Consider the following 56,688-nt stretch of genomic DNA (forward strand, 5'->3'; position numbering starts at 1 on the left):
GATTGTGTTGAAAAACCCGGCGCTGAGATCGGCGCTGGCGCGAGCCTGAGCGGCGCTCTGAGGCTTCGCCCCCGCTTATGCGGGGGCTGTGGTGGCTGGCATGGGGATCAGCTTGGCCATTTTCCGGAGGTTTTGGGCGGTGGCTGCGAGGAGGAACTCGTCTCTTGCGCCGTTTGGACCTCGCAGGCGCAGGCGATCCATCCTGAGGATGCGCTTGAGGTGCGCGAACAGCATCTCGACCTTCTTGCGCTGGCGGCGCGAGACCAGATAGGCGTCGGTCGTGGCGATATCGCGGGCCAGATCACGGGCGCCCTCGTGGACTGAACGCAGGATCTTGCGCGCTGGTTGGGTCGGGCAACAGCGCGGCTTGAGAGCGCAGGCACTGCAGTCGAGCTTGCTGGCGCGGTAACGCAACATGCCGTTCTCATCGACGAACGGACGTTCCTCGCGATAGACCTTCTGCCTCTGGCGCAGCCGCTTGCCAGCAGGGCAGATATAGCTGTCATCCTCATGGTCGAAGGTGAAGGCCGAACGCTCGAAGGTATCATCGCGGCGGGCAGACTTGTCGAACACAGGGATGTGCGGCTCGATGCCGCGCTCCTCGACCAGCCAGGACAGGTTCCTTGCATCGCCATATCCGGTGTCGCCCACGAGCCGCTCGGGCCAGAGGCCGAAGCGCTCCTGCGTCCGGTCGATCATGCGGCGCTGGGCGGTCACCTCGGCCTGACGGATGGCGGTGGTCGCCTCGACATCGACGATCACTGCGTTCTGGAGATCAATGAGGTAGTTGGTGGCATAGGCGAAGAAGGCACGCTCGCGGCTTGCCGCTGTCCAGCGTGCGGCCGGATCGGCCACCGCCAACTGCTTGGGCGGCACCGGGGTTGCGCCCCCGAAGGCCGCATCGTCGAGCACAGCCAGATACTCGCGAACGGCATGGCTGGTGGCCGGGTCCGGCAAGCCATCGGCCTGATCGACGGCATGCTGGCGGTTCACATCGGCGCGCACGAGGCTGCCATCGACCGCGAACCCTTCACCGCCGACCAGTCCTTCGGCGATGCAGCGCGCCACGGTCGTCTCGAACAGCTGGCGCAGCAGATCACTGTCGCGGAAGCGACCGTGACGGTTCTTCGAGAAGGTCGAGTGGTCGGGCACATCGCCTTCCAGCCCCAGGCGGCAGAACCAGCGATAGGCGAGGTTGACATGCACCTCCTCGCACAGCCGCCGCTCGGACCGGATGCCCATGCAGTAGCCGATGATCAGCATCCGGATCATCAACTCGGGATCAACTGACGGTCGTCCGGTCGAGCTGTAGAAGGGACGCAGATGTTCGCGAATGCCCGACAGGTCGACGAACCGATCGATCGAGCGCAGCAAATGATCCTGCGGAACATGCCGCTCCAGGTTGAAGCTGTAGAACAGGGCCTCCTGCGCCACCGTCCGCTCACCCATCATCCGACCGTCTCCGCTTGTCTGCCAAGACATAGAATCAATACTTTAGCCCGATTGCAAGGAGGAGTTTTTCAACACAATCGAATGGATTGCGGACGTTGCCCCATTGATTGCGGGCAGGTAAGTTTCAATCATGCTATCTGAAACCCGCAAGCTGCCGAAGGGGCAAAGCTACCCACTCAAGCCTACGGTGTTAGAGGCCGCGCTCGCGATCGCAAACGTCCAGATTGACCTGCATCTTATCAGAGCGCCGGGCGACTTGTTCGATGCACATTTCTGGCCACCTAACGCCAACGTGCCTTACGAACGGCTTTACGTCCGCGCGGGGTCTGTGCCGAGAGAGCAAGCGGCTGAAGCCCGCCACCGGATGGAAACTGTCGTCATTCCGAGGCTCATCGAGTGGCTAGCTAACATCATGGCTCAGGACCTAAGGTCGCCCACGCGCGGCGTGCAGCAAGTCATCAATCTCAAACCGTTTGATGTCTGAAAAGGGGTCGATAGCCGAAGGTCCGCTCTATTGCGCGCAACACGATAAGCGGACACCATGTGCCTGCCCTCGCACTTCTTCTCGCGCAGCCTAATTCCCGCCGCCCACCCGCGTGCAGATCAGCTTGCTCACGCTGCCGTCGCGGTTGAGCTTTTGCAGTGTGTTCTCGCCCAGCACCTTGAAGCGTTCGTCCTTCTTGGGGCCGCGGGTGAAGAGCACTTCGCGCCCGCGCAGCAGGTAGATGCCGGTGCCGGCCGGGCTTTCGTAGCTCGACGCGGTGCCGATGCGGAAGGCTTCGTCGGGCACGGGCACAAAGGCCTCGCTTCCCGCATCGCCGGGCAGGGCGCATTCCCAATTGCCGTGGCGCAGGATTCCCAGCATTCCGCCGGTGGGAACCGCCGCGCTGGCGGCGGGGCGCGTTGCTTCGCGGTCCTGGCTCGAGGCCTGACCGGGCAGAAGCGCGGCAGCGGCGGCGGCGCTGACCACCAGCAGGAATATGTAACGGGTCTTCATCTCCGCGCCCATATCAGTCTGCGGTGCCTTATGCCATGCGATTAACCATGCGCGCCGGATGCTTGCTTGGGGCAACCCTCTCGGCTATGGGCGCGCATCATTTCTGCGGCGCGCGCCATGCGGCGGCGCGCCGATCTGCTCTTTCCACCTCGTAAAGAAGGCCCACAGCCCCATGAAGATCAGCGGCGTCGACATTCGCCCCGGCAACATCCTGGAATATGAAAAAGGCATCTGGAAGGTTGCCAAGATCCAGCACACCCAGCCGGGCAAGGGTGGGGCCTATATGCAGGTCGAAATGAAGAACCTGCAGGATGGCCGCAAGACCAACGTGCGCTTTCGCAGCGCCGACACGGTCGAGCGCGTGCGGCTCGACACTAAGGAATTCCAGTTCCTCTATGCCGAGGGCGAGGATCTGGTGTTCATGGACAACGACACCTACGAACAGATCACATTGCCCGGCGACCTGCTGGGCGATGCGCGCCCGTTCCTGCAGGACGGAATGCAGGTGAACCTCGAGCTGTGGGACGAAAAGCCGATCTCGGTCGAGCTGCCCGCGCAGATCGAAGCCACCATCGTCGAGGCCGACGCGGTGGTGAAGGGGCAGACCGCCTCGTCGAGCTACAAGCCCGCGATCCTCGACAACGGCGTGCGCATCATGGTGCCGCCGCACATCGGCAGCGGCACGCGCATCATCGTGGATGTGTATGAGCAGGCCTACGTCGGCAAGGCGGGCTGAGCACACATCATGGCAGCTATTTCCGGCCTCATCCGCGTCATGGAACGCGCCGCGCGCAAGGCGGGCGGACGTCTGCGGCGCGATTTCGGCGAAGTCGAACACCTTCAGGTCAGCCGCAAGGGCCCGGCCGATTTCGTCAGCAAGGCCGACATGCGCGCCGAGCGCACGATCTATGACGAATTGCTCAGCGCCCGTCCGGGCTGGGGCTTCGTGATGGAAGAGGCGGGCGTGATCGAGGGTGATCCCGGCATGCCGCGCTGGATCGTCGATCCATTGGACGGCACCAGCAACTTCCTCCACGGCATCCCGCACTTCGCGATCAGCATCGCCGCACAGGAACCGCGCCCCGACGGCAAGGGCTGGGGCGATGTGGTCGCAGGCGTGGTCTATCAGCCGATCACCGACCAGACCTTCTGGGCCGAGAAATCGCGCGGGGCATGGCTCCACGATGCACGCCTGCGCGTCTCGTCGCGTTCGCGCCTGGCGGATGCGCTGGTGGCGACCGGCGTGCCCTTCTTCGGGCATGGCGACTTTGCCGAGTGGAGCAAGATCTTCGGCGCGATCGGGCCGGAGGTCGCAGGGATCCGCCGTTTCGGCGCGGCCTCGCTTGACCTCGCCTATGTGGCGCAGGGCCGCTTTGACGGCTTCTGGGAGAGCGGCCTTTCCGATTGGGATACCGCCGCAGGCTGCCTGCTGGTGCGCGAGGCTGGTGGCTTCGTCTCCGACTTCCGCGGGCGGTCGGAGCAGATCCACTCCGCGCAGGTCCTCGCCGCGAATGACGGGCTCCATTCCAAGCTGCACAAACTGCTGGCGGGAGCGCTGAGATAACCTCAGCCCCGTTAGTGCTGAGCTTGTCGAAGCACCGCCCTTCTTCATTCCCGGAAAGAAGAAAAGTGCGGCCCTTCGACAAGCTCAGGGCGAACGGTATTGAACGGAAGCCCCCACCTCGCTAACAGCGCGAGGCATCCGCTTCGGCACGCCCCTGTGGTGGAATTGGTAGACGCGACCGACTCAAAATCGGTTATCGAAAGATGTGCCAGTTCGAGTCTGGCCAGGGGCACCACCTCCAGAACGCAATCCGCATACCCCGCCCGGCAGGCCCTTTGTCAGCCGGCATTCACAATTCGCTTGCCGGTCGCCCCTGCGATTGGCTAGCCCTTGCGGACAACGCCATGCTCGAAGCTCCCTCCTATCATGCGATAGCGGCCATGGCGCTGACCATCGCCATGTTCGTCGCCTTCGTGCGCGGGCGCTATCCTGAAGAGATCATCTCGCTGGTGATCATCGCGGTGATCGGCGTGGGGCTCTATTTCGCGCCGCTCGATGGCACCAAGCCGACCGATGGCCTCGCGCTCGCCTTCGGCGGGTTCGGCCATTCGGCGCTGATCACGATCTGCGCGCTGATGATCCTCGGGCGAGGGCTGGTGGTGACCGGCGCGCTCGAACCCTTTGCCCGCCTTCTGGAGAGCGTGTTCCGCTTCAGCCCCCAGATCGGCCTGCTGACCGCGCTGCTGCTTGCCTTCGGGATGTCGATGTTCGTCAACGACACGCCGGTGATGGTGCTGCTGATCCCGATCGTGGTGGCGATCGCCGCCAAGGGCCTGATGGCGTCGTCCAAGGTTCTCATGCCGCTCAATTGCGCGGTGCTGCTGGGCGGCATGGCGACCACCATCGGCACCTCTACGAACATTCTCGTGGTGACGATTGCCGCCGATATCGGCCTGCCGCCGATGAGCGTGTTCCAGTTTACGCCGATCGTGCTGATGGCCGGGATCGTCGCGATCCCCTATCTCTGGCTCGTCATGCCGCGCACCTTGCGCGACAACAGCACCGTGAGCGAGCAGGGGCGGCGCACCTTCCATACCCGGCTGCGCGTGGCTGCCAGCAGCGTTTTGGCGGGCGGCGACCTGTCGGCTGTGCAAGGCAAGCTGCCCGAAGGCATCACCGTCCACGACGCGCCCGCCGGCACGCTGCGTCCCGAAGATCGCCTGCGCATTTCGGGCACGCACGAGGCTCTCGAGGAAGCTGCCCGCGTGCTCAAGGGCGAGCTGGCCCCGGCCTGGGTGCTCGATCGCATCCGCCGCATGTCCAAGACCAAAGATGAGGATATCGTCGCAGTCGAGATGACGGTGACGGCGGATTCGCGCCTGATCAGCCGGACGCTGGCGAGTTCGGGCATCGCCGATCTCTACGGCGTCGCGGTGCTCGGCATCCACCGGCCCAACCGCATTCTGGGCGAGCGCGACACCTATACCGAGGCGGGCGACCTGCGCATCCTTGAAGGCGACGTGCTGCTGGTGATGGGGATCGAGCAAGACCTGCAAGCCTTCGCCCAGTCCGACGGGCTGCTGCGGCTCGAAGGCGCGCGCGAGCTGCCGCGCCGGTCCAAGGCGGTGCTGGCGGGGGTGATCATGCTGGGGGCGGTCTCGACCGCTTCGGTCGGGCTGCCGTGGTTCGATGCCAACGGCTTTGCTCCGATCAAGTTGCCGATCGCGATCTCGGCCCTGGCCGGGGCGATCATCATGTTCGTGACCGGCTGCGTGAAGTTCGACCGGGTGGGCCGCGCGCTGTCGGCCAAGGTGATCGTGCTGATCGCGGCGAGCCTCGCGATCGGGCGGGTGATCGACGAGAGCGGCGCGGCCGAGTGGCTGGGGCAGGCACTCTCGCTCGGCCTCGGCTACCTGCCGCCTGCGCTGGTGCTGTCGGCGATCATGCTGTTCGTCACGCTGATCACCAATTTTGCGTCCAATGCCACCGCCGCCACGGTCGGCACGCCGATTGCCTACAACATCGCGGTGCAACTGGGCCTGCCGCCCGAGCCGCTGGTGCTGGCGGTGCTGTTCGGCTGCAACCTCTCCTTCGCGACGCCGATTGCCTATCAGACCAATCTGCTGATCATGTCCGAAGGCGGCTACGAGTTCGGCGACTATGTGCGCGCCGGGGTGCCGGTGGTCGCGCTGATGGTGACGGTGCTCTCGGTGTTGCTGGTGCTTTGGTACGGCTTGTGACGGACATAAGTGGGAGAGCGACATGAAGCGAGCCTTGGCATTATGCAGTGCGGGTCTGGTCGCGCTGGCACTGGCGGCACCGGCCCAGGCGGACGAATTGCGCGATGCCGTGGCCGCCGATCTGCCCGCGCTGGTCGAACTCTATCAGGATCTCCACGCCAACCCTGAATTGAGCTTTCAGGAGACCCGGACCGCCGCCATGCTCGCCGCCCGCGCCCGCGCGCTCGGCTTCGAGGTGACCGAGGGCGTCGGCAAGACCGGCGTCGTTGCGGTGCTGCGCAATGGCGATGGCCCCACGGTGATGCTGCGCGCCGACATGGACGGGCTGCCGGTGATCGAGCAGACCGGATTGCCCTATGCTTCCAAGCGCCGCGCGGTCGCGCAGAACGGCACCGAGACCGGGGTGATGCACGCCTGCGGGCACGACACGCACATGGCCGCCTGGATCGGCACCGCGCAGCAGCTTGTGGCGCGCAAGACCGACTGGTCGGGCACGCTGGTGATGATCCTGCAGCCCGCCGAGGAAATCGGCGAGGGCGCCAAGGCGATGCTCGACGATGGGCTGTTCACCCGCTTCCCCAAGCCCGACTACGTGCTCGCCTTCCACGATGCCGCGCAGTTTCCGGCAGGGCAGATCGGCTATGCCAACGGCTTCGCGCTCGCCAATGTCGATTCGGTCGATATCGTGGTGCCGGGTGTGGGCGGGCACGGGGCTTATCCGCATACGACCAAGGACCCGGTGGTGATCGCCGCCAGCATCGTGATGCGCTTGCAGACGCTGGTGAGCCGGGAACTCAACCCGACCGATTCGGCGGTGGTCACGGTCGGTAGCTTTCAGGCAGGCGCCAAGCACAACATCATCCCCGATGAAGCCCGGCTTCAGCTGACGGTGAGGAGCTACTCCGACAAGACCCGGGCACAATTGCTTGATGGGATTGCCCGGATCGCGCGGGGTGAGGCGATTGCCGCCGGAATGCCCGAAGACAAGCTGCCGCGTGTGACCGTGGCCGATCCCTACGTGCCCGCAACCTTCAATACTCCGGCGCTGACCGAGCGGGTGGTGGCGCGCCTCAAGCCGCGCTTCGGCGATGGCTTGTTCGAAGTGTCTGCGGTGATGGGCGGCGAGGATTTCAGCCAGTTCTACCGTGCTGATCGCGACAACGTGGAATCGCTGATCCTGTGGGTTGGCGGGGTGCGCGCGAGCGAGTGGGAGAAGGCGCAGAAGGGCGAGATCACGCTGCCCTCGCTCCATTCACCGTTCTGGGCGCCCGATGCGCCGGTGGTGATCGCCACCGCGACCGAGGCGCTGACGGCGGCAACCCTCGATCTGATGGCGAAGAATTAGGCGCGGTCGAAACAAAAAATTGGCCGCCGGAACGCGCCCTTGCGGGGCATTCCGACGGCCGTTTCTCCTCCCCAGGAGAACTGTGAAAGCAGGTTGGTCTTACGAGGGAACGTAAGTGCCCAGCCGGTGGTGCAGGGCGTTGATCTTGGCCAGCTCTTCGCGGTCTTCGGTGTTGCGGGCATGGCTTTCCAGCGCGCGGCGCAGCAGCTTCATGTCGGCGGTCGAGAGCAGCGCGCGGGCGCGGGCGGGTTCGGGATTGGTGGTTTCGGTATCGCTCATCGTCACTCTCCTAGGGTGATTACCCGGCCAGCCTTAGGCGGCTTTGCGGGCAACCGGAAGGCCGCAATTCGCGGACCTTCCGGCCTCTCCCAAGATCAGGCAGCCTCGAACTGGTTCATCGTATTGTGCGCGCCGCCTGCCTTGAGCGCGGCTTCACCGGCGAAGTACTCCTTGTGATCGTCACCGATGTCGCTGCCCGACATGTTCTGGTGCTTCACACAGGCGATACCCTGACGGATTTCCTCGCGCTGCACGTTCTTGACGTAGCCGAGCATGCCGGCCTCGCCGAAGTATTCGCGGGCAAGGTTGTCGGTGCTGAGCGCTGCGGTGTGGTAGGTCGGCAGGGTGATGAGGTGGTGGAAGATCCCGGCCCGCGCAGCGGCGTCGCGCTGGAAGGTGCGGATCTTCTCGTCGGCTTCGTTCGACAGCTCGGTGCCGTCGTAGTCGACGCTCATTAGCTTGGCGCGGTCATAGGCAGACACGTCCTTGCCGGCTTCGGCCCAGGCGTCGAACACCTGCTGGCGGAAGTTCAGCGTCCAGTTGAAGCTGGGCGAGTTGTTGTAGACCAGCTTGGCGTTCGGCACGACTTCGCGAATGCGGTCGACCATCTTGGCGATCTGCTCAACGTGGGGCTTCTCGGTCTCGATCCACAGCAGGTCGGCACCGTTCTGCAAGGACGTGATGCAGTCGAGCACCACGCGGTCCTCGCCCGTCCCGGCGCGGAACTGGTAGAGGTTCGAAGGCAGACGCTTGGGGGCGAGCAGCTTGCCGTCGCGGCTGATGAAGACCTGGCCGTTGGTGATGTTGGCGGGATCGACTTCCTCGGCATCGAGGAAGCTGTTGTACTGGTCGCCCAGATCGCCCGGCTCCTTCGAGAAGGCGATCTGCTTGGTGAGACCGGCGCCGAGCGAGTCGGTGCGGGCGACGATGATCCCGTCTTCCACGCCCATTTCGAGGAAGGCATGGCGGCAGGCGCGGATCTTCTGGAGGAAGTCCTCGTGCGGCACGGTGACCTTGCCGTCCTGGTGGCCGCACTGCTTTTCGTCCGAGACCTGGTTCTCGATCTGGAGCGCGCAGGCCCCCGCCTCGATCATCTTCTTGGCGAGCAGGTAAGTCGCCTCGGCATTGCCGAAGCCCGCATCGATGTCGGCGATGATCGGCACGACGTGGGTTTCGTAGTTGTCGATCGCGTTCTCGAGCCGCTTGGCTTCGACCGCGTCACCGGCTTCGCGAGCCGCGTCGAGCGCGCGGAACATCATGCCGAGCTCGCGGGCGTCGGCCTGCTTCAAGAAGGTGTAGAGTTCCTCGATCAGCGCGGGCACCGAGGTCTTCTCGTGCATCGACTGGTCGGGCAGCGGGCCGAACTCGCTGCGCAGCGCGGCGACCATCCAGCCCGAGAGGTAGAGGTAACGCTGCTTGGTGGTGCCGAAGTGCTTCTTGATCGCGATCATCTTCTGCTGCGCGATGAACCCGTGCCAGCAGCCGAGCGACTGGGTGTACTTGGCGGGGTCGGCGTCATAGGCGGCCATGTCGGCGCGCATGATCTTGGCGGTGTACTTGGCGATGTCGAGACCGGTGCGGAAACGGTTCTGGATCACCATGCGCGCGGCGCTCTCGGGATCGATCGCGGCCCAGCTCGGCCCGTTCGCGGCGACGACATCGCGCATCTGGGTGATGGTGTTCTGGTAGGTCATAGCGTTCTCCTGTCCAACCTGGGGAGTGGTGCGGGGCCCTTGAGGAATCGCGCCGCTTGGTTGGGCAGGCTTTGCCGTGTTGCGGCGCAGCATGACAGGAAAACTTACAGGAAATCGTGTCGCTATGCGGACAATTGCCCGCAATATTGTGTCAATCGGTAAAGTAATTTACAAAACGTGCCATGGCCGACACCAACCTTCTCGCCGGACCCGCGCTGCGCCGTCTGCGCAAGCGCGAAAGCCTTACCCAAGCCGCGATGGCCGGGATGCTCGGCATTTCGCCCTCCTATCTCAATCTGATTGAGCGCAACCAGCGCCCGCTTTCGGCGCGCGTGCTGGTGCAGGTGATCGAACGGTTCGATTTCGACCCGCGCTCCTTACGCGAGGACGAGGCCATCGGTGGGCTCGACGGGATGGTGCGGCGACTGGCCGACAAGCGCTTTAGCGATCTCGGGATCGACCGCGAGGAAGTGCAGGAACTGCTCGCCGCCGCCCCGCAGGTCGCCGCGGCCTTCGCGCGGCTCTACGATACGGGCGGGGGCGAGCGGATCATGGTCGAGGACACCGCCACAGCCGTGCGCCGCGCGATCGAACGCTGGCAGAACCACTTCGCCGATCTCGATCACGCGGCCGAAGACCTCGCCGACGAGCTGCGCCTCAGCCGCGGGGAGATCAGCGCCGCGTTGTCCGAGCGCCTGCGCGAGAAGCACCAGTTGCAGGTCCGCATCCTGCCTGCCGAAGTCATCCCGGGGCAGGTCCACCGGCTCGATCTGCACGCGCGCCAGTTGCAGCTCTCCGAGATGCTCCCCGGCGCCGCGCGGCGGTTCCAGATCGCGCGGCAGGTGGGGATGCTGGAAATGCGCGAGGGCATCGAGCAGCTGGTAGCGGGCGCCAATCTCGCCAGCGCCGAGGCGCGGGATGCCTTGCGCGAGCACATCGCCGATTACCTCGCGGGCGCGCTGCTGCTGCCTTACCGCCGCTTCCTGCGTGCCTGCGAGGCGACCGGATATGACCTTGCCGTGTTGCAACGCCGCTTTGCCGTCAGCTTCGATCAGGTCGCTGCGCGTCTGACGACGCTGGGCCGCGTGGGCGAGCGGGGCCTGCCGTTCTTTATGGCGGTAATCGACCGGGCGGGGCGTATGACCCAGTTCACTTCGGGCGGGAGCGGGGCGCTCTACCCTCTCGAAGGCGCGCGCTCGCCCGCCTGGGTGCCCTATGCGGCCTTCGAGCGACCGGGAACGGTGCTGACGCAGGCCGTCACCTTTGGCGAGGGCGAGAGTGCGGCCACGGGTTCAGGGCGGCACTGGTTCACCATAACCCGCACGGTCGATGGCGACGGGGTGATGTGCGCAGGGCGGCGCACGGTGGTGCTGGGGATCGAGGCGCGCTTTGCCGGGGACCTCTCGCATGCGCGCGGGGTCTCGCTCGACCGGCTCGACGCCGTGCCGCTGGGCGTGCCGTGCGGACGCTGCGGCAAGACGGACTGCCTGACCCCGGCTCCCGCGCGCCTTGCCAGCAGCTTGCCGCGCCCGCGCGGCGGTTCGTGAGGCCCGCATTAACCACCGCAACCCGCAGGAAAGCAGCGCGCACGGGACGGTGTAAAATTTACCGACACTTAAGGTATGGTGCCTAGAAGCGTTGGGGCATGCACCAGAGGCACCCCACGCGATGATCCGCCTGTTCAAGCATTATATCCCGCACGCCGTGCTGCTGCTCGGCCTGCTCGATCTCGGCTTGCTGGTGCTGGCGAGCGAGATCGCGTGGCAGTGGCGCGCGCATCAGATCGGGATGGACCTCGGCCAGGTCGGCGATCGCGGGCTGGCGCTGTTCGGCACGGCTTCGGTCATCTGGCTGGCGATGATCGCGGTCGGGGTTTATGGCCCCAACGCCCTGCGATCCTTGCGCTTTGCTGGAGCGCGGGTGCTGGTGGCGATCAGCCTCGGCATCATTGCTCTGGCGGTGATCGACTTCGTGATCCGCAGCGACGTCTTCTGGCGATCGACCCTGCTCTACACCATGGGGCTGGCGATCCTTGTGCTGGTCGCTGACCGGCTCCTGCTCAATTCCTTCCTAGGCTCCTCCGCCTTCCGCCGCCGGGTGATGGTGCTTGGGGCGAGCGACCGTGCGGTGCGGCTGCGCGACCTGGGCGAGCGGCCCGAGACCGGCTTTGTGATCGTCGCCTTCATCGCCATGAGCGAAAGCGACCGCTGCCTCGACGAGGCGATTCCGCGCGCGGCGATCCACGATCTCGGCCGCTTTGTCGAAAACCTCGGCGTGTCGGAAGTGGTGCTTGCCTTGCAGGAACGCCGCAATGCCCTGCCGCTCAAAGACTTGCTCAGGATCAAGACCAAGGGCGTCCACGTCAACGATTTCTCCAGCTTCATCGAGCGCGAGACGGGCCGCGTCGATCTCGACACGATCAATCCGAGCTGGCTGATCTTCTCCGACGGTTTTTCCAGCAGCCGGATGTTCTCGAGCGCTTCGAAGCGCATCTTCGACATTCTTGCCTCTTCGATCCTGCTGGCACTGACCCTGCCGGTGATCGTGCTCTTTGCAGGGCTGGTGAAGCTCGACAGCAAGGGCCCGGCCTTCTTCCGGCAGAAGCGGGTGGGGCTGTATGGCGAGCCCTTCACGCTCATCAAGCTACGCTCGATGCGGACCGATGCCGAGAAGGACGGGGCCAAGTGGGCTGAGGAAAACGACCCGCGCATCACCCGCCTCGGGCGCTTCATCCGCAAGGTGCGGATCGACGAACTGCCGCAGACATGGAGCGTGCTGAAGGGCGAAATGAGCTTCGTCGGCCCGCGCCCTGAAGTACCTTCCTTTGTCGAAAGCCTCGAGGAGGAGATTCCCTTCTATGGCGAGCGCCACATGGTGAAACCGGGCATCACGGGCTGGGCGCAGATCAATTATCCCTATGGCGCCTCGGTCGAGGACAGCCGCTGCAAGCTCGAATATGATCTCTACTACGCCAAGAACTACACGCCTTTCCTCGATTTCGTGATCCTGTTGCAGACGCTGCGCGTGATCCTGTGGCCGGAGGGCGCGCGGTGATCTGGGCGGCTGCCATAGCGCCGCTGGCGGGCTTCCTCGCATGGCTGGCGGGCGCCGTGCTGAGCGCGGGCGCCATGCTGTGGCTGTGGCGGCATGGCGAGCGGGCGCGGCCCGATCGTCCCGGACTGATGCTGGCCTCTGGCGCGAGCGCTGTGTGGTGTTCACTGGCCGCCGGGCTCGGGCCCGATCACGGCGCAACCATCATCGCCGCGCTGGTGCGCAATCTGGCACTGATCGCGACGATCTTCAGCCTGTTCGCCGCCGATGGTCGCTCGGCGAGCCTCAAGCCGGTGCGCCCGGTGATCATCGCACTGGTCATGGTGCAACTGCTTCAGCCGGTGGTGCTGCTGGTCGGCAGCCGCATCGCGGGTGATGTGCACGGCTTGCGCGCGGTGTTCGAGGCGCGGGTGCTGATCGACATGCTGGTCTCGATCGGTGCGCTGATGCTGCTTCACAACCTCTATGCCGGCGCGGCGAGCGCGCTGCGGCCCGTGCTGCGCTGGACGGGGATCGGGCTGGCGGGGATCTTCGCCTATGATCTCAACCTTGCCACCATCGCCTATCTCGGCGGCGCGGCGCCGCTAGGGCTGACGGACCTGCGCGGCGTGTTTGCCGGGACCATGGCGGTGTTGTTCGCGCTGGGGATGAATGCCGCCGGGCCGCGGGTGCAGTTCAGCCCGTCGCGCACGGTGACTTTCCGCACGCTCTCGTTGCTGCTGATCGGCGGCTATCTCGCCGCGATGGTGCTGGTGACCAAGTCGCTGGCGCTGCTGGGCGGCGACATGGCGCGCACCAGCCAGGTGATGTTTCTGGTGGTCGCGGTGCTTGCTGCCGCCATCGCCCTGCCGTCGCCCCGGCTGCGTGGCTGGATGCGGGTCACGGCGACCAAGCACCTGTTCCAGCACCGCTATGATTACCGGCAGGAATGGCTGCGCTTCACCCGCACCATCGGCCATGGCGGCACCGGCAGTGCCAGTCTCGAGGAACGCGCGGTCAAGGCACTGGCCGACATCACCGAAAGCCCGGCGGGCCTGCTGCTGATGCCCAACGAGGAAGCGCGGCTCGAACTCACCGCGCGCTGGAACTGGCCGACCATCGCGGTCCCGGCGCTGGCGAGCGATTATGCGCTGGCGGGCATGCTCGAACAGCACAATCTGGTGCTCGCGCTCGACGAGGCGCGGCGCGGGGTCGATCACCATGGAGAGGGCGCGCATGTGCCGGAATGGCTGATCGAGGCCGAGGATGCCTGGGCGCTGGTGCCGCTGATCCATTTCGACCGGTTGGTGGGCGCGATTGTCCTCGCCCGCCCGCGCAATCCACGTCAGCTCGACTGGGAGGATTTCGACCTGCTGCGCACCGCCGGCCAGCAGCTCGCGAGCTATCTTGCCGAACAGGCAGGGCAGCAGGCGCTGATGGATGCGAGCCGGTTCGACGAATTCAACCGCCGCATGGCTTTCGTGATGCACGACATCAAGAATCTCGTCAGCCAGCTGACCCTGCTCGCCGCCAATGCCGAAAAGCACGCCGACAACCCGGCCTTCCGCGCCGACATGCTGGTGACCTTGCGCAATTCGGCGGACAAGCTTTCGGCGCTACTCGCCCGGCTCGGGCGCTATGGATCGGGGCAGGTCAATGCGACAGGCCCGATCGAGCTGGTCGCTCTGGCGCGCGGGATTGCCGCCAGGTTCAAGGGCGTGCATCCCGTGGCGCTGACCCGAGAGGTCCCGGTCGAGGTAGTGGGCAACCGCGAGGCGCTGGAACAGGCGCTGATCCATCTGGTGCAGAACGCGATCGATGCGACCGAGGGCGATCTGCCGGTCTTCCTCGATGTCTCGGCCGAGGGGCTGCACGGCGCGATCGATGTGGTCGATTCAGGGCAGGGCATGACCCCGGAATTCATCCGTAGCGGGCTGTTCAAGCCCTTCGTCTCGTCCAAGTCGGGCGGGTTCGGGATCGGGGCTTTCGAAGCGCGCGAGCTTATCAAGGCGATGGGCGGGCGGATCGCGGTGGAAAGCCGCAAGGGGCTCGGCACGCGCTTTTCGGTGGTGCTGCCGCGCGCCGACGCGGTGCGACTGGCCGGTGCCGAAGCGGGCATCGCTCCCGATATTCAAGAGGTTGCGTAATGGCTGCTGCTGACAAGAAACCCGTGCTGCTGGTGATCGAGGACGATCCCGGTCTGCAGGCTCAGCTCAAATGGGCCTATGACGATTTCGAAGTCGTGATCGCGGGCGACCGCGACAGCGCGATTGCGGCGCTGCGCTCGGAAATGCCGGGCGTGGTGACGCTCGATCTCGGCCTGCCGCCCGATCCCGACGGCACGACCGAGGGCTTTGCCGTGCTCGACGCGATTATGGCGCTGAAGCCCGACACCAAGGTGATCGTCGCCAGCGGCCACGGCGCACGCGAAAGCGCGCTCGCGGCGATCGCGCGTGGGGCTTACGATTTCTACCAGAAGCCGATCGACATCGACGCATTGGGCCTGATCGTGCGCCGCGCCTTCAACCTTCGCGCGATCGAGGAGGAGAACCGGCGGCTTGTCGCGTCTTCCAGCGCGGACAAGACCGTGCTTGGCCGGATGATTACCGGCGCGCCCGAAATGGTGAAGGTCGCGCGCACCATCGAACGGGTCGCGAAGACCAGCGTATCGGTGATGCTGCTGGGCGCGAGCGGGACGGGGAAGGAACTGCTGGCGAAAGGCCTGCACGACGCCAGTGACCGCGCGAACGGGCCCTTCGTGGCGATCAACTGCGCCGCGATTCCCGAGAACCTGCTTGAAAGCGAGCTGTTCGGGCATGAAAAGGGCGCCTTCACCGGGGCGGTCAAGACGACCGAGGGCAAGATCGAGTGCGCCGACGGGGGTACGCTTTTCCTCGACGAGGTCGGCGACATTCCGCTGCCCTTGCAGGTCAAGCTGCTGCGCTTCCTGCAGGAACGCACCATCGAGCGCGTTGGCGGGCGCAAGGCGATTGCGGTCAACACTCGGATCGTGTGCGCCACCCACCAGAACCTCGAAAGCATGATCGCCGCCGGGGCCTTCCGCGAGGATCTGTTCTATCGGCTCGCCGAAATCGTCGTGCGCATCCCCGGCCTTGCCGAGCGGCACGGCGATCCGGTGCTGCTCGCCAAGGCCTTCCTCAAGCGCTTTGCCGCCGAGATGAACCCCGCAGTCACGGGCTTTGCACCCGATGCGCTCGCCGCGATCGACGCGCATGACTGGCCGGGCAATGTCCGCGAGCTGGAGAACCGGGTAAAGCGCGCGGTGATCATGGCCGATGGCAAGCTGGTCAATGCCGAGGATCTCGATCTCGGCCCGGGTGAGGAGGAGGATGCCGATGTGCTCAACCTCAAGGCCGCGCGCGAGGCGGCGGACCGCCGGGTGATCCGCCATGCGCTCGCCCGAAGCGAGGGCAATATCTCGAGCACCGCCAAGCTGCTCGGGATCAGCCGCCCGACGCTGTATGACCTCCTCAAGCAGTATGACTTGCAGACCTAGAGCCACCACGGCGCTGATCGCGGCGGCGCTGGCACTGGTGCTGTCCGGGTGCGGCGACGAAATCGAGGAAGCACCGTCGCGTCCGCCCGTGGCAGGCGGTGCGGCGCTGGGCCGTCTGCTGGCCGATGCCGATGCGGCGATGGCCAGAGGCGCGCTGCCCGATGCAGCAAGGATGCTCGACGAAGCGCGCAGCCTCGCGCCTGAAAGCCCCGATCTGTGGGTTGCCATCGCCCGGCTGCGGCTGCGCGGCGGGGAGCATCTGACCGCGCTTGAAGCGGCGGACCGCGCGCTGGCTTTCGGCCCCGACCATGCCCCGGCGCTGCTGCTGCGCGCGCTGATGGTGCGCGATGCTCACGGCGCGAGCGATGCGCTGCGCTGGTTTGCCGCCGCGCGCAAGGCCGCGCCCGACAATCCCGACATCCTCGCGGAATATGCTGCCACGCTGGGCGATGGCGGACAGGCAAGTGCGATGCTGAAAATGGTGCGTGCGCTAGCCGACGCCGCGCCCGACGATCCCCGCGTGCCGTGGCTGCAGGCCGTCTTGGCCGCGCGTGGGGGCGAATATGGGCTTGCGCGCAGCTTGCTCGAGCGGAGCGGCATGGCGCAGCGCGAGGTTCCGGCGGCCCTGCTGCTTGATGCGCTGATCAGTCTCGAGGAAGGCAACGTCGATAGCGCCGCAGCGACGCTCGAAACGCTCGCGGCGCGCCAGCCAGCGAATGCACGTGTGCGCGAATTGCTGGCGCGCGCGCTGCTGGCGGGCGGGCGTGAGGATGCGCTGATCGCGCGCTTCGGCCCCGAGGCGGCGCTGCCCGAAGCCTCGCCCTATCTCGTCATGCTGGTCGCCCGTGCGCATGAGCGGCGTGGCGATCGCGCGGCGGCCGCGCCCCTGCTGGCGCGCGCCTATGGCCCGATGCGTGCAGGCCCCGTGGTGCTGGCGGTGCGCGAGGGCCTGCCTGCCCCGACCGCAGAGACCCGCGCGGCGCTGCTAGCGGGCAACCGCAGCGGCGCGCGGGCCGGGGCCGAGGCGCTGCGTCAGCGCTTTCCGGCCTCGGCCGATGTGGCGAGCCTTGCGGGTGATGCCTTCATGGGCGGGGGCGATGCGCAGGCCGCGCTCACCGCCTATGGCCTCGCCGCCGAGGCGCGCCGCCCCTGGCCGCTTGCCCGCAAGACCATCGCCGCCTTCCAGCGCAGCGGCAGGGGCGAGGTGGCTGATCTGCTGCTGATCCGGCAGGTGGCCGGCGATACCCAGACCGCGAGCGCGGCTCTCGCGCTGGCCGAGCGGTTGGCGGCGGGCGGCGACTGGGCCGGGGCGGCGGCGCTGCTCGACCATGCGATCCGGCTCGGGGCAGGGCACGATCCTATGCTGCTCCGCCTCAGGCTGCGCGCTGCACAGGAACTGGGCGACAAGGGGGGCAAGGCGCGCTTCGCCGCCGTGCTCGCCGAGGTGCAGCCCCGCACCCTCAAGGCGCGCTAGCACGCTCGACAAGTGCGCTGGGGCGGGGCAGGGGGCTGCGCGATGACCAAGCCTGCCGCCCGCCTACCCTTCCTCACCGATCCGATGATCGCCGTGCTGGTGATCGCCACCGCGCTCGCGCTGGTGCTGCCCGCTGCGGGCGAGGCGCGGGGGATCGCTTCGATGGTGTCGAATATCGGCATCTTCGTGCTGTTCCTCGTCAACGGAATGCGCATTCGTCGCAGCGAGATCGCGCGGGGGATCGCGAACTGGCGTTATTTCGGGCCGCTGATGCTGTTGGTCTTCGGCGGGATGGCTCTGGCCGGACTGGGCTTTGCGAGCCTTGCCGGAACGGTGCTGCCGCCGCTGGTGGCGCTGGGCTTCGTCTATCTCGGCGTGCTGCCCTCGACGGTGCAATCGGCGACGTCCTATACCAGCCTCGCGCATGGCAATGTCGCGCTGGCGGTGGTGGGCGCGGCACTGATCAATATCGCGGGGGTGTTCGTGAGCGCCCCGCTGTTCGCACTGTTGGGCGGGAGCGGGGCGGGCGAGATCGGCAGCGAGGCCATCATTCGCATCGGCGTCATCCTGATCCTGCCCTTCGCGATCGGGCAGGCGGTGCAGGACAAGGTGATCGACCGCGTCGCCGCGCACCGCAGGCGCATCGCCTGGCTCGACCGCGCGGTGATCGGGATTGCGGTCTATGTCGCCTTTTCGGGCGCGGTCGAGCAGGGGTTGGCGACGATGTTCACGCCTGCCGACTGGGCGGTGCTGGCAGGGCTAGTGCTGGCGATGCTGGCACTCGCGCTGGGTGCCGCGTGGGGGATGAGCGCCGCGCTCGGGCTGCCACGCGGCGACCGGATCGCTTTCCTCTTCGCCGGATCGCAGAAGAGCGTCGCCATCGGCGCGCCGCTTGCTGCGATCCTGTTCCCGCCCGCCAGCGCCGGCTTCGTGATCGCGCCGCTGCTGCTCTACCACCTCGCGCAGTTGGTGCTGGCCGCACCGCTGGCGCTGCGATTGGCGAAAGGTCCCGCCTAGGCCTTGGGCTGGTAGGTCTGGTCTGCCGTGGGGAAGCTGCGCGCGCGCACTTCCTCGGCATATTGCGACACGGTGCGGTCGATCACGCCCGCAATGTCCTCATAACGCTTCACGAAGCGCGGCACGCGTTCGAACATGCCGAGCATGTCCTCGGTGACGAGCACCTGCCCGTCGCACTGGGCCGAGGCGCCGATACCGATGGTGGGGCAGGAGACAGTCTTGGTGGCGGCAATCGCGATCGGCTCGACTACGCCTTCGATGACAATGGCAAAGGCCCCCGCATCGTCCAGCGCCTTCGCGTCGGAGACAATCTTCTCGGCCTCGGCATCCGACCGCCCGCGCGCGCCATAGCCGCCCAGCACATTGACCGCCTGCGGGGTGAGGCCGACATGGCCCATCACCGGTATTCCGCGCTGGCTGAGGAAGGCGACAGTCGGCGCCATCGCGGCCCCGCCTTCAAGCTTCACGGCGGCCGCGCCGGTCTGTTTCAGCAGGAAAGCCGCGCTTTCGAAGGCCTGTTCGGGCGAGGCCTCGTAGGAGCCGAAGGGCATGTCGACCACCACCACCGAATGGTATGAGCCGCGCACCACCGCCGCGCCGTGGTTCGCCATCATCTCCAGCGTCACCGGCACGGTCGAAGGTAGGCCGTAGATCACTTGACCCAGCGAATCTCCCACCAGCAGCAGATCGCAATGGCTATCCAACAGCTGCGCCTGCCGCGCGGTGTAGGCGGTGAGCATCACCAGCGGTTCGCCCGTCACCCCGTCTGTCTTGCGCGCGCGGATCGCGGGCACGGTGAGGCGCTTCATCGGCGCCGGGGTCGGGTTGGCGCGGCTGGTCGAGGTGTCGAGCTGGAAGGTCGTGGACATGGCCCGGGGTCTAGCGCCTGTCCTCGCCGGGGGAAACCCCGTGGATTACGGCTTGTGTTGCGGGCCTGTTACGCTAGCTTGGCTCCCGTTCGATCGCGCAGGGGATCTGCCTGCGATCAATGGGAGACCAAATTCAGATGTTTCTTGACAGGGTAAAGCCGCTGGATGCGATCCTCGCAACGGCGGAAAAGAAATCGCTGAAACGCTCGCTTGGCTGGTTTCAGCTTACACTGCTTGGCATCGGGTGCGTTATCGGCACCGGTATTTTCGTTTTGACGTCGGTCGGGGCCCAGAAGGCCGGACCGGGTCTGATGATTGCCTTCCTGATCGCCGGGCTCGTGTGCATCGTGGCTGCGCTCTGCTATGCCGAGATTGCATCGATGATTCCGGTGGCGGGCAGTGCCTACACCTATAGCTACGCCACGATCAGCGAGTTCTTCGCATGGACGGTCGGTTGGGCGTTGATCATGGAATACGCGATCGCCGCCTCGGCAGTGTCGGTCGGTTGGTCGGGGTATTTCACGGGCACGATCCTGGGCGGACTGGGGATATCGCTCCCGGCATGGCTCAGCGCAGGGCCGCTGGTCTTTGGCGGGGCCGAGGGCGGATTGATCAACCTCCCGGCGCTTATTATCGCCTTGCTGGTGACTTGGCTGCTGGTGGTCGGCACCAGCGAAAGCGCCAAGGTCAACGCGGTTCTCGTGGTGGTCAAGGTCACGGCGCTTCTGGCGTTTCTCGCGATCACCCTGACCAGCTCCGAATTCAGCATGGAGCGGTTTAACCCCTTCCTCCCGGCCGGTGTGTTCGGCGGCTGGGGCTCCGGCGTCGGTGCAGTCGGGGCGGCGGCGACGATGTTCTTTGCCTATGTCGGCTTTGATGCGGTTTCTACCGCAGCCGAGGAAACCAAGGATCCGCAGAAGAACGTGCCGATCGGCCTGATCGGTTCGCTGCTGTTCTGTACGGTGTTTTACATCCTCGTCGCTGCCGGCGCGATCGGCACGCTCGGCGGCCAGCCGATCTTAGACGCGATGGGCCTGCCGCTGGAGGCCGGTTCGCAGGAACTCGCGCGCCAGTGCGCGATGCCGCAATATGTGGATGCGCTGGTTTGCTCGAACGAGCCCTTGGCCCATGTACTCAAGGTTCTCGGTTTCTCGTGGATCGGCAATGCAGTTGGCCTCGCGGCAATCATCGCGCTGCCTTCGGTTATTCTGGTGCTGATCTTCGGCCAGACGCGCATCTTCTTCGTGATGAGCCGCGACGGCTTGCTGCCCGAACGGCTCAGCACGGTGCACCCGAAGTACAAGACGCCGCATATCGTCACGATGATCACCGGCGTGGCGGTGGCGGTCGCGGCGGCGTTCTTCCCGGTCGGGAAGCTGGCGGATATCTCGAACGCAGGCACGCTCTATGCCTTCCTCATGGTGGCTGTCGCCGTGATGGTGCTGCGCAAGAACGACCCCGAGCGCAAGCGGCACTTCCGCGTGCCTTTCGTGTGGATCGTTGCACCTGCAACCATCATCGGCTGTGTGTTGCTGTTCTTCAACCTGCCGATCGAGGCCATGCTGTTCCTGCCGGTCTGGGGCGTGGTCGGTGTCGTGATCTATTTCCTCTACAGCCGGAGCCACAGCCATCTGGGCCGCGGAATCGTCGAAGTGGTCGACGATATTGGCGGCGAGGAAAAGATGATTCCGATCAACACCCCGGACACCTGATCCGCCGCACAGGCTGACATGCGAAGGGCCGCCCACTTGGGCGGCCCTTTTGCTTTGGGGGACAGGGCAATTGCCAATCCGGCGATGTTGGAACATAATGCGAACAAATGAGTCGTTCGCTTATGCCTTTCACGCCCTCCAAACCCTCACCTGCCCGCCTCCTGCCGCGCCCTGCGCCCGAGGCGCGCTGGCGGCCGGGCCTTGCCACGCAGCCGTTTCACTCCGAAATCTTCGCGCCCGCCGCCGAGGCGAGCGGGGCGGGGCTGGCGCTGGCCCTGGCACGTGACGCCTTGACGTCATCGGACCCGTCATCGGGGGAGGGTGAGGATACCCGTCAGGTGCTGTGGGTGCAGGACCGCGGAGCGATCCGGCAGGGCGGGCGGCCCTGCCTTGCGGGTCTGCCGCCCGATTTGCGCCACCGGGTCATCCACGTCGCCGCCGCCACGCCGGAGGACGCGCTGTTCGCGCTGGAAGAAGGGCTCAGGTGCCGTGACCTCGCCTGCGTGATCGGAGAGATCGCGGGCAACCCCAAGGCGCTCTCCTTCACCGCCTCACGCCGTCTCAGCCTGATGGCCGAAAGGCACGGAGTGCGGTTGTGGCTGGTGCGCCTCAATGCCGCGCCAGACCTGTCCTCGGCGCGGATGCGCTGGAGCGTGCGCGCCGCGCCTTCGCCGCCGCCGCGCTGGAACCCCGCCGCCCCCGGCACCGCCAGCTGGCATGCCGAACTCTTCCGCGCGCGCACCCACGCGCCTGGCCAATGGAGCCTCAGCGATGATGCCGGAACCCTGCGCTTCGCCCGCGATCCCGACACCGAGCGCCCCGGGGAGTCGGCCGCCGCGCCGGATCCTGTCTCTGTGGCTCGCCCGACTGTCGGTCGATCGTTGGCGGCGCGCGCTCGCGCCTGAGGCGCCGGAAGCGCGCGCGCCGACCGCGCTGATCCTCGACACCGCGCACGGGCCCCGCATCACCGCAGCCAATGACGAAGGCTTGCGCGCAGGCGCGCGGGCCGGGATGTTGCTGGCCGACGCGCGCGCACTCTGCCCCGATCTTGTCGCCGTCCCCGCTGATCCCGCGGGCGATCTGGCGGCGCTGGAGAAGCTTGCGCTGTGGGCGCAGCGCTGGGGGCCGTGGAGCGCGATGGACCCGCCCGATGGCCTGTTGGTCGATGTCACCGGGGCCGCGCATCTGTTCGGCGGGGAAGAGCGCCTGCTTGCCGATGTTATGCGCGCCTTTGCCAAGGCCGGGCTCGCCGTCCGCCCCGCGCTCGCGCCGACTGCCGGGGCGGCCTGGGCGCTGTCGCATTACGGGCCGCAGCGCGCGATCCTTGCGCCCGGTGACGATCCGCTGCGTCTGCTCGGCGATTTGCCGGTGGCGGCCTTGCGCCTCGACGATGACGTGCTGACCGCGCTGCGCCGCCTCGGGATCAAGCGTCTGGGAGAACTTGCCGGGGTCAGCGGCACCGGCGATGATCCAGCGGCCGAGGCCGCCGCGCGCGATGCGCTGCGTCGCCGGTTCCGCAATCACCGTTCGCCCGCCGCCAACCCGCTGCTGCGGCTCGACCAGCTGCTGGGCCGCGTGCCCGAGCCGCTGCTGCCGGTCGTCGACTGCCCGATGCCGATGGTGCAGCGCCGGTTGATGGAGCCGCTGCGTCACCGCGATCTGCTCGACCGGGTGATGGCGGATCTCAGTCAGGACATGGTCCGCACGCTCGAGGCGCGGGGCGAGGGCGCGCGGCGGCTTGAGCTGGCCTTGTGGCGGGTCGATGGCGAGGTGCTCGTCCGGCGCATCGAACTCGCCGCCGCCACCCGTGAGGCGGACCACATCACCCGGCTGTTCGTCGCGCGGCTCGACGATGTCGAGGCCGGGTTCGGGATCGAGATGGTGCAACTGCGCGCCAGCTGGAGCGAGCCGCTCGGCCTTGCCCAGGCCGATCTCGACGCGGCAGCGGAAACCCACGGCACCGCGCTCGCTGCCTGTATCGACCGGCTGAGCGTGCGCCTCGGCCCGCAGGCCGTCACCCGCCCGGTGGCGCGCGCCAGCCACATTCCCGAACGCGCGCAGGGCTGGCAGCCGCCGCTCGATCCGGTGCCGCCCGCGCAAGGCCAGCTCGCCTTCCACGCCCGCCCGCTGAAGCTGCTTGACCGGGCCGAGCCGATCGCGGTGCTCTACGCCTCGCCCGATGGCGTGCCGCAGGGCTTCCGCTGGCGCGGCGAGGTGCGCGAGGTCGCCCGGGTCGAAGGGCCGGAGCGAATCGCGCCCGAATGGTGGCGCGAACGCTCCACCGCGCGGCTGCGCGACTATTACCGGATCGAGGACGAGGCCGGGCGGCGCTACTGGATCTACCGGCAGGGTATCCTCGGCGACGGGCGCGGCGGGGTGCCCGACTGGTTCCTGCACGGGCTTTATGCCTGATGCCTAATGCATGTTCACCGCCTCGCTTAGCTTTTCTTTACGCCTTTATGCCAAGTTGCGCGCATGACACTCGACTCCATCCCTCGCGCGGCAGACCGGCGCCCGATGAGCCTGACGGTGAAAAGCCGTGTGCGCTCGCGCGTGGTGTTCGTCGATCTGCTCGACCTGTCCGAAGGTGGTTGCAAGATCCGTGCGAAGGCGGGCTTTGGCGAAGTCGGCGATCGGGTGACCATGAAGGTCAATGGCATCAACGCCCCGCTCGGCTACATTGCCTGGATCGACGGGCAGGTGGCCGGTGTCGCCTTCGAAGGCGCGATGCATCCGGCGGTGATCGATTTTCTGTGCGATCAGCACCGCCGCAACGAAGCGGCCGGGCTGGGCCTGCGCCGCCCGCTCTGAGCACACTTTCAACGCTTGCAAGCTTTGCATTTGGCAGCGGGGCCTAGGGAACATATAAGGAACACGAAAGGTGTTCCCCAAAGTTCCCATGCAGCAGACCCTCCGCCAGAAACTCGAAATCCTTGCCGATGCGGCCAAGTATGATGCCTCCTGCGCGTCTTCTGGCACGGCCAAGAAGAATTCGCTGGGCGGGAAAGGCGTGGGCTCGACCGAGGGGATGGGCATTTGCCATGCCTATGCGCCGGACGGGCGCTGCATCTCGCTGCTCAAGATCCTGCTGACCAATCACTGCATCTTCGATTGCCACTACTGCATCAACCGCAAGAGCGCGAACACGCCGCGCGCGCGCTTCACCCCGCAGGAGGTGGTGGACCTGACGCTCAACTTCTATCGCCGCAACTATATCGAGGGGCTGTTCCTGTCCTCGGGGATCGTCAAAAACGCCAATCACACGATGGAACAGCTGGTCGAAGTCGCGCGTATCCTGCGCGAAGAGCATGATTTTCGCGGCTATATCCACCTCAAGACCATTCCCGAGGCCGATGCCGAGATCATTCACGCCGCGGGTCTCTATGCCGACCGGGTCTCGATCAATGTCGAACTGCCCACCACCGCCGGGCTAACGCGGCTCGCCCCCGACAAGAACGCGGGCCAGATCGAGGGTGCGATGGGGCGCACCAAGGCGCGGATCATCGAGGCCAAGGATGAGCGCAAGCGCTTCCGCCACGCGCCGCGGTTCGCCCCGGCGGGGCAATCGACCCAGATGATCGTTGGCGCGGACGGGGCCAGTGACACGGTGATCATCGGCAAGGCGAGCACGCTCTACAACGCCTTCGGGCTGAGGCGCGTCTATTACAGCGCCTTCTCGCCGATCCCCGATGCGAGTGCGGTGCTGCCGCTGAAGCGCCCGCCCTTGCTGCGCGAACACCGGCTGTATCAGTCGGACTGGCTGATGCGGTTCTACGGCTTTGCCCCGCAGGAGGTCGCCGATGCGGCCGAGGCGGATGGCAATCTGCCGCTCGATATCGACCCCAAGCTCGCCTGGGCACTCAAGTTTCGCGAAAGTTTCCCGGTCGACGTCAACCGCGCGCCGAAGGAGATGCTGCTGCGGGTGCCGGGACTGGGCACCAAGGCGGTCGCACGCATTCTCGCCTCGCGGCGGCACCGGACGCTGCGGCTTGACGATGTCGCGCGGCTCACGGCTTCGGTCGCCAAGGTGCGGCCCTTCATCTGCACGGTGGACTGGCGGCCCACGCTGCTCACTGACCGGGCTGATCTGCGCGGGCTGATCGTGCCGAAGTCCGAGCAGTTGGAGCTGTTCTGATGACCGCGATGCAAAACGTCTCCCTCGGCGCCCACTACGCCGTCCACCTTCCCGCGCCCGACGATTTCGCCGCCTGGCGCGAGCGGGCGCGAGGGCTGGTGCAGTGCGATGTGCCGCCTGACCGCGTCAGCTGGATCGAACCCGGCGCAACCGGCGATTTGTTCGCTGCCGAAGGCCCGTCTCGCGGCGACAAGCGCTTGCCTCCGCCGCCCGCCGATGCGCCGCCGGTGCGTGCCAGCCAGCGCTTCCTGACCATCGCCCGCAGCGCTGCGCTGCACTCCGATCCGGCGCGGTTCGGGCTGCTCTACCGCGTGCTGTGGCGGCTCCAGCGCAATCCGCGGCTGATGGAGGACAAGGCCGATTCCGAGGTCCGCCGCCTCGAGGAACTCGCCAAATCGGTGCGGCGCGATGCGCACAAGATGCACGCCTTCGTCCGCTTCCGCGAGGTCGAGGAGGAAGACGGCACCCCGCACTTCGTCGCCTGGTTCGAGCCCGATCACCATATCGTGCGCGCCGAGGCCGCTTTCTTCATGCGCCGCTTCGCCAATATGCGCTGGTCGATCCTGACCCCGCGCGGGAGCATCCACTGGGACGGCGAGGTCATGCGCGAAGGCCCGCCCGCGCGGCGCGAGGATGCTCCGGGCGGCGACCCGGTCGAGGACCTGTGGCGTTCCTACTACGCCTCGATCTTCAACCCGGCGCGGCTCAAGGTCGGCGCGATGCTCTCGGAAATGCCGAAGAAATACTGGAAGAACCTGCCCGAGGCTGAGCTCATCCCCCAGCTGATTGCAGGTGCGCAGGCGCGCGAGGCGGCGATGGTGAAGGCGGGTGAACGCGAGGAGCGGGTGCGCCCCGCGACCCTCGCCGAAGTTGCGCAAGGGGCTGCGGCCTGCCGCGATTGTCCCATCGCCGATTGCGGCACCCGCGCCGTGGCGGGGGAGGGGCAGTCTGGCGCGACTCTCATGATCGTCGGCGAGCAGCCGGGCGATCAGGAGGATGTGGTGGGTCGTCCCTTCGTCGGCCCCGCCGGGCAGCTGCTCGACGATCACCTCGCCCGCGCGGGGATCGACCGCGCGGCGACCTATGTCACCAACGCGGTCAAGCATTTCAAGTTCACCTGGAAGGGCAAGCACCGCCTCCATCAGTCGCCGGGCGCGAAGGAGATCGACACCTGCCGCTGGTGGCTCGATGCTGAACGCGCGATTGTCCGACCCCGCATCGTGCTGGCGCTGGGGGCAAGCGCGGCGCGCGGGGTGCTTGGCAAAACGGTGAGCATCTCCAAGGCGCGCGGGACGCCGCTGGCGCTCGATGATGGCAGCGAGCTGTGGATCACCGCGCACCCCTCCTACCTGCTGCGGCTCGATGGGGCCGCGCGCGAGGAGCAGACGGCGCTGTTTGCAGCCGACCTCGCGGCGGTGAGGGAGCGGCTCGCGGAGCTGACGGGCTGACATGCCCGACGCTCCGCTGACCCCCGACAAGCGCACGCTCGACATCGACCCCGATGGAGTCGCTGCGCCGCTGCGGGCGCCGTTCGTCGAGCTGGGCCTCGTCAGCTGCTTCAGCTTCCTTCGCGGCGCTTCGGACGCGGTCGATCTGGTGCTGGCCGCGCATGAGCTGGGCTATGATGCGCTGGGGATCGCCGATGTGAACTCGATGGCCGGGGTGGTGCGGCTGCACACCGAGTCCAAGACGCTGAAACTCAAGCCCGTGATCGGCTGCCGGATCGAGACGGTCGAGGGACTGGCCTTTCTCGCCTACCCCGAAGATCGCGCTGCCTATGGACGCTTGTGCCGCCTCATCAGCGCGGGGCGGATGCAGACACTGAGCGGAGAATGGCAGGACAAGGGCGTGTGTGAGATCGACCTGGCGCTGCTCGCGGAGCATTCCGATGGCGTGCAGCTGATCCTGCTGCCGCCAGACGATCTGGAGGCGCGATTCACCATTCAGGTGCCGAGCAACGTCATCCCCTTCCGTCGTCCCGGACTTGATCCGGGACCGCTGGCCGACAGCGATCCCGGCTTGCGCCGGGATGACGTGAGGGAATTGCCGTTCCCCGACCTCATCCCGCACCTCGTTCGCCAACTCCCGACGCTGCGCCACATGGCCGCCAGCTACCTCTACCGCGGCGACGATATCGCCCGGATCGAGCGGCTCGACAGCCTCGCGCGGGAGAACGGCCTCACGCTGCTCGCCACCAACGACGTCCACTACCACACGCCCGAACGCCGCGCGCTGCAGGACGTGATGACCGCGATCCGGCACAAGACCACGGTCGCCAAGGCCGGGCACCTGCTCCATGCCAATGCCGAGCGGCACCTGAAGTCGCCGCAGCAGATGCAGCGCCTCTTCGCCTGCTGGCCCCACGCGATCCGCGCCGCGCGCGAGGTGGCGGACCGGTGCCGCTTCAGCCTCGACGAATTGCGCTACGAATACCCGGAGGAAATCTACCCCGACGGCCAGACCCCGCAGGCTTTCCTCGAAAGCGAGGTCTTGGCCGGGGCAGGGCGGCGCTATCCCGAAGGCGTGCCCGACAGCGTGCGCCAGACGCTTGCGCGCGAACTCGCGCTGATCGCCAAGCTCGATCTCGCGCGCTACTTCCTCACCATCAAGGACATCGTCGATTTCGCGCGGGGGTGCGATCCGCCGATATTGTGTCAGGGGCGGGGGTCAGCCGCCAATTCGGCGGTGTGCTACGTCCTCGGCATCACCAGCGTCGATCCGGCCAAGCACCAGCTCCTGTTCGACCGCTTCATCTCCGAGGAGCGCAAGGAGCCGCCCGATATCGATGTCGATTTCGAGCATGAGCGGCGCGAGGAGGTGATCCAGTACATCTACCGCAAATATGGCCGCCACCGCGCAGGGCTGTGCGCCACCGTGATCCACTACCGCCCGCGCATGGCGATCCGCGAGGTGGGCAAGGCGATGGGCCTGTCCGAGGACGTTACCTCTGCGCTCGCGCGCACCGTGTGGGGCGGATGGGGACGCGAGATCAGCGAGAAGCACGCCGCCGAGACCGGCCTCGACATCACCGACCCGCACCTCAGACGTGTACTGAAACTCACCGGTCAGATGATTGGAATGCCGCGCCATTTGGGTCAGCACGTTGGTGGGTTCATCCTCACCGAGGGCGCGCTGACCGAGACTGTGCCGGTCGGCAACGGTGCCATGCCCGAGCGCAGCTTCATCGAGTGGGACAAGGACGATATCGAGGCGCTGGGTATCCTCAAGGTCGATGTGCTGGCGCTGGGGATGCTGACCTGTATCCGCAAATGCCTCGATCTGCTGGCAGACCACCACGGCCGCGCGCTGACCCTCGCCACGGTGCCGCGCGAGGACCCCGAGACCTACGCGATGCTGCGCAAGGGCGACTCGCTCGGGGTCTTCCAAGTCGAAAGCCGCGCGCAGATGAACATGTTGCCGCGTCTGCGCCCGCGCGAGTTCTACGATCTGGTCATTCAGGTCGCGATCGTGCGGCCCGGCCCGATTCAGGGCGACATGGTGCACCCCTACCTGAAGCGCCGCAGGGGCGCCGAGCCGGTCCAGATTCCCGCCCCGGCCCCGGAACACGGCCCGCCCGACGAGCTTACCAGCATCCTCGGGCGCACGCTGGGTGTGCCGATCTTTCAGGAACAGGCGATGAAAATCGCGCTCGATGCGGCGAAGTTCTCCAGCCTCGAGGCGAACCGCTTGCGCAAGGCGATGGCGACCTTCCGCAGCCGCGGGATGGTGGACGAGCTTCAGGACATGATGGTCGAACGCATGGTCGCGCGCGGATACGACCGCGACTTCGCGCAGCGCTGCTTCAACCAGATTCGCGGCTTCGGCGAATATGGCTTCCCCGAAAGCCACGCGGCGAGCTTCGCGCAGCTGGTCTATGTCTCGAGCTGGCTCAAGTGCCACTACCCCGCCGCCTTCGCCGCGGCGCTGCTCAATTCGCAGCCGATGGGCTTCTACGCGCCCGCGCAGATCGTGCGCGATGCGGCGGAGCACGGGGTGCGGGTTTTGCCGGTGGATGTGAACCACAGCCAGTGGGACTGCACGCTGGAGAAGACAGAAGAAGGGGTTTCGCGCAGAGAGCGCAGAGGAGCAGAGATCTCAGAGGAGGCCCACGCGGCGAAGCCGCAGATTATCTCACACGAAGACACGAAGATGTCGCACCAGGTCGCGGCCAGTGCCGCCCTCTTCGTGTCTTCGTGTGAGAATTCTTCAAGGCCGCTTCGCGGGGCGGGCGATGCCTCTGTTCCTCTGCGCGAACCCGTGCTCGACCGCAGCCACGCCCTGCGCCTCGGCCTGAGGCAGATCGACGGCCTGCCCGAACACATCGCCGCCGCGCTGGTGGCCGAGCGTGAGGCAAACGGGCCGTTTCGAGACATCGCCGATCTGCGCGCGCGGGCGGGTCTCGGCCCTGCCCATATCGAGCGGCTCGCCAGCGCCGATGCCTTCACCTCGCTGAACCTCACCCGCAGGCAGGCCTTGTGGGACGCGCGCAGCCTGGTCGCGGCGCCCGATCTGCCGCTGTTCCGCGCTGCCGGAATTCGCGAGGAGGGGGCCGAGCGCAGCACCATCCGCCTGCCCGCCATGCCGCTGTCGGAGGAGGTTGTCGCCGATTACCAGACCACGCGCCTCAGCCTGAAGGCGCATCCCATGGCCTTTCTGCGCGCCGATCTCGCCCAGCGCGGCTTCGTGCGCGCGGCCGATCTGCGCTCCCGCAAGTTCCGCTCGATGGTACAGGTGGCGGGCGTGGTGCTGATCCGCCAGCGGCCCGGCAGCGCCAAGGGCGTCACCTTCATCACGCTCGAGGACGAGACCGGGGTGATCAATCTCGTGGTCTGGCCCGATCTCAAGGAGAAGCAGCGAAAGGTGGTGATGGGTGCACGCCTGATGGAGGTGCGCGGGCGGGTGGAATATGACGACGAGGTGATCCACGTCATCGCCGCGCACATGACCGATGCGACGGCGGCGCTCCACGCGCTGTCGGACGATCTGCTCGAAGCCCCGCTCGCCCGTGCGGACGAAGTCAACAAGCCGATGCCCGATCGCGGGCCGCCTCTGCCGCGCGACATGATCGATGAGCTCGCCCCGCAGCCCAACGTCACCGGCCATCCGCGCGATCACAGAATTCTCCCCAAATCGCGCGATTTTCATTAAGGCAAGCAATGGCTTCGAAGAAACCCAACACCCATTTCCGCACGGCGCGGCGCGCCCTCCTTGCGCTGATCCCCGTCGCGCTTGCCATCGCCGGGTGGCAGTGGCTCCAGCAGCATCCCGAGCACAATCCGATGGCACCGCTCAACCTCAACAATCCGCCGGGCTGGGCGACGCGCAGCAAGCTCGCAGCCCTGCGCAGCGATGTCGGCGAATGCCGCGCGGTGCTTGAACGCAGCGATGTTGCCTTCACCGCGCTGCCGCCGGTCGGGGACGGTGCCTGTGCCCGGCCCGACCGTACGCAGCTCGGCGACTATCCGCTTTCGCCCGATACGCCTGCGGTAACCTGCCCGGTTGCTGCCGCCCTGGAATTGTGGCGGCGCGACAGCGTAGCCCCCGCGGCACGCGCGCTGCTTGGCAGCAATATCGCCCGGATCGAGCATCTCGGCGTTTTCTCCTGCCGCCGGATGTATGGCGGCAGCGAAGGCCCGTGGAGCGAGCACGCCACGGCCAACGCAATCGACATCGCGGCTTTCGTGCTGGACGACGGCAGGCGCATCAGCGTGCTGACGGACTGGAAGGGCGATGCGCCCGAGGCGCAATTCCTGCGTCAGGTGCGCGACGGTGCCTGCACGAGCTTCGCCACCGTGCTCTCACCCGATTACAACGCTGCCCACGCCGATCACTTCCACTTCGACCAGGACGATCGCTGGTCGAGCGTGTGCCGCTAACTCACCTCAAGCGCATATCCGGCCGAGCGCACCGTGCGGATCGGGTCCTTCGCGCCGTCGATACCGATCGCCTTGCGCAAGCGGCGGATGTGGACGTCGACCGTGCGCAGCTCGATATCAGAGCCCGTGCCCCACACCCCGTCGAGCAGCTGGCCGCGGCTGAACACCCGGCCCGGGCTCTCCATGAAGAACTTGAGCAGGCGGTATTCGGTCGGCCCGAGTTGCAGCGCACGCCCGCGGCGCTGGACCTTGTGCGCGACCGGATCGAGCTTGAGATCGCCGACTTCGATCGTCTCGCCTGCCAGCGCCGGGCGGATGCGGCGCATCACCGCCGCGACGCGGGCGAGCAGCTCGCGCGGGCTGAACGGCTTGGTGAGGTAATCGTCCGCGCCGGTCTCGAGACCGCGCACCCGGTCATCCTCCGCCTCGCGCGCGGTCAGCATGATGATCGGGACGTGCGCGGTTTCCTTGTCACGGCGCAGGCGGCGGCAGACTTCGATCCCGCTGGTGCCTTCGATCATCCAGTCGAGGATGATGAGATCGGGCACTTCCTCAGCCGCTAGGATCAGCGCCTCATCGCCGTCGCCGGTGCAGCGCACGGCGTAGCCTTCGTTCTGGAAGCGATATTCGAGCAGCTCGGACAGGGCGGGATCGTCTTCGACGAGCAGAAGCTTGGCAGCGGACATGCGAAAGATGCCTCCTCAGGCCCGCGCGGGCGGGCAACGATCCGGCCTATGTGTCACGTCCGCGACAATTTGATGAAACGGCGTGCGACAAGTTTTCCACACGCAGGCTACATCGCGCGCGGCCCTATCGATCCCCCTCGGGCGGATAGACCCCGGTCGCGGCGAAGTGCACCATCTCGGCCACGTTGGTGGCATGGTCGCCGATGCGTTCGATATTGCGCGCAACGAACAGCAGCTGCGCCGCGCTCGAAATAGTCGAAGGATTCTCGACCATGTAGCTGACGAGGTTGCGGAAAATCGAGTTGTAGAAGCCATCGACCTTGGCGTCGGTGGCGATCACCTCGCGGGCCAGATCCGGGTCACGCGCGGCATAGGCGGTGAGCACGTCATGCACCATCTCGCTCGCCACTTCGCCCATCGTGGGGAGCAGGGTGAGCGGTTCAAACCGCGCGCGGCCTTCGATCATGCCGGTGCGCTTGGCGATGTTCTTCGAATAGTCGCCGATCCGTTCGAGCACGCCAGCGATCTTCAGCGCGGCGATGACTTCGCGCAGATCGTCTGCCATCGGCGCGCGCAGGGCGATGATCCGCACCGCCAGCTTGTCGACTTCCATTTCGAGCGCATCCATGCGCTTGTCACGCAGCACCACCTGTTCGGCAAGCACCTCGTCCCCGCGCAGCAGCGCGTCGAGCGATTCGGCGATAGCGACCTCGGCAAGCCCGCCCATCTCCGCGATCAGGCCGCGCAGCCGGGTGATGTCTTCATCGAATGCCTTGACGGTATGTTCAGCCATCAGCCGTAACGTCCTGTAATATAATCCTTGGTCCGTTCCTCGATCGGATTGGTGAAGATCTCCGAGGTCGGTCCGTACTCCACCATCTTGCCGAGGTGGAAGAAAGCGGTGCGCTGGCTGACACGGGCGGCCTGCTGCATCGAGTGGGTGACGATCACGATGGCGTAGCGGCCCGAGAGTTCATCGATCAGTTCCTCGATCTTGGCGGTCGCGATGGGATCCAGCGCCGAGGCCGGTTCGTCCATCAGGATCACCTCCGGGTCAACCGCAATCGCCCGCGCAATGCACAGGCGCTGCTGCTGTCCGCCCGAAAGCGCCGTGCCCGAATCGTCGAGCCGGTCCTTGACCTCGTCCCACAGCCCCGCGCGGGTGAGCGAGCGTTCGACGACCACGTCGAGATCGGCCTTCTTCTCCGCCAGCCCGTGAATCTTGGGGCCATAGGCGATGTTTTCGTAGATCGACTTGGGGAAAGGGTTGGGCTTCTGGAACACCATGCCGACACGGGCGCGCAGCTGCACCACGTCCATGCGGTTGCCGTGGATGTCCTCGCCGTCGAGTTCGATCAGGCCGGTCACCTTGGCGGTGCCGATCGTGTCGTTCATGCGGTTGAAGCACCGCAGGAAGGTCGACTTGCCGCAGCCCGAGGGGCCAATGAAGGCGGTGACGTAATTGGGCGAGATGTCGATCGACACTTCGTCGATCGCCTTCTTGTCGCCGTAGTAGACGCAGACGTCGCGCGCGCGGATCTTCGCGCCTTCGTCGGTCATGTTGGGATGGATCACAGTCACCAGCGTTTCTCGAACTTGTTGCGGAGGTAAATGGCGAGACCGTTCATGGTCAGCAGGAACGCCAGCAGCACGATGATAGCCGCGCTGGTGCGTTCCACAAAGCCGCGGTCGATTTCGTCCGACCACAGGAAGATCTGCATCGGCAGCACCGTGGCGGGCGAAGTGAAGCCTTCGGGCGGGGTGGCGACGAAGATGCGCATCCCGATCAGCAGCAGCGGCGCCGTTTCGCCCAGCGCGCGGGCCATGCCGATGATGGTGCCGGTGAGCATCCCCGGCAGCGCGAGCGGCAGGACGTGGTGGAACACCACCTGCACCGGCGAGGCGCCGATCGCCAGCGCGCCGTCGCGGATCGAGGGCGGCACCGCCTTGATCGCGTTGCGCCCCGAAATGACGATCACCGGCATGGTCATCAGCGCCAGCGTCATCCCCCCGATCAGCGGGGCCGACCGCAGGCCCGGAAACAGCGCGAGGAAGATGGCGAGGCCCAGCAGGCCGAAAATGATCGAAGGCACCGCGGCGAGGTTGCTGATCGAAACCTCGATCAGGTCGGTCCAGCGATTGCGCGGCGCATATTCCTCCAGATAGAGTGCCGATAGCACGCCGATCGGGAAGGCCAGCACCAGCGTCACCAGCATGGTCAGCATCGAACCCTTGAGCGCCCCCCAGATGCCGACCGATTGCGGCGTTGTTGCGTCAGACCGGCTGAGGAAGCCCCAGTCCCAGTTGCGCGCCAGCTTGCCATCGTCAGCCAACCGCTGCGCCAGCGCCTGCATTTCCGGTGCGCCTTCGCCTTGAAGGCCCGCTGCGAGCGCTGAGGAGGCCGGGAGGTTGAAGGTGTGGCTGCCGGTGATGAGCACCGGATCGTCGGCAAGAGCGGCCACCACATCGCGCCAGGCGTCGGGTGCGATCTCGCGCGCGGCTTCTTCGCCAAGCTGTTCTTCGGCGAAGCGGGTGACGGTGGCGGGCAGGCCCTGGATCTCCAGCGTTTGCATCGCGCTCGGCGCGGTCAGCGTGGTGGCATCGCCGGTGAGGCCGCTGGCGGGGAAGTCGATGGTCACCGCCAGTTCGGCGCGCTGAAAGCCGGCGATCCCGTTCATCAGCATGGTGCCGAGCAGGAACACCAGCACCGCGACCGAAAACACCACCGCGCCGAGCCCGACGCGGCGGAAATTGCGCTCCGCCCGGTAACGCTTGGCGAGCCGCGCCTCGAAGGCTGGCGTGCGCGTGGGGCCGAGCGATTCGGGCGCAGCGGCATCGGCAAGGGGCAGGGCAGAGGTGCTCATTCGTAAGCCTCACGGAAACGCTTGACGACGCGCAGGGCGATGAAGTTCAGCGCCAGCGTCACCATGAACAACACGAAGCCCAGCGCATAGGCGCTCAGCGTGGCCGGGTGATCGGTGCTCTGCTCACCAGTCAGCAGCTTCACGATCTGCACGGTCACGGTCGACATCGGCTCGAGCGGATTGGCGGTAAGGTTGGCGGCGGGCGAAGCGGCCATGACCACGATCATCGTCTCGCCGATCGCGCGGCTGACCGCGAGCATTATCCCGGCGACAATGCCCGGCAGCGCGGCGGGGAACAACACGCGGCGGATCGTTTCCGACTTGGTCGCGCCCATCGCCAGACTGCCGTCGCGCATCGCGCCCGGCACCGCAGCCATCGAATCGTCCGCCATCGAAGAGACGAAGGGAATGATCATCACCCCCATCACGATCCCGGCGGCCAGCGCGCTCTCGGTCGAGGCGCTGGTGATGCCGATCGCCACCGCCGCATCGCGGATCATCGGGGCGAGCGTGAGCGCGGCGAAATAGCCATAGACCACGGTCGGCACGCCCGCGAGCAATTCCAGCAGCGGCTTGATCCAGGTGCGCACGCGCGGGTCGGCATATTGGGTGAGGTAGATCGCGCTCATCAGCCCCAGCGGGATCGCCACGATCATGGCGATGATCGCGCCGATGAAGATCGTCCCCCAGAACAGCGGTACCGCGCCGTAGCGACTCGGGTCGATCGCATCGGGGCTGGCCATGGTGTCCGGCCCCCACTTGGTGCCGAACAGGAAGTCGATCGGCGAGACCATGCCAAAGAAGCGGACAGTCTCGAAAACGAGGCTGGCGAAGATGCCCATCGTGGTCAGGATCGCCACCAGCGAGGCCAGCAGCAGGATCATCATCACCGTGCGCTCGACCTTGGTGCGCGCGCCGAATTGTGGGCGCAGGCGCAGGAAGGCAAGCGCGCCCCCTGCCAGCGCGATCAGCACCGTAACGATCAGTCCGATGGTGTTGTAGCGGCCAAAGGCGTCGCGGAAGGGCCCGATCAGCGCCTCGGCCTCGTCATTGAACACGCCGGGTGCCTGCCCGAGCGCTACAGCGCGGGCCTCGCCGATGAAGGCGTCCCGCTCGAACCCGAAGGCGGGCAGGGCCTCCGCGGCGGGGGAGGCGAGCACCGATTGCAGTACCAGTTGCGGCGCGATGATCGACCAGGCGATCACGAAGACCAGCACCGGGATCACCACCCACAGCGCCACATACCAGGCATGATAGACCGGGCGCGAGGCGGTGCGCTGCGCCGCGGCGCCCGACTGGAAGCTCCACGCCTTGGCGCGGCCCGCCAGCCAGCCGACAAGGCCAAGGCCGAGGGCAATCAGGATCAGCGTGATCGGAGACATGAATTCAGACCTGTAATTCCTGCAAGAGGTGCGTTTGATGTATCAGGCCGAGCAAGGATGGACGGCGTGGGCCGCGGAGTTGGGCATCATCGCCATGACGGGCCCATGTTGAACAAATAAGACAGGTTTATGACAGTTGTTCGGTTTCCGGCTCCCGAGGGGTCTCCTGATCGGTGTCTGGCGCGCTCCCGGCGGCCTCCGGTTCAGGCTCGGCCAGCGGCAGTCGCACCACTACGCGGGTGCCTTTGCCGAGTGTGCTGGTGATGTCGAGCCGACCGCGGTGGCGTTCCACAATATGCTTGACGATGGCAAGGCCCAGCCCCGTCCCGCCCGAGGCGCGGCTGCGGCCCGGATCGGTGCGATAGAAGCGCCGGGTGAGATGCGGGATCTGCTCGGGCGCGATCCCTTCGCCCTGATCCTGCACGGCGATCCGCGCCAGATCGCCCTGGGCCAGATTGAGCTCCACCGTCACCGGCGCATCCGCCGCGCCATATTTGAGCGCATTGTCGACAAGGTTGCGCACCACCTGTTCCAACTGCTGGACATCACCCAGCACCACCGGCTCTGCCGCGATGTCGAGCACCAGCCGCTCGATCCGGTTCGATCCCGCCGCATCGCGCGCGGCCCGTTCGACCAGAGCGGCGAGGTCGATGCGGGTGGTCGGCAGATCGTGCTTTTCGGCCTCGACCCGGCTGAGGCTCATGAGGTCGCTGACCAGTGCGTGGAGCCGCTGTGCCTCGCGCTCGATGATGCCGAGGAACTTGCGCGCCGTCGGCGCGTCGAGCGACCCGTCGCCCTCCTGCAAGGTCTCGACATAGCCCAAGATCGCGGCGAGCGGCGTGCGCAGTTCGTGGCTGGCATTGGCGACGAAATCGGTGTGCGCGCGGCTGATGTCGGCCTCGGCGGTCTGATTGATGAATTCAAGCATCGCCAGCCGGTCATCGATGGTCTGGCGGTTGATCTGCCAGATATCCCCGCGCCGCACCAACCCGCGCACGATCGCTTCGTTCTGCGCGTTGTCGCCGAGCAGCGAGATCGCCTCGGGATTGCGCAGCGCGACGCGCGTGTCCTGTCCGATCACATGCGGCCCCAGCATCCGCCGCGCGGCGTTGTTGGCCAGCGCGATGGTGTTGCGATCGGTTATGACCAGCGGGATCGAGGAATTTTCGATCAGGTCGCTGATCGATTCGATCGTCAGGCGCTGCCGGGTCTTGGCCTTGGGCGGATCGGGCGGACGGCCCGCGGCGACCAGCAGCGATCCGACCCACACCGTCAGCACCGCCAGCGCAATCACCACATCGATGCCGAGCAAAAGCAGCGCCGCAAAGGTCACCGCCGCAAGGCTGATGCCGGCGATGGGGATGGTCTGGCTGCTGCCCATGCGCGCGGCCTTACAACCAAGCCGCGAGCGTGGAAAGCGCGAGCGCCCGCTTGTCGTGAAAAACCGCGCCCGCACACGCGCCCCGACCCGGCGCAAAGAAAAAGGGCGGCCAGACCGAAGCCTGCCGCCCTGTTCAACCACCCGTGAAGATGGTGACCCCTACGGGAATCGAACCCGTGTTTCAGCCGTGAAAGGGCCGCGTCCTAACCGCTAGACGAAGGGGCCGTCGCGATTGCGAGAGCGCGCCTTTAGGGGGGTGTTTCGGGACGGTCAAGCCTCGTTTGCGCGCGGAGCCGCTAAAAATTTGCCGAGCCACCGTTCCCGCGGGCGCGCGCGCTCAATCGGCGAAGGCGGCATCTTCCACTTGCAGCTCGGCGGCCGGACGGCTGCCCCAGTCATCGATCTTGGCGCGGCCGGCGAGGTGGAAGCGGCGGCCCTGAGGGCGGTGGAGCAGGGTCTGGCCCATCTCGCTCTCCGCCGCGCGAAAGGCGATCGCCTTGAAGCTCTTGCCATCATTGCCGCTGGCGATCAGCCGGACGTGATCCTTGCCGACGATGTCCGCCTTGACGATCCGCACCGGACCGACCGCGATGCGCGGGGCAGGCCAGCCGACGCCGTAGGGCCCAGCAGCATCGAGAGTCTCGATCAGTTCAGGCGTCAGCCCGCCGGGGGCGAGCGCAAGATCGAGCAGCATCGCCGCCCCGGAACGCGCGCGCTCGACATCGCGGGCAAGGCGGGTGTCGAGGAACTCGGCGAAATCCGCCATTCGCGCCGGATCGATCGTGAGCCCGGCCGCCATCGCGTGCCCGCCGCCTGCGACCAGCAACCCGGCCTCACGCGCGGCGATAATTGCTGCGCCCAGATCGACTCCGCTGATCGACCGTCCAGAGCCTTTGCCCTGCGTCTCGTCCAGAGCGATCACCACGGCGGGCTTGCCGGTCTTCTCCTTGATCCGCCCCGCCACAATCCCGATCACGCCGGGGTGCCAGCCGTGCCCGGAGAGGACCTGCACCGCCATGTTGTGCTGACCGGCCAACTGCGCCTCGGCAGCCTCCTGCACCATCGCCTCGATCGCACGGCGCTCTTCGTTCAATTGCGAGAGCTGGGCGGCGATTTCGCGCGCTTCCTCGGGATCGGTGGTGGTCAGCAACCGCACGCCCAGAGTCGATTCGCCGATCCGTCCGCCCGCATTGATCCGCGGGCCGAGCGCGAAGCCGAGGTCGCTGCACTGGGGCGCGCGGGCGAGGCGGCTTGCGTCCATCAGCGCCGCCATGCCGATCCGTTCGCGGCGGGCGAGCACCTTCAGCCCCTGCGCCACGAAGGCGCGGTTGAGGCCGTGGAGCGCGGCGACATCGGCCACCGTGCCCAGGGCCACCAGATCGAGCAGGCCGATCAGCTCCGGCTCGCGGCGACCATCGGCAAACCAGCCTTTCGCGCGCAGCGTGCGCACCAGCGCGACGCCGAGCAGGAAGGCGACGCCCACCGCGGCCAGATGCCCGTGCGCCGCACCTAGGTCACTCTCGTCGAGGCGGTTGGGATTGACCAGCGCGTGCGCCGGGGGAAGGTCGGGCGAGCACTTGTGATGGTCGACTACGATCACGTCGACCCCGACATCGCGCGCCATGCCGAGCGCCTCATGCGCCATCGCACCGCAATCGACCGTGACGATCAGCTGCGATCCGGCCTCGGCCAGCTTCACCAGCGCCTCGCCCGAGGGGCCATAGCCTTCGAGCAGCCGGTCGGGGATGTAATAGCCCGCCTCCAGCCCCAGCTGGCGCAGCAGTTCGACCAGCAGCGCCGCACTGGTCGCACCGTCGACATCGTAGTCGCCATAGATCGTCACCCGCTCGCCCTGCATCACCGCCCGGGCGAGCCGATCGGCGGCGGTGTCCATGTCGCGGAAGGTCGAGGGGTCGGGCAGGAAGGCGCGCAAAGTGGGCTGGGCGTGGCGCGCGAGATCGTCCTCGGCGACGCCGCGGGTCAGCAGCAGTTGATCGAGGATCGAATGGGTGAGGCCCTGCACATCCTCGCCCAGTTCCATATTGCCGCCGCGCCAGCGCCATGCCTTGCCCGACAGCGAGACGGCAACGCCAAGGACCGGCGCAAACCCGGGCGGGGAAAGGGGAATGGTGGCCATGCGTATCGTCCTAGCGCAATCGCGGCGTGGCTGACAGGTGGGCGCGGTTGACAATCGACAGGCGCGCGGGCCAGCCTCGCGGGCATGACCGAGGCCGAACCCGAACCCCGCCTGTTGATCGTCTGGCACAGCCGCACCGGTGCCAGCGCTGCCATGGCGCGCGCGGCAGCCGAGGGTGCGGGGGCGGCGGCGTGGCTGGTCGGGGCAGGGGAGGCGAGCCCCGCCATGCTGCGCGCGGCCTCGGGCTATATCTTCGCCTGTCCCGAAAACCTCGGCAGCATGAGCGGGATGATGAAGGAGATGTTCGACCGCGCCTACTATCCCTGCCTCGGACAGATCGAGGGCCGCCCTTATGCGACGCTGATCGCCGCCGGGTCGGACGGGGAGGGGGCGCAGCGCCAGATCGACCGGATCGTCACAGGATGGCGCCTGCGCCGGGTTGCGGATCCACTGATCGTGAACCTCGCCGCGCAAACCCCCGAAGTGATCGCCGCACCCAAGCAGGTGCCGCCCAAGGCGCTGAAACTCTGCCATGAAATCGGCGCGGCGCTCGCCGAAGGCCTGCGGCTCGGGGTGTTCTAGAGATTGCTCCAAATTGGGACTGGTCCGGCCATTGGGGACTCGACGTTCGCTGGCAAAAGCTGCAAACGATATCGCTGATAATCCACCGGCTTCGGCCACCGGCATCGGGCGCGTTACGAGGGGGGCCTGAAAAATTATAAAGTCGCAGCGCGCTGATGATGCCGAGCTGCACCTGCTGTTTGCCCGTGGCAAGCGGCCCGATCGCTTTGCGATCCGGTCCTTTGCCGTCCTTCAGCATGAGGTGGCCATCAGCCATGATCCTTTTTCCGATGATGCCGCGCAATGCGAGGATGCGGCGCAAAGCGAAGCGCCGTGGGCTGGTCAGCAGCACTGGCTCGAGCTGCTGCGTGATGGCCTCACCTTCGACCTGAGCGGCTTTGCTCCGGGTCCGGCGAGTCCCTTCCCCGCAATCGCGCACCGCTTCGATCTGGCTTCCATGCCCGCTCCCGACACGCACGAGGCGATGTTGCTGCGCTGCGGTCCGCACCTGGCGGCGGGCGGCAACAGCCTGCCGGTCAGCCGCGCGATGCTGGCGCTGGCCTGCGATCTGGTGCGCCATTTCGACGATCTGCTGGCAGTGGGCTGGGGCCCTGCGGGCAGCGCGATCGGGCGGCGCTTTTTCGAATCGGTCACCAGCGCCTGGCTGGCGGGCGGGCCGTTCCCGGCGCTGGGGCTCACCGCCTTTATCGAGACGCCCGACGGAGCGCTGCAGAGCATGGGGCTATCTTTCTGGATCGGGCAGGAGCTGCGGATCGAACCGCCGCTCAGTGCCGATCGGGTGGGGGCAACGCGGCTTGGGGTGCGGATCGTCAATCATCTGGTGCTCGCCGGCGGGCTCGACGCGGACGAGCGGATCACTGCGCCCGACGGCACCCCGCTGGTGCTTCGTCCGGCGCAGGGACAGGCGATGATCGGGGTGTGGCGCGAATAGATGCGCGCCTGGGGTCACGCTAAGCCTCTGACGATCATTGCCTTCCGCTCGGTCAACCAGCGGAGCCTGCCCGGCTACGATCCCGCTCTCCAGCGCCATCACCTGCTGCCGTGTCAGCTACTGTCTGAGCGCTGCTTCGGCGCGATGTTCGCCGCTGTGGGCCGTGTGCGGGTGGGGTTCGACGACTTCCGCCGCAACGGGTTGCTCCTGCCCGCAACAGAGCAGGCCACGATCCGTACCGGGATGCCGCTCCACCGCGGGCCGCATCGCCGCTACAACGAAGTGGTGATCGCCCGTGTCGGCCGGATCGAGCGGCGCTGGGCGGTCTCGCACCTGATCGACGAGGAGGCCGCGCTCGCCGAGGCGCTGCTACGGCTCCATCTGTTGCAAGGCGCGCTGCGACGACAATTGCTGGCCCAGCGCCGCCGGGTGCTGCTCAATCGCAGGGACCCGGTCGGCACCGGCTTCGACTTCAGCGAGCTCGACGCGATGGCCGAGCAGCTGTGGGCCGCCGATTAGGCCTTACTCGGCCGCCTCGGCCATCGCCGCCCAAGATGTGTAGCCCGAATTGGCGACAAGCTGTGCCTTGGCGGCGTGGTACTCGCGCTCGAACCGGGCGACGAGGTCTTCTACCGTGCCGACTTCCTTGATCGGCCCGATCCCCTGACCTGAGCCCCAGATGTCCTTCCACGCCTTGGCCTTGGTGTTGCCGCCGCTGCCGAAGTTCATCTTGCTCGGATCGCTTTCGGGCAGGTTGTCCGGGTCCATCCCCGCCGCCTCGATCGAGGAGCGCAGGTAGTTGCCGTGCACGCCGGTGAAGAGGTTGGTGTAGACGATCCCCTCCGAGGAGCCCTCGACGATGCCGTTCTTGTAGCCATCGGCAGCGTTCGCTTCCTTGGTGGCGATGAAGGCGCTGCCCGCATAGGCGAAGTCGGCGCGCAGGGCCTGCGCCGCCAGGATCGTCGCCCCATGCCCGACTGCGCCTGAGAGCGCGACGAGGCCATCGAACCACTCGCGGATTTCCTGCATCAGCGCGAAGGGCGAGAGCGCCCCGGCATGCCCGCCCGCTCCGGCGGCGACCGGAATCAGCCCGGTCGCGCCCTTCTCGATCGCCTTCCTCGCAAAGCGGTTGTTGATGACGTCGTGCATCGTCACGCCGCCCCAGTTGCGCACTGCGGTGTAGATGTCTTCGCGCGCGCCGAGCGAGGTGATCACCATCGGCACCTGCCACTTCTCGCAAGTCGCCATGTCGGCATCGACGCGGTCGTTGGTCTTGTGGACGATCTGATTGACCGCGAAGGGCGCCGCGGGGCGATCGGGATGCGCGCGGTTGTGCGCGGCCAGTTCCTCGGTGATCTGGTGCAGCCATTCATCGAGCTGCGACTGTGGCCTCGCATTCAGCGCCGGGAAGCTGCCGATGATCCCCGCCTTGCACTGCGCGATCACAAGCTCCGGGCCCGAGACGATGAACAGCGGCGATCCGATCAGCGGCAGTCGCAGGCGATCGAACGGGGCGGGAAGGGGCATCGGTTTCTCCTCAAAACTCTTGTCTCAACCCGTGTCTCTAGCGGCGGTTCCCCGTGTGCCAAGCGCGATTTTGATGGTGCTGCTCCGTCAGGCCAGCACATCCTCCAGCCCGTAGAACCGCGCCGCCGTGCCGCTGAACAGCGCTGCCTTCTCATCGGCGCTGGCGCCGCGGGCGAGGCGCTTGAAGGCGTTCCACAGCGCAGGGTAACTCGCACCCCAGCGATCGGGCGGGTAGTTGCTCTCGAACATCGCGCGCGATGGACCGAAGGCCTCGATGCAGGTTTCGATATAGGGCCGCCACAGGGTGGCCAGCTCCTCCGAGCCGACCCCGGCGGCGGGCCCGGACGCAGGCAGCTGCACCTGCGCCATGCCGAGCCCGCCCAGCTTCACCACCACATTGGGGCATTCGGCCAGCGTTCGGATGGCACTGCGCCAGCCCTCGAAGCGTTCGGTGTGCGTGCCATGATAACTGCCGAGCCCAAGCGGCCCGCCACAATGGTCGAGGCAGATCGGCTGATCGGGGAAGGCGCGCGCGAGGTCGATGATCTCGTGAAGCTGCGGCTCGAACACCCAGGCATCGAAGGTCATGCCGCGCTTGCCCAGTTCGGCAAACCCGGCGCGAAAGGCGCTGCTGGCGAACAGGCCCTCGGGCGCCATCAGCGCGGGCGGATAGGCCTCGCCGTCGGTGAGCCGCGCGCCCTGATGCCGGATCCCGCGAAACCGGGGCGAGGCAGCGGCGAGTGCATCCAGCACCGCACCAGCCTCGGCGCCCAGCGACAGGTCGGCATGACCGACGATCCCCGCACAGGGACGGAAAAGCCCGTAAATCCCGCTCGCCCCCTGCGCCGCGACGCCGTTCACGAATTCCACCTCGCCAACAGGCTTGAGCGCCTCACCCAGCGTCCCGTTGTAGAACGCGCCGCATTCGACAAAGACCGAGGCGATGATCCGGTGGCCGCTCGTCGCGTCGGCACGGAACTGGTCGAAGGTGTAGTAGGCCGCATCGACCAGCGATTCGATGAAGGGGTGGCGCGGCTCCGGAAACGCCGCGAGCAAGGGCCGCAGATCCCACAGGTGGTGGTGCGGATCGATGATCGGCAGATCGGGCTCGATAATCGGCTCGGGCGCGGCGGCGTTGTTCATGTTTCTCTCCCCTCGGACGCGTTTTGGAGACACACGAGACCCTGTCCAGAGACAGAATGTCCGGCCTCCCGCGCCGCTTGTTCGCATCCAGACCTAACGGGTGACCAAGGCGGCGTCATGCCTCATAATTGTTGGATTGCACGCCCTTCGAAAACGCGGTCAGTCCACCGCCCGCACATAGAGGTGCCAGGTCGCGTGGCCCAGCACCGGCAGGGCCACCAGCAACCCGAGGAAGCCCGGCAGCATCGCCACGAACAGCAGCGCAGCGATGATCGCGGCCCATGTCAGCATCACCGCGAAATTGCGTCGCACCACCTTGAGGCTGGCGATGATCGCGGTGAGGAAATCGTGCTGGCGGTCGACCAGCAGCGGCAGGCTGATGACGGTTATGGCGTAGAAAGCGAAGGCCATCGCGCCGCCCACCGCGCTGCCGACCGTCAGCATCGCAAGGCCCTGCGGGGTCGTTAGCGCGGCGAGCGGGTCTCGTCCCATTCCGCTCTCGCCGACGAACACGGCAAAGATCGCGTGGGCGACGATCATCCAGAACGAAAAGGCGACGAAGACGATCACACCCATCGACAGGATCTGGTCGTCGCCATGCCCCTTCAATGCGCTGAGCACCGCGCGCCAGCCCAGCGGCTCACCCGCGGCGCGGCGGCGGCTCGCTTCGTAGAGCCCGACGGCGATGAAGGGCGCGACTAACGGGAAGCCCGCGATTGCCGGGATCAGCCAGGTAAGATTGCCACCCGAGACGGTGAGCCACCCAATCGCGAGCCCCGCAATCACATAGACCCCGCCGAAGAACAGCCCGAAGCGGGGCATGGCGCGGAAATCCTGCCAGCCTGTGCTAAGCGCGGCGGCGAGGTCGGCAAGCACGAGATCGCTCACAACCTGCGGTGTCGCGGTCGCGGGCGATGTGCCAGGGAAATTCTGCGATTGGGTCATGCCGGACGTTTCCCTCTTGCCCAGCAGGTTGCGCGCAAATCTCTCGCGGCGCAAGCGGATGTCCTCTGTTCATCTGCGGGAAAGCTTGCATGCGACATTGTTTGTAACGACATCAATTGGGTGGGGGGGCAAAGTGGGTGTGCCTGTTCTGTCGAAGTCGTTCGCCGCGATGACCGCCGGTAGCCTTTTCGCGGCGTTGGCCGCGCCTCTTCCGGCTGTCGCCGGGACGCTCGATCGGGCCGTGAGTGATGAGGAGTTGGCCGTGCTGGCCGCCGTCATGGAGCAGGGCATGCTGGGCACCGGGGTGTGCCCGTGGCTCCACCCGGTTTCCGAAACGCCGACGACCATTCCCTGCGAGGCGATACCGCTGCCGCTGCTGGCAAGCATGGCGCGCAATTCCGCCAACAAGCAGGCTCAGCTCGAACTCGGAAAGCGCTACGAGGAAGGGCGCGGACTGGAGCAAGACAGCGCAAAGGCGCGCAAATATTACCGCATGGCTGCGCGTGACTTGACCCGGGGGCGGCCGGTGCTGGTGCCGGGCCGCGACCCGAGTCCGCTGTCTTTCGGCGAAGTCGGGCACGCCGGGACGCCGATCGAGGCGGGCCTCAACCGGCCACGCCTTCCGGGTTTCGTCATCGCTGTTGGCCTGCCCGAGGCGCGCGACCGGCTGAAGGCCCTCGCCGACTGATGGTACTGCGTTCCAAAGCCGACCACCTCTTGCGGCCGCTCGATGCCTCGTGCATGGCATAGCGCTGACATATCAGTGCAATTCAGAAGGGTCGCGACCGATGAAAGCCATTACAGCGGCGGTTGTCGCCGCGTCGATCTTGTCGTTTGGGTCTGCCTCGGCAGCGCCGGCCAGCCCGGAACTGGACCCCAGTCTGCGCGATCCTGATCATCCGCGCTATGCGGACTGCGCGCCACCGGCCAATTTCGCCAAGCGCTTCCCCAAATTGACGCTGCAAAAGGCGCTCAAGGCCGTCAGCTCGGACATCAATTACGAAAGCCCGAGCGTGATCGAGCCGCGCAATCCGGTGACAGGGGCGCGGGTCACCTCGGAAAATCTCTATGCGAGGAAGATTCTCGGCATTTCCAGATACGAAGACGATCATACCTTTGCCGAGATTGGTCAGCCTCTGGACGGGCCAAAGAATTATTTCATGGTGGTCAGCAACACCAACTACAGCAACGGGTCGACCGTCACCCGCCGCAATGACGTGGCGGAAATCTATCTGAAGCGCGGTGATTCGATCCTTTCGATACCGCTAACCGCATCGTCGGAAATCGGATATTGTTCCGGAGAGGTGATCGATCCGTCCAGACCTTGCTTCAGCACCGCCTATGCGCATCTGCGGGTCGACAGCGACCTGTTTGAGACGCTGGCCAATGCCGACCCGCAGCAGGCCATCGCGTTGACGTGGAAGCGCACCGACGGGGAAATGGCGCAGTGCCCGCTCTATTTCTCGCCGCTGAGCTTCAAGGCGACGCTGCTCTCGATTGACGCAGCGCATGGCAAGGCTGCGGCCAAGCGCGAGAGGCAGCGCGCCGAGGGTTTCTAACGCGCCACCGCGCTGTTCGCCGCTGAAAGCACCGCGCGCACCGAGGCCGTGGCGATGTCCTCGTCGATCCCGCAGCCCCAGATCGTGCGCCCGTCGCTCGCGCGGCATTCGAGGTAGGCCGCCGCACGCGCATCGGTGCCGCTGCCGAGCGCGTGCTCGGTGTAGTCGGCAACCTCAAGCTCGACCCCGAACGCCTCGCGCAGCGTGCCCATCACGCTGGAGATAAGGCCATTGCCGCGGCCCGACACGCTCTGTTCGGTGCCGTCGACCGCGATGGTGCCTGCGAAGATGCGGGTGCCGTCAGCCGCGCGGCTTTCCTCGTAACGCACCAGCTGGAAGTGTTTGGGGTGGGTCTTGACGTGGTAGGCCTTGCGGAAGGCATCCCAGATGTCGGCGGCATTGAGTTCGCGGCCCAACTCGTCGGCCATGGCCTGCACGTGGCGCGAGAAATCGGCCTGCATCCGCTTGGGCAGCTTCAGGCCCTGATCCTTCTCCAGCACCCAGGCGAATCCGCCCTTGCCGGACTGCGAATTGACGCGGATCACCGCCTCGTAACTACGCCCGAGATCGGCCGGGTCGATCGGCAGATAGGGGACGCGCCACTGCTCGTCGTTCTGCGTCTCGCGCGCTTCGAAACCCTTCTTGATCGCGTCCTGGTGGCTGCCGGAGAAAGCGGTGTAGACCAGTTCGCCGCCATAGGGGTGGCGCTGGTGGACGGGCAGGTCGTTGCAATAGGTGACGGTCTCGATCACCCGGTCGATGTCGGAGAAATCGAGCTTCGGGTCGACGCCCTGCGTGTAGAGATTGAGCGCCATTGTCACGAGGCAGCAATTGCCGGTGCGCTCGCCATTGCCGAACAGGCAGCCTTCAACCCGGTCAGCACCCGCCATCAACCCCAGTTCCGCCGCTGCAACGCCGGTGCCACGGTCGTTGTGGGTGTGGAGGCTGATCACCGCGCTTGTCCGGCTGGGCAGATGGCGGCAGAAATACTCGATCTGGTCGGCGTAGATATTGGGCGTCGCCGCTTCGACCGTGGCGGGGAGGTTAAGGATGATGGGGCGTTCGGGGGTGGGGGCGAGCACCTCCATCACCGCCGCGCAAACCTCGATGCTGAAGTCGAGTTCGGCGGTGGAGAAGGTTTCCGGCGAATACTGGAAATGCCATTCGGTGCCGGGATAGCGCGCCGCCTCGTCGCGCATCACCTTGGCGCCCGCGACGGCGATGGCCTTCACCTCCTCGCGGCTCATGCGGAAAACGATGTCGCGCCATGCGGGGCTGACCGCGTTGTAGAGGTGGACGATCGCCGCCCGCGCGCCTTCGAGGCTGGCGAAGCTGGTGCGGATCAGGTCTTCGCGGCTTTGGGTGAGCACCTGCACGATCACGTCATAGGGGATCGCGTCGGATTTCACCAATCCCGAGATGAAATCGAACTCAGTCGCGCCCGCGCTGGGGAAGCCGACTTCGATTTCCTTGAGGCCGACTTCGACCAGCAGGTCGAAAAAGCGGCGCTTCTTCACTGCGTCCATCGGGTCGATGATCGACTGGTTGCCGTCGCGCAGATCGGTCGAAAGCCAGCGCGGTGCTTTCTCGATCAGGCGCGACGGCCACTGGCGGCCCGGCAGATCGATCTGGCCGAAAGGGCGATATTTGGCGGAGGGCTCTTTGAGCATGGGCATGGAAGAAGGCTCGTCGCGAGAAGGAAGGGAAGGCTGCGGCAGGTCACCCTTGGGAGCGGTGCCGCGCTTCTGTTCGCGCGCGGCCGCCTACGCCCAAGGGCGCATAAGTCGAAGCAGCAGCGAAAGTCCGTGTCCCGTCATGGCCAGCCTCATTGCCGATTATTGCGCGGGGCGCAAGCCGGGAATGGGCGCCATTGCCCGCGCGATCACCCGCAACGCGCGTCGCGGATGATGTTCTGCGCGTCGAGCATGATCGAAAGGCGCGGGTTGGTGGGATCGGGATTGACGTTGCCCGCTGCGCCGAAAGCGACGAAGCGCAGGTTGTCGGTGCGCCCGAGCATCTTGGCGATCTCCGCTCGGGTGGCCTGATCGGCGAGCTTGCCGATGAAGGGCCCCATCAGCGGCGCGCCGCAGGTGGCCGAGGCCGGATCGGTCAGCGTGCCGCGCGCAAAGGGGCCAGGGGCCGCGCCGGGGAGTTGCTGGGCGATTTGCGGCGTGGCGGTGGCGGCGGGCGCTGGCGTTGCGCCCGGCGCGGGCGTGGCCTGCGCGCCGCCGATCCGCGCGGCGAATTCCTCGGCATCATTGCCGGGCTGGGCAGGTTCGCTGCCGCAAGCGGAGAGCATGAGCGCGGCGAGGCTGAGGCAAAGGCCGGCAGGGCGGATCATCAACGAGTCTCCGAAAGAAGGTTGCGGCGTCCCTTAGCCGAGCGCAAATGACAAGAGCGTGACAATCCGCCTCAGCGATGGCGCAGCCGGTCGGGGGTGAGTTGGTCGATCGCTGTCACGCCCATCAGCCGCATCCCGCGCTCGATCTCATCCTTGAGAATGCCGAGCGCGCGCTCGACGCCCTCCTGACCTGCCGCCGCCAGCGCGTAGAGATAAAGCCGCCCGCCCGAGGCCGCGCTCGCGCCGCTGCACAGCGCCTTCATCACATGGGTGCCGCGCCGAACGCCGCCGTCGCAGATGATCTCGATCTGACCGCCAACCGCATCGACGATCTCGGCAAGCTGGTCAAAGGGCGCGCGGGAGCCGTCCAATTGCCGCCCGCCGTGGTTGGAGATCATGATCGCATCCGCGCCTATCTCAACGGCGCGGCGCGCGTCGGCAGCGCTCATCACGCCTTTCAGCACGAAGGTGCCGCCCCATTGCTCGCGGATCGCCGCGGCGGTGTCCCAATCCATCGAGGTGTCGAGCATGGTGTTGAAATATTCCGCAATGCTCACCGCCTTGCCCGTGCCCTCGGAGACATGGGTGTCGAGATTGGGCAGGCGAAATTTCTCGCGGAAGAGATAGTCGAGCGTCCAGCGCGGGCGCGTTGCGTAGCTGACGATGCTTGCGGGCGTGAAGCGCGGCGGGGTGGTGAAGCCGCTGCGCAGGCACCGCTCGCGCTTGCCCGACACGATGGTGTCGACCGTCAGCGCCAGCGCATCGAACTGCGCGGCCTGACAGCGCTCGATCATGTGGGTGTTCAGCCCCTTGTCCTTGTGGACGTAGAGCTGGAACAGCTTGGGCCCGCTGGTAAGCGCGGCGATCTCTTCGATACTGCGCGTGGCGAGGCTGGAGATGCCGAACCACAGGCCGAATTTTTCGGCGGCCTTCGCGACCGCCCGTTCTCCCTCCCAGTGGAAGGCGCGCTGCACTGCGGTGGGGGAGAGCATCAGCGGCAGGGCGGACCTGCGGCCGAGGATCGTGCAGGAGGTGTCGATCGTCTCGACTCCCGCCAAAACGTCGGGCACAAGATCGACGCTGTCGAAGGCGGCAGTGTTCCGCGCCTTGGTCAACTCGTCATCGGCCGCGCCGTCGATATAGTCGAAAACCGGGAAGGGCAGGCGCGCCTTCGCCAGCTTCCGGAAATCGTCGATATTATGGCAATCGGACAGGCGCATGGTCAGCGCCTGCCCGATTGAGGAATGACTGTCGAGTGCGCTTTTACTGCTTTTCGAAGGCCACCGAGATGTCGAGTTCGACCTCGTCGCTGACCATCGGGATGCCGTAATTCACGCCGAAGTCCGAGCGCTTGATGCTGGTCTCAGCCTCGAAGCCGACGGTTTCCTTCTTGTTGAACGGGTTCGCGCCCGCGCCGGTGAATTCGGCTTCGAAGGTGACGGGCTTGGTCACGCCGTTGAGCGTCAGATTACCGGTGATGTTCGCGGTCATGTCGCCGGTGCGCTCGACGCTGGTCGACACGAAGCGGGCAGGGGCGGGCGCGGGGCCGAAGAAGTCGGGCTTACCGCCGTCCTTGCCGGGACGCAGCAGGTGATCGGTCAGGCCCTTGCTGGCGGTGGTGACGCTGGCGACGGGAATCGTCACGTCGACCTTGGCCGCAGCGATGTTGGCCGGATCAAGCTTGAGCGTGCCCGCGACATCGCCGAACAGCCCGTAATAATCGTTGAAGCCGAAATGATTGACTTCAAACGCGATCAGCGAGTGGCTGGGATCGGCGGTGTAAGTTCCGCCAGTGACGCGCGAAGGATCGGCCGCACCGGGAACCTGCGGCGCGCCTTGCGCGAAAATCGCGGGTGCGGCGGCAATTCCGCCGGTCACGGCAATCACAGTGGCTGCTGCGGCGAGGGCGTAACGAATCATCGGGGGAAGCCTCCTGTTGGTTCAGTCTTTCAATTCCGCTCCGCGCCCAAGGTTCCACCACGCGGGCGCGGGGTCAGCATTTCACGATGCTCCGCCGGCTGCGCGCGGCGAGCTGGGCGGCGGAGTAGCTGGCGGCGATGGGATCATCCGGGCAGGCGCGATAGGCGCGATCCTGCGTCAGGCAGCCCTCTCCGCACACCTGCACCGCGCGCGGGGCCTGCCAGTCGATCCGCCACAGCCGCCCGCCGGGGGTTGCGACATAGCCGTCCATCCGGCTTTCGATATCGCTCTCGAGATCGAGCATCGACGGCACTTCGCTGTCGTAATCGGCATCGAAACCCGCGTGGGTGTGGATGCTGGCAACCGGAGCCATGCCGGGTTCGTCGAAATAGCGAAGGTCGCACGTGCCCTCGTCGCCTTCGCGCACCGGGGTCGTGTCGAGCGCGCCCTCGCTGTCCTCGAAAATGATCGCGCACAGCTCGATATTGTCGGCGATCGAGCGCGCCTGCATCGCCTCAAGCCGGGTCCGGGCGAAAGCCTGCACCTCGGGCTGCGTCACGGTGATGACGAAATCCTCGGGCCCTTTGACGTTGGAGGCCAGACGCACGACGATCACCACCCAGAGGATGGCGATCACGGCGTAGATCCACCTTGCATTGCGGCCCTCGAGCATCTGGCCCGTGCTTTGGCCTCAGTTTTTCGCCTTGTCGACCAGCTTGTTGGCGGCGATGCGGCGCATCACGGCAAGGCGGCACGCTCAGCGCGCGGGACACGGCGCGGCGCAGCGATCGGCTGATGAGTCGCGGGATCGAACAGCGGGTTGCGCCTTCGTGCACCGGTGAGGACTTCCTTCAGCACGCGCGGGGTCGTTCGCAGGGCGAGGCTGAGGGGCGAGGTCTTCGCCAGATCGCGCGTATCGCCGAGCGCGCTTTGCGTGAACAGATGCCGTTCCCGGGCGCGCAAGGGGCCGAGCACTTCGGGGTTCCTGGTGGCAGCGAGGCAAATGTCGAGAAACGGGATCCGGTTGTTCGCATAGCTGTTGAACAGCGGCGTCGCGCAGCATGATGCAAGCCAGCGCAAGACTGGCTTTTCGGTCATATGCAGGCTCGCCATGCGCTCACGCCCGCGCTGAAACGTGAGCCGAGATCCGCGAAAATTGAACAGGGCGAGGCCGCCCTGATTGTCGAGCATGGAGTCGGCCTTGCCACACAGGCGGACAAAGTCCCGGCAGTCGGAACAGTGGCAGACCACGCATTCGCCGTCGATCGGAGCGGGGAGGGCGACCGTTCCGGACACCTCCCCGCAGCCGCATGCGAAGTGCAGACTGTCTGCCACTTTGCGGTTGTGCCCCCTCAGTTTTTCGCCTTGTCGACCAGCTTGTTGGCGCTGATCCACGGCATCATCGCGCGCAGCTTCGCGCCGGTCTGTTCGATCGGGTGGGCTTCTGCCTGCTTGCGTGCGGCCTTGAGTTCGGGCTGGCCGGCGCGGTTGTCGAGCACGAAGTTCTTCACGAAGCGGCCCGACTGGATGTCGGCCAGAACGCGCTTCATTTCGGCCTTGGTTTCATCGGTTATGATGCGCGGGCCGGTGGTGATGTCACCATATTCGGCGGTGTTCGAGATCGAATAGCGCATGTTGGCGATGCCGCCTTCATAGAGCAGGTCGACGATCAGCTTGGTTTCGTGAAGGCACTCAAAATAGGCCATTTCGGGGGCGTAGCCGGCCTCGACCAGCGTTTCGAACCCGGCCTGGATAAGGTGGGTGATCCCGCCGCACAGCACCGCCTGCTCGCCGAACAGGTCGGTCTCGCATTCCTCGCGGAAGTTGGTCTCGATGATGCCCGAGCGCCCGCCGCCGACGGCGGAGGCATAGGCGAGGGCCACGTCATGCGCCGCGCCGCTGGCGTCCTGGTGAATGGCGATGAGGCAGGGCACGCCGCCGCCCTTGACATATTCGGAGCGGACGGTGTGTCCCGGGCCCTTGGGGGCGATCATGATGACGTCGATGTCCGACGGCGCCTCGATCAGGCCGAAGTGGATGTTGAGCCCATGCGCGAAGGCGAGCGCGGCGCCGGGCTTCATGTGGCCCTTGAGGTCGTTCTCCCAGATCGCCGCCTGATGCTCGTCCGGCGCGAGGATCATGATGATGTCGGCCCACTGCGCGGCGGCGGTGTTGGAGAGCACCTTGAAGCCCGCGTCTTCGGCCTTCTTTGCGGTCGCCGAACCTTCGCGCAGCGCGATGGCGACTTCGGCGACGCCGCTGTCGCGCAGGTTCTGGGCGTGGGCATGGCCCTGCGAGCCGTAGCCGACGATGGCGACCTTCTTGGGCTTGATCAGATTGAGATCGGCATCGGCGTCGTAGTAAACCTTCATTTCCTGTCCTTACTCTGGCGAATTGATTTCTTGATAGAAGTCAGCAAGTTCTTCGATCTCGTCGGCGCGACGCGAAATGGTGTCAGTGTAGCAGATTTGTGCCTGCAACCGATCAAGTGTCCCGCCCGAAACGAGGTAATGTTGGCAAGCGACGTCCTTGTAGCCGATCCACGCCCGCTGTTCAGCAAGGAGTGATTTGCCGACATCGGTGTCTTTGCCGCCGATGGCCTTGATCAGTCGCGCCCAATTGGCATTGAGCCGTTCATCCTCACTAACGGCGAGGGCGACGTAGCAATCCTTCGCGGCAAGGTCGGACAGCCCTGTGTTCTCGATGCAAGCATCAAGCGCCGCCTCGGCCTCAGGTGTCGGCCCCTCAGCGACTGCAGCCTGCGGCAACGCCAGCGCGGCGAGCGCGAGGGTGACGAGACGCGTCGACACGCTTAGGCCCCCTGCGGCCCGCGCAGCATCCCCACGACGCCGGTGCGGCCGACCTCGACCAGTCCCAACTCGCGCATCAAGGCGATAAAGCTGTCGACCTTGTCGGGCGGGCCGGTGATCTCGAAGATGAAGCTTTCGGTGGTGGTGTCGACGGGCCGCGCGCGGAAGATGTCGGCGAGCCGCAGCGCCTCGACCCGCTTTTCGCCCGTGCCGGTGACCTTGATCAGCGCCAGCTCGCGCTCCACGTGGGGCCCGGCGGTGGTGAGGTCGGTCACCTTGTGCACCGGCACCAACCGTTCCAACTGCGCCTCGATCTGGTCGATCACCGAGGGCGGGCCGTTCGTGACGATGGTGATGCGGCTGACCGCGTGGTCCTCGGTAATGTCGGCTACGGTGAGGCTGTCGATATTGTAGCCGCGCGCGGTGAACAGGCCGGTGATCTTGGCGAGGATCCCCGGCTCGTTATCGACTGTGACGGCGAGCACGTGACGCTCTGAGGCTGCTTCGGTGATTTTCATTTGAAACGCCCCTCCCAAACCGGATCGAACATTCGACCTGGCCGATCATTTTCCAAGATGAACCTGCGTCCTTCTTCAATTGCCGAAGCATTGTCGGTCTGGTCGCTCAGGTCGAGGATCGGATTGGTCAGCAACATCCAATCACCGTCCTCGAGCTTTTGGGCCACGTCCATACCCAGAAAACGTGCGCCTAGCTCGGATAGCCAATCCAAGACCCGCATGGAGTCGCCGGAATTGAACCAGTTCCGTCGCTCGGCCCTCGCGAGAAGGTCTGACGGTAAATCGGCAAATACGACCATCAGACCAGCGCCTTGGCTTCGTCGTCCATCGTGCCGTCGACCTTGTCGCCGTAGAGCAGCATTTCGGTGTGCGCCGCGCCGCTCGGGATCATCGGCAGGCAATTCGCATCCTGCGCGACGAGGCAATCGACGATCACCGGGCCATTGTGGTCGAGCATCCGCATGATGCCATCATCGAGATCGCGCTCCTCGGTGATGCGGATGCCCTTCCAGCCATAAGCCTCGGCGAGCTTCACGAAATCGGGGAGGCTGTCGGAGTAGCTGTTCGAATAGCGGCTTTCATAGGTCAGTTCCTGCCACTGGCGGACCATGCCCATGTACTCGTTGTTCAGGATGAAGATCTTGACCGGCAAGCGGTATTGCGAAGCGGTGCCGAGTTCCTGGATGTTCATCTGGATCGAGGCTTCGCCCGCGATGTCGATCACCAGCGCATCGGGAAAGCCCAATTGCGCGCCGATCGCTGCCGGAAGCCCATAGCCCATCGTGCCGAGGCCACCGCTGGTGAGCCACTTGTTCGGATCTTCAAAGCCGAAATACTGCGCCGCCCACATCTGGTGCTGGCCGACTTCGGTGGTGATGATCGGATTGCGCTGGTGGGTGAGCGCGTGCAGCCGCTCGACCGCCTTTTGCGGCATGATCATGCCGGGGTTCTTGGCGCTGCGTTCCGGATAGGCAAGACATTCGCGCGCGCGCCACCCGGCGATCCGTGCCTTCCATTCGCCGAGGTTCTTCGCCTGTCGGCTGCCCCATGCCTCGATCAGCTGGGCCAGCACCGTGCCGCAATCGCCGACAATGCCCATGTCGACGGGCACTGTCTTGTTGATCGAGGAACGGTCGATATCGATGTGGATCTTCTTCGAGCCCGGCGAGAAGGCATCAAGCCGCCCGGTGACGCGGTCATCGAAGCGCGCGCCGATGCAGACCATCACATCGCATTTGTTCATCGCCATATTGGCTTCGTAGGTGCCGTGCATCCCCAGCATCCCCAGCCAGTCAGGGTGCGCGCTCGGGAAGGCGCCCAGACCCATCAGCGTGGAGGTGACGGGCGCGCCGGTGATGTCTTGCAATTGGCGCAGCAGACGGCTCGCCTCGGGCCCGGAATTGATCACGCCTCCGCCGGTGTAGAAGATCGGGCGCTGGGCGTTCGCGATCAGTTCGACCGCCTCGATGATCTGCTCCGCTGGAGCCACGGTCTGCGGCGCGTAGCGGTGCGATCCGGCGCGGGTCAGCGCTCGGCGTTCAGACGGGACCGCGATCTGGACGTTCTTGGGAATGTCGATAACCACCGGGCCGGGCCTGCCGGTGGTGGCGATGCGGAAGGCTTCCTTGACCGTTGCGGCGAGATCCGCAGGGTCTTTCACCAGATAATTGTGCTTCGTGCAGTGGCGGGTGATGCCGACGGTATCGGCCTCCTGAAAGGCGTCAGTGCCGATCAGTGCGGTGGGCACTTGCCCGGTGATGACCACCAGCGGAATCGAATCCATCCATGCATCGGCAATGCCGGTGACCGCATTGGTCGCGCCCGGACCGGAGGTGACCAGCACCACGCCCGGCTTGCCCGTGGCGCGGGCATAGCCTTCCGCCGCATGGGCCGCCCCGGCTTCGTGCCGGACGAGAATGTGGCGGATGCGTTCGTCGCCGAACAGCTCGTCATAGATCGGCAGCACCGCGCCGCCGGGATAGCCGAACACGAATTCGACGCCTTGCTCCACCAGTTCGTGCACAAGGATCGCTGCACCGCTCATCGCGGGGCTAGTGTCCGAGGACGTCGGGGCAGGGGCTTTGTCCGGCTGACCGGGCACGGCGGCACTCCATTTAATCATGTCGCCGCAGCGCCGGGGGCGGGGGCGAGAGGGTGTAACAAAGAAAACAGGCCCGATGCAGGGGGGCGCATCGGACCGAGTGATGACGCCGCTAAAGGTTATAATCTGATAGGTCAACCCCTATTTGCGTAATAATGATGCAAAATACGCGTCAATGTCGATATTTTCAGATTCCCAACTGGGGCGCGCCCGCGGCCAGTCTTCGGGGGGCTGGCGCCGGAACCAGGTGAACTGGCGCTTGGCGTAGTTGCGCGTGGCCTGCTGGCCCATCGCGATCACGTCCTCGGATTCGACCTCGCCTGCCAGCCATGCGGCGATTTCAGGCACCCCAATCGCGCGCATCACCGGCAGATCGGGATCGAGCCCGCGCGCCAGCAGCGCCTCGACCTCGGCCACGGCGCCGTGATCGAGCATCGCGACGAAACGCGCATCGCAGCGCTCGTAGACCCATGCGCGCTCGGGCTCGACGATTAGCGGATGCAGCCTCACTTCATCGGCAATGCCGCCGGACTTGGCCAGCTGCCAGTCGCCCAGCGTCACCCCGGTCGAGCGCTTGACCTCCAGCGCGCGGGCGATGCGCTGGGTGTCGCCGGGATCGAGCATTGCCGCGCGTTCGGGGTCTTCGATTTGGAGCAGCTTGTGGGCTTCCCCCTCGTCCAGCGCCCGCACCGCCGCGCGCACGGCGGGGTCGATCGGGGG

51 protein-coding genes and 2 tRNA genes (1 of these 53 only partly in view) are annotated in these 56,688 nt (G+C 66.2%); 25 read left to right on the top strand and 28 right to left on the bottom strand.

The annotated features are described in order from the left end of the window. Positions 1-75: 75 nt before the first annotated feature. Entirely contained in the window at positions 76-1,452 is a 1,377-nt protein-coding gene (locus BZF59_RS06255) for an IS1182 family transposase (protein ID WP_086606213.1), read from the bottom strand. Between the two features lie 130 nt (positions 1,453-1,582). Here BZF59_RS06255 and BZF59_RS06260 point away from each other — a divergent pair, with 130 nt between their 5' ends. Then, the gene (locus tag BZF59_RS06260) at positions 1,583-1,936 is read left to right on the top strand and encodes a hypothetical protein (RefSeq protein WP_086607405.1); all 354 of its coding nucleotides are present in this window, start codon (positions 1,583-1,585) and stop codon (positions 1,934-1,936) included. A gap of 90 nt (positions 1,937-2,026) precedes the next feature. On the opposite strand, the gene BZF59_RS06265 is transcribed toward BZF59_RS06260, so the two are convergent. Continuing rightward, positions 2,027-2,449: an elongation factor P gene (locus BZF59_RS06265; protein WP_143738110.1), complete on the bottom strand. Its 423-nt coding sequence runs from the start codon at positions 2,447-2,449 to the stop codon at positions 2,027-2,029. A 172-nt stretch (positions 2,450-2,621) separates the two neighbouring features. Here BZF59_RS06265 and efp point away from each other — a divergent pair, with 172 nt between their 5' ends. The 5 genes from efp (at position 2,622) to BZF59_RS06290 (ending at position 7,538) form a co-directional block, all read left to right on the top strand. Beyond that, positions 2,622-3,185: an elongation factor P gene (gene efp, locus BZF59_RS06270; protein WP_086607407.1), complete on the top strand. Its 564-nt coding sequence runs from the start codon at positions 2,622-2,624 to the stop codon at positions 3,183-3,185. A gap of 9 nt (positions 3,186-3,194) precedes the next feature. Continuing rightward, positions 3,195-4,013 carry an inositol monophosphatase family protein gene (locus tag BZF59_RS06275; protein ID WP_086607408.1) on the top strand — a complete coding sequence of 273 codons (819 nt, stop codon included), beginning with the start codon at positions 3,195-3,197 and terminating at the stop codon, positions 4,011-4,013. A gap of 150 nt (positions 4,014-4,163) precedes the next feature. After that, positions 4,164-4,248 (top strand) — tRNA-Leu (locus BZF59_RS06280). 109 nt (positions 4,249-4,357) lie between these two features. Beyond that, positions 4,358-6,193, top strand: a complete 1,836-nt coding sequence (locus tag BZF59_RS06285; RefSeq protein WP_086607409.1) for an SLC13 family permease — start codon at positions 4,358-4,360, stop codon at positions 6,191-6,193. Positions 6,194-6,215: 22 nt separating this feature from the next. Further along, on the top strand, positions 6,216-7,538 hold the full coding sequence (locus BZF59_RS06290) for an amidohydrolase (RefSeq protein WP_086607410.1): 1,323 nt from the start codon (positions 6,216-6,218) through the stop codon (positions 7,536-7,538). 99 nt (positions 7,539-7,637) lie between these two features. Here BZF59_RS06290 and BZF59_RS06295 read toward each other — a convergent pair whose 3' ends face one another. Together BZF59_RS06295 and BZF59_RS06300 are read right to left on the bottom strand one after the other, a co-directional pair. Beyond that, entirely contained in the window at positions 7,638-7,817 is a 180-nt protein-coding gene (locus BZF59_RS06295) for a hypothetical protein (RefSeq protein WP_086607411.1), read from the bottom strand. Between the two features lie 95 nt (positions 7,818-7,912). Continuing rightward, a complete protein-coding gene (locus tag BZF59_RS06300; protein ID WP_086607412.1) occupies positions 7,913-9,511 on the bottom strand; it encodes an isocitrate lyase in 1,599 nt (532 codons plus the stop codon). A 182-nt stretch (positions 9,512-9,693) separates the two neighbouring features. Between BZF59_RS06300 and BZF59_RS06305 the strand changes: the two genes are divergently transcribed. The 6 genes from BZF59_RS06305 to BZF59_RS06330 all read left to right on the top strand — a co-directional run bounded on the left by BZF59_RS06305 (position 9,694) and on the right by BZF59_RS06330 (position 18,549). Continuing rightward, entirely contained in the window at positions 9,694-11,058 is a 1,365-nt protein-coding gene (locus BZF59_RS06305; RefSeq protein WP_086607413.1) for a helix-turn-helix domain-containing protein, read from the top strand. 121 nt (positions 11,059-11,179) lie between these two features. Beyond that, positions 11,180-12,565: a TIGR03013 family XrtA/PEP-CTERM system glycosyltransferase gene (locus BZF59_RS06310; RefSeq protein WP_086607414.1), complete on the top strand. Its 1,386-nt coding sequence runs from the start codon at positions 11,180-11,182 to the stop codon at positions 12,563-12,565. Beyond that, complete coding sequence (prsK, locus tag BZF59_RS06315) at positions 12,544-14,688, top strand: XrtA/PEP-CTERM system histidine kinase PrsK (protein ID WP_086607415.1); 2,145 nt, start codon at positions 12,544-12,546, stop codon at positions 14,686-14,688. Before BZF59_RS06310 ends, prsK begins: the two co-directional genes overlap by 22 nt. Then, positions 14,688-16,058, top strand: a complete 1,371-nt coding sequence (prsR, locus tag BZF59_RS06320; protein ID WP_086607416.1) for a PEP-CTERM-box response regulator transcription factor — start codon at positions 14,688-14,690, stop codon at positions 16,056-16,058. The genes prsK and prsR overlap by 1 nt, the downstream gene beginning before the upstream one ends. After that, positions 16,042-17,532 carry a tetratricopeptide repeat protein gene (locus BZF59_RS06325; protein WP_158094284.1) on the top strand — a complete coding sequence of 497 codons (1,491 nt, stop codon included), beginning with the start codon at positions 16,042-16,044 and terminating at the stop codon, positions 17,530-17,532. Before prsR ends, BZF59_RS06325 begins: the two co-directional genes overlap by 17 nt. A 42-nt stretch (positions 17,533-17,574) precedes the next feature. Beyond that, on the top strand, positions 17,575-18,549 hold the full coding sequence (locus BZF59_RS06330; protein WP_086607418.1) for a bile acid:sodium symporter family protein: 975 nt from the start codon (positions 17,575-17,577) through the stop codon (positions 18,547-18,549). On the opposite strand, the gene panB is transcribed toward BZF59_RS06330, so the two are convergent. Then, complete coding sequence (gene panB / locus BZF59_RS06335) at positions 18,546-19,418, bottom strand: 3-methyl-2-oxobutanoate hydroxymethyltransferase (protein WP_086607419.1); 873 nt, start codon at positions 19,416-19,418, stop codon at positions 18,546-18,548. The two genes, BZF59_RS06330 and panB, sit on opposite strands and share 4 nt — an antisense overlap. Positions 19,419-19,555: 137 nt before the next feature. Here panB and BZF59_RS06340 point away from each other — a divergent pair, with 137 nt between their 5' ends. The 8 genes from BZF59_RS06340 (at position 19,556) to BZF59_RS06375 (ending at position 31,141) form a co-directional block, all read left to right on the top strand. Further along, a complete protein-coding gene (locus BZF59_RS06340; protein ID WP_086607420.1) occupies positions 19,556-21,130 on the top strand; it encodes an amino acid permease in 1,575 nt (524 codons plus the stop codon). A 107-nt stretch (positions 21,131-21,237) separates the two neighbouring features. Continuing rightward, positions 21,238-22,035, top strand: a complete 798-nt coding sequence (locus BZF59_RS16410) for a recA-like protein (RefSeq protein ID WP_245806053.1) — start codon at positions 21,238-21,240, stop codon at positions 22,033-22,035. Further along, positions 21,932-23,542 (top strand): DUF6504 family protein, encoded by a 1,611-nt coding sequence (locus tag BZF59_RS06350; protein ID WP_086607816.1) that lies wholly within the window; start codon positions 21,932-21,934, stop codon positions 23,540-23,542. Before BZF59_RS16410 ends, BZF59_RS06350 begins: the two co-directional genes overlap by 104 nt. 63 nt (positions 23,543-23,605) lie before the next feature. Then, positions 23,606-23,941 carry a PilZ domain-containing protein gene (locus BZF59_RS06355; RefSeq protein WP_086607422.1) on the top strand — a complete coding sequence of 112 codons (336 nt, stop codon included), beginning with the start codon at positions 23,606-23,608 and terminating at the stop codon, positions 23,939-23,941. Between the two features lie 88 nt (positions 23,942-24,029). Continuing rightward, entirely contained in the window at positions 24,030-25,265 is a 1,236-nt protein-coding gene (locus BZF59_RS06360; protein WP_086607423.1) for a putative DNA modification/repair radical SAM protein, read from the top strand. Beyond that, the gene (locus BZF59_RS06365) at positions 25,265-26,713 is read left to right on the top strand and encodes a UdgX family uracil-DNA binding protein (protein WP_086607424.1); all 1,449 of its coding nucleotides are present in this window, start codon (positions 25,265-25,267) and stop codon (positions 26,711-26,713) included. Before BZF59_RS06360 ends, BZF59_RS06365 begins: the two co-directional genes overlap by 1 nt. Position 26,714: 1 nt before the next feature. Beyond that, positions 26,715-30,413: an error-prone DNA polymerase gene (locus BZF59_RS06370; protein WP_086607425.1), complete on the top strand. Its 3,699-nt coding sequence runs from the start codon at positions 26,715-26,717 to the stop codon at positions 30,411-30,413. A gap of 8 nt (positions 30,414-30,421) precedes the next feature. Further along, complete coding sequence (locus BZF59_RS06375) at positions 30,422-31,141, top strand: extensin-like domain-containing protein (RefSeq protein ID WP_086607426.1); 720 nt, start codon at positions 30,422-30,424, stop codon at positions 31,139-31,141. Here BZF59_RS06375 and phoB read toward each other — a convergent pair. The 8 genes from phoB to recJ all read right to left on the bottom strand — a co-directional run bounded on the left by phoB (position 31,138) and on the right by recJ (position 39,591). Then, positions 31,138-31,827, bottom strand: a complete 690-nt coding sequence (gene phoB, locus BZF59_RS06380) for a phosphate regulon transcriptional regulator PhoB (RefSeq protein ID WP_086607427.1) — start codon at positions 31,825-31,827, stop codon at positions 31,138-31,140. The genes BZF59_RS06375 and phoB overlap by 4 nt on opposite strands. 124 nt (positions 31,828-31,951) lie before the next feature. Continuing rightward, positions 31,952-32,620: a phosphate signaling complex protein PhoU gene (gene phoU / locus BZF59_RS06385; protein ID WP_211277362.1), complete on the bottom strand. Its 669-nt coding sequence runs from the start codon at positions 32,618-32,620 to the stop codon at positions 31,952-31,954. Then, complete coding sequence (gene pstB / locus BZF59_RS06390) at positions 32,620-33,387, bottom strand: phosphate ABC transporter ATP-binding protein PstB (protein WP_086607817.1); 768 nt, start codon at positions 33,385-33,387, stop codon at positions 32,620-32,622. The genes phoU and pstB overlap by 1 nt, the downstream gene beginning before the upstream one ends. A 17-nt stretch (positions 33,388-33,404) precedes the next feature. Continuing rightward, a complete protein-coding gene (pstA, locus tag BZF59_RS06395; protein ID WP_086607429.1) occupies positions 33,405-34,691 on the bottom strand; it encodes a phosphate ABC transporter permease PstA in 1,287 nt (428 codons plus the stop codon). Beyond that, entirely contained in the window at positions 34,688-36,073 is a 1,386-nt protein-coding gene (gene pstC, locus BZF59_RS06400) for a phosphate ABC transporter permease subunit PstC (RefSeq protein ID WP_086607430.1), read from the bottom strand. Before pstC ends, pstA begins: the two co-directional genes overlap by 4 nt. Before the next feature lie 127 nt (positions 36,074-36,200). Continuing rightward, the gene (locus BZF59_RS06405) at positions 36,201-37,454 is read right to left on the bottom strand and encodes a sensor histidine kinase (RefSeq protein WP_086607431.1); all 1,254 of its coding nucleotides are present in this window, start codon (positions 37,452-37,454) and stop codon (positions 36,201-36,203) included. 150 nt (positions 37,455-37,604) lie between these two features. Next, positions 37,605-37,679, bottom strand: a tRNA-Glu gene (locus BZF59_RS06410). A 112-nt stretch (positions 37,680-37,791) separates the two neighbouring features. Further along, the gene (recJ, locus tag BZF59_RS06415; protein WP_086607432.1) at positions 37,792-39,591 is read right to left on the bottom strand and encodes a single-stranded-DNA-specific exonuclease RecJ; all 1,800 of its coding nucleotides are present in this window, start codon (positions 39,589-39,591) and stop codon (positions 37,792-37,794) included. Positions 39,592-39,675: 84 nt separating this feature from the next. Between recJ and BZF59_RS06420 the strand changes: the two genes are divergently transcribed. From BZF59_RS06420 to BZF59_RS06430, 3 genes are all read left to right on the top strand, one after another. Beyond that, positions 39,676-40,173 carry a flavodoxin family protein gene (locus BZF59_RS06420; RefSeq protein ID WP_086607433.1) on the top strand — a complete coding sequence of 166 codons (498 nt, stop codon included), beginning with the start codon at positions 39,676-39,678 and terminating at the stop codon, positions 40,171-40,173. A 241-nt stretch (positions 40,174-40,414) separates the two neighbouring features. Further along, entirely contained in the window at positions 40,415-41,104 is a 690-nt protein-coding gene (locus tag BZF59_RS06425; RefSeq protein ID WP_086607434.1) for a hypothetical protein, read from the top strand. Continuing rightward, entirely contained in the window at positions 41,105-41,623 is a 519-nt protein-coding gene (locus tag BZF59_RS06430; protein ID WP_086607435.1) for an AHH domain-containing protein, read from the top strand. A 3-nt stretch (positions 41,624-41,626) separates the two neighbouring features. On the opposite strand, the gene BZF59_RS06435 is transcribed toward BZF59_RS06430, so the two are convergent. The 3 genes from BZF59_RS06435 to BZF59_RS06445 all read right to left on the bottom strand — a co-directional run bounded on the left by BZF59_RS06435 (position 41,627) and on the right by BZF59_RS06445 (position 44,719). Beyond that, entirely contained in the window at positions 41,627-42,631 is a 1,005-nt protein-coding gene (locus BZF59_RS06435) for an NAD(P)H-dependent flavin oxidoreductase (RefSeq protein WP_086607436.1), read from the bottom strand. A gap of 87 nt (positions 42,632-42,718) precedes the next feature. Beyond that, entirely contained in the window at positions 42,719-43,774 is a 1,056-nt protein-coding gene (locus tag BZF59_RS06440) for an amidohydrolase family protein (RefSeq protein ID WP_086607437.1), read from the bottom strand. 159 nt (positions 43,775-43,933) lie between these two features. Further along, positions 43,934-44,719 carry a DUF2189 domain-containing protein gene (locus tag BZF59_RS06445; protein ID WP_086607438.1) on the bottom strand — a complete coding sequence of 262 codons (786 nt, stop codon included), beginning with the start codon at positions 44,717-44,719 and terminating at the stop codon, positions 43,934-43,936. Between the two features lie 139 nt (positions 44,720-44,858). Between BZF59_RS06445 and BZF59_RS06450 the strand changes: the two genes are divergently transcribed. Beyond that, positions 44,859-45,407 carry an SEL1-like repeat protein gene (locus BZF59_RS06450; RefSeq protein WP_086607439.1) on the top strand — a complete coding sequence of 183 codons (549 nt, stop codon included), beginning with the start codon at positions 44,859-44,861 and terminating at the stop codon, positions 45,405-45,407. 49 nt (positions 45,408-45,456) lie between these two features. Then, a complete protein-coding gene (locus tag BZF59_RS06455; protein WP_143738111.1) occupies positions 45,457-46,278 on the top strand; it encodes a hypothetical protein in 822 nt (273 codons plus the stop codon). On the opposite strand, the gene leuA is transcribed toward BZF59_RS06455, so the two are convergent. The 12 genes from leuA to miaA form a co-directional block, all read right to left on the bottom strand. Further along, complete coding sequence (leuA, locus tag BZF59_RS06460; RefSeq protein ID WP_086607441.1) at positions 46,275-47,954, bottom strand: 2-isopropylmalate synthase; 1,680 nt, start codon at positions 47,952-47,954, stop codon at positions 46,275-46,277. The two genes, BZF59_RS06455 and leuA, sit on opposite strands and share 4 nt — an antisense overlap. A 206-nt stretch (positions 47,955-48,160) precedes the next feature. Continuing rightward, positions 48,161-48,619, bottom strand: coding sequence for a hypothetical protein (locus BZF59_RS06465; RefSeq protein WP_086607442.1), 459 nt, complete (start codon positions 48,617-48,619; stop codon positions 48,161-48,163). A 71-nt stretch (positions 48,620-48,690) separates the two neighbouring features. Continuing rightward, positions 48,691-49,839 carry an alpha-hydroxy acid oxidase gene (locus tag BZF59_RS06470; RefSeq protein ID WP_086607443.1) on the bottom strand — a complete coding sequence of 383 codons (1,149 nt, stop codon included), beginning with the start codon at positions 49,837-49,839 and terminating at the stop codon, positions 48,691-48,693. 43 nt (positions 49,840-49,882) lie between these two features. Continuing rightward, positions 49,883-50,539, bottom strand: coding sequence for a YceI family protein (locus BZF59_RS06475; protein ID WP_086607444.1), 657 nt, complete (start codon positions 50,537-50,539; stop codon positions 49,883-49,885). A 73-nt stretch (positions 50,540-50,612) separates the two neighbouring features. Next, a complete protein-coding gene (locus tag BZF59_RS06480) occupies positions 50,613-51,212 on the bottom strand; it encodes a DUF4329 domain-containing protein (RefSeq protein WP_086607445.1) in 600 nt (199 codons plus the stop codon). Positions 51,213-51,277: 65 nt separating this feature from the next. Then, positions 51,278-51,934 carry a DUF6151 family protein gene (locus BZF59_RS06485; protein WP_143738112.1) on the bottom strand — a complete coding sequence of 219 codons (657 nt, stop codon included), beginning with the start codon at positions 51,932-51,934 and terminating at the stop codon, positions 51,278-51,280. Then, entirely contained in the window at positions 51,892-52,911 is a 1,020-nt protein-coding gene (gene ilvC / locus BZF59_RS06490; protein WP_086607447.1) for a ketol-acid reductoisomerase, read from the bottom strand. The genes BZF59_RS06485 and ilvC overlap by 43 nt, the downstream gene beginning before the upstream one ends. Positions 52,912-52,920: 9 nt before the next feature. After that, complete coding sequence (locus tag BZF59_RS06495; RefSeq protein WP_086607448.1) at positions 52,921-53,349, bottom strand: lysozyme inhibitor LprI family protein; 429 nt, start codon at positions 53,347-53,349, stop codon at positions 52,921-52,923. Positions 53,350-53,351: 2 nt separating this feature from the next. Beyond that, positions 53,352-53,867, bottom strand: a complete 516-nt coding sequence (gene ilvN / locus BZF59_RS06500; protein ID WP_086607449.1) for an acetolactate synthase small subunit — start codon at positions 53,865-53,867, stop codon at positions 53,352-53,354. After that, positions 53,864-54,166 carry a hypothetical protein gene (locus BZF59_RS16025; protein WP_143738113.1) on the bottom strand — a complete coding sequence of 101 codons (303 nt, stop codon included), beginning with the start codon at positions 54,164-54,166 and terminating at the stop codon, positions 53,864-53,866. The genes ilvN and BZF59_RS16025 overlap by 4 nt, the downstream gene beginning before the upstream one ends. After that, positions 54,166-55,911, bottom strand: a complete 1,746-nt coding sequence (gene ilvB / locus BZF59_RS06505) for a biosynthetic-type acetolactate synthase large subunit (protein ID WP_086607450.1) — start codon at positions 55,909-55,911, stop codon at positions 54,166-54,168. Before ilvB ends, BZF59_RS16025 begins: the two co-directional genes overlap by 1 nt. Before the next feature lie 198 nt (positions 55,912-56,109). After that, positions 56,110-56,688, bottom strand: partial view of a tRNA (adenosine(37)-N6)-dimethylallyltransferase MiaA gene (miaA, locus tag BZF59_RS06510; RefSeq protein WP_086607818.1) — the 3' portion only. The gene runs 378 nt beyond the window's last position; only the last 579 of its 957 coding nucleotides appear in the window; the start codon falls outside the window, past its right edge — the gene reads right to left on this strand; its stop codon occupies positions 56,110-56,112.

Source organism: Erythrobacter donghaensis, from assembly GCF_002155425.1.
Taxonomy (GTDB): domain Bacteria; phylum Pseudomonadota; class Alphaproteobacteria; order Sphingomonadales; family Sphingomonadaceae; genus Erythrobacter; species Erythrobacter donghaensis.

What these genes read in the sequence shown, in the direction of transcription:
- BZF59_RS06325 (WP_158094284.1), top strand. Translation starts at nt 16,042, where the DNA reads ATGACTTGCAGACCTAGAGCCACCACGGCGCTGATCGCGGCGGCGCTG.
- pstB (WP_086607817.1), bottom strand. Translation starts at nt 33,387, where the DNA reads ATGACCGACGAAGGCGCGAAGATCCGCGCGCGCGACGTCTGCGTCTAC.
- panB (WP_086607419.1), bottom strand. Translation starts at nt 19,418, where the DNA reads ATGTCCACGACCTTCCAGCTCGACACCTCGACCAGCCGCGCCAACCCG.
- BZF59_RS06265 (WP_143738110.1), bottom strand. Translation starts at nt 2,449, where the DNA reads ATGAAGACCCGTTACATATTCCTGCTGGTGGTCAGCGCCGCCGCCGCT.
- BZF59_RS06310 (WP_086607414.1), top strand. Translation starts at nt 11,180, where the DNA reads ATGATCCGCCTGTTCAAGCATTATATCCCGCACGCCGTGCTGCTGCTC.
- BZF59_RS06440 (WP_086607437.1), bottom strand. Translation starts at nt 43,774, where the DNA reads ATGAACAACGCCGCCGCGCCCGAGCCGATTATCGAGCCCGATCTGCCG.
- BZF59_RS06375 (WP_086607426.1), top strand. Translation starts at nt 30,422, where the DNA reads ATGGCTTCGAAGAAACCCAACACCCATTTCCGCACGGCGCGGCGCGCC.
- BZF59_RS06470 (WP_086607443.1), bottom strand. Translation starts at nt 49,839, where the DNA reads ATGCGCCTGTCCGATTGCCATAATATCGACGATTTCCGGAAGCTGGCG.
- BZF59_RS06260 (WP_086607405.1), top strand. Translation starts at nt 1,583, where the DNA reads ATGCTATCTGAAACCCGCAAGCTGCCGAAGGGGCAAAGCTACCCACTC.
- BZF59_RS06480 (WP_086607445.1), bottom strand. Translation starts at nt 51,212, where the DNA reads ATGCTCGAGGGCCGCAATGCAAGGTGGATCTACGCCGTGATCGCCATC.
- efp (WP_086607407.1), top strand. Translation starts at nt 2,622, where the DNA reads ATGAAGATCAGCGGCGTCGACATTCGCCCCGGCAACATCCTGGAATAT.
- BZF59_RS06255 (WP_086606213.1), bottom strand. Translation starts at nt 1,452, where the DNA reads ATGATGGGTGAGCGGACGGTGGCGCAGGAGGCCCTGTTCTACAGCTTC.
- BZF59_RS06285 (WP_086607409.1), top strand. Translation starts at nt 4,358, where the DNA reads ATGCTCGAAGCTCCCTCCTATCATGCGATAGCGGCCATGGCGCTGACC.
- BZF59_RS06405 (WP_086607431.1), bottom strand. Translation starts at nt 37,454, where the DNA reads ATGGGCAGCAGCCAGACCATCCCCATCGCCGGCATCAGCCTTGCGGCG.
- phoU (WP_211277362.1), bottom strand. Translation starts at nt 32,620, where the DNA reads ATGGCTGAACATACCGTCAAGGCATTCGATGAAGACATCACCCGGCTG.
- ilvC (WP_086607447.1), bottom strand. Translation starts at nt 52,911, where the DNA reads ATGAAGGTTTACTACGACGCCGATGCCGATCTCAATCTGATCAAGCCC.
- BZF59_RS06355 (WP_086607422.1), top strand. Translation starts at nt 23,606, where the DNA reads ATGACACTCGACTCCATCCCTCGCGCGGCAGACCGGCGCCCGATGAGC.
- ilvN (WP_086607449.1), bottom strand. Translation starts at nt 53,867, where the DNA reads ATGAAAATCACCGAAGCAGCCTCAGAGCGTCACGTGCTCGCCGTCACA.
- leuA (WP_086607441.1), bottom strand. Translation starts at nt 47,954, where the DNA reads ATGCCCATGCTCAAAGAGCCCTCCGCCAAATATCGCCCTTTCGGCCAG.
- BZF59_RS06340 (WP_086607420.1), top strand. Translation starts at nt 19,556, where the DNA reads ATGTTTCTTGACAGGGTAAAGCCGCTGGATGCGATCCTCGCAACGGCG.
- BZF59_RS06305 (WP_086607413.1), top strand. Translation starts at nt 9,694, where the DNA reads ATGGCCGACACCAACCTTCTCGCCGGACCCGCGCTGCGCCGTCTGCGC.
- BZF59_RS06465 (WP_086607442.1), bottom strand. Translation starts at nt 48,619, where the DNA reads ATGATCCGCCCTGCCGGCCTTTGCCTCAGCCTCGCCGCGCTCATGCTC.
- ilvB (WP_086607450.1), bottom strand. Translation starts at nt 55,911, where the DNA reads ATGAGCGGTGCAGCGATCCTTGTGCACGAACTGGTGGAGCAAGGCGTC.
- pstA (WP_086607429.1), bottom strand. Translation starts at nt 34,691, where the DNA reads ATGAGCACCTCTGCCCTGCCCCTTGCCGATGCCGCTGCGCCCGAATCG.
- BZF59_RS06360 (WP_086607423.1), top strand. Translation starts at nt 24,030, where the DNA reads ATGCAGCAGACCCTCCGCCAGAAACTCGAAATCCTTGCCGATGCGGCC.
- phoB (WP_086607427.1), bottom strand. Translation starts at nt 31,827, where the DNA reads ATGTCCGCTGCCAAGCTTCTGCTCGTCGAAGACGATCCCGCCCTGTCC.
- prsR (WP_086607416.1), top strand. Translation starts at nt 14,688, where the DNA reads ATGGCTGCTGCTGACAAGAAACCCGTGCTGCTGGTGATCGAGGACGAT.
- BZF59_RS06420 (WP_086607433.1), top strand. Translation starts at nt 39,676, where the DNA reads ATGACCGAGGCCGAACCCGAACCCCGCCTGTTGATCGTCTGGCACAGC.
- BZF59_RS06370 (WP_086607425.1), top strand. Translation starts at nt 26,715, where the DNA reads ATGCCCGACGCTCCGCTGACCCCCGACAAGCGCACGCTCGACATCGAC.
- BZF59_RS16025 (WP_143738113.1), bottom strand. Translation starts at nt 54,166, where the DNA reads ATGGTCGTATTTGCCGATTTACCGTCAGACCTTCTCGCGAGGGCCGAG.
- BZF59_RS06435 (WP_086607436.1), bottom strand. Translation starts at nt 42,631, where the DNA reads ATGCCCCTTCCCGCCCCGTTCGATCGCCTGCGACTGCCGCTGATCGGA.
- BZF59_RS06475 (WP_086607444.1), bottom strand. Translation starts at nt 50,539, where the DNA reads ATGATTCGTTACGCCCTCGCCGCAGCAGCCACTGTGATTGCCGTGACC.
- BZF59_RS16410 (WP_245806053.1), top strand. Translation starts at nt 21,238, where the DNA reads ATGAGTCGTTCGCTTATGCCTTTCACGCCCTCCAAACCCTCACCTGCC.
- BZF59_RS06430 (WP_086607435.1), top strand. Translation starts at nt 41,105, where the DNA reads ATGCGCGCCTGGGGTCACGCTAAGCCTCTGACGATCATTGCCTTCCGC.
- BZF59_RS06295 (WP_086607411.1), bottom strand. Translation starts at nt 7,817, where the DNA reads ATGAGCGATACCGAAACCACCAATCCCGAACCCGCCCGCGCCCGCGCG.
- BZF59_RS06365 (WP_086607424.1), top strand. Translation starts at nt 25,265, where the DNA reads ATGACCGCGATGCAAAACGTCTCCCTCGGCGCCCACTACGCCGTCCAC.
- pstC (WP_086607430.1), bottom strand. Translation starts at nt 36,073, where the DNA reads ATGTCTCCGATCACGCTGATCCTGATTGCCCTCGGCCTTGGCCTTGTC.
- BZF59_RS06290 (WP_086607410.1), top strand. Translation starts at nt 6,216, where the DNA reads ATGAAGCGAGCCTTGGCATTATGCAGTGCGGGTCTGGTCGCGCTGGCA.
- BZF59_RS06445 (WP_086607438.1), bottom strand. Translation starts at nt 44,719, where the DNA reads ATGACCCAATCGCAGAATTTCCCTGGCACATCGCCCGCGACCGCGACA.
- recJ (WP_086607432.1), bottom strand. Translation starts at nt 39,591, where the DNA reads ATGGCCACCATTCCCCTTTCCCCGCCCGGGTTTGCGCCGGTCCTTGGC.
- BZF59_RS06275 (WP_086607408.1), top strand. Translation starts at nt 3,195, where the DNA reads ATGGCAGCTATTTCCGGCCTCATCCGCGTCATGGAACGCGCCGCGCGC.
- BZF59_RS06330 (WP_086607418.1), top strand. Translation starts at nt 17,575, where the DNA reads ATGACCAAGCCTGCCGCCCGCCTACCCTTCCTCACCGATCCGATGATC.
- BZF59_RS06300 (WP_086607412.1), bottom strand. Translation starts at nt 9,511, where the DNA reads ATGACCTACCAGAACACCATCACCCAGATGCGCGATGTCGTCGCCGCG.